This is a genomic window from Sporosarcina sp. E16_3, from assembly GCF_017347125.1.
Classification (GTDB): domain Bacteria; phylum Bacillota; class Bacilli; order Bacillales_A; family Planococcaceae; genus Sporosarcina.
Genome location: NZ_JADPRX010000004.1, coordinates 1 through 57,671, shown reverse-complemented (window position 1 = coordinate 57,671; position 57,671 = coordinate 1). Strand labels below are relative to the sequence as shown.

At 43.5% G+C, this 57,671-nt stretch carries 55 protein-coding genes (1 of these 55 running past the window's edge); 51 read left to right on the top strand and 4 right to left on the bottom strand.

Annotated features, from left to right (window positions below; translation table 11 throughout):
• The 6 genes in view from I2483_RS04935 to pyrE are tightly spaced (at most 2 nt apart) and all read left to right on the top strand, a layout consistent with a single transcriptional unit that may run on beyond the window.
• Positions 1 to 480 carry the final stretch of a carbamoyl phosphate synthase small subunit gene (locus tag I2483_RS04935; protein ID WP_207174247.1) on the top strand. It extends 621 nt beyond the left edge of the window, so only the last 480 of its 1,101 coding nucleotides appear in the window; its start codon lies off the left edge, out of view; its stop codon occupies positions 478 to 480.
• Positions 473 to 3,670, top strand: coding sequence for a carbamoyl-phosphate synthase large subunit (gene carB / locus I2483_RS04930; RefSeq protein WP_207174169.1), 3,198 nt, complete (start codon positions 473 to 475; stop codon positions 3,668 to 3,670). The genes I2483_RS04935 and carB overlap by 8 nt, the downstream gene beginning before the upstream one ends.
• Positions 3,667 to 4,443, top strand: coding sequence for a dihydroorotate dehydrogenase electron transfer subunit (locus I2483_RS04925; RefSeq protein ID WP_207174168.1), 777 nt, complete (start codon positions 3,667 to 3,669; stop codon positions 4,441 to 4,443). Before carB ends, I2483_RS04925 begins: the two co-directional genes overlap by 4 nt.
• Positions 4,440 to 5,354, top strand: a complete 915-nt coding sequence (locus tag I2483_RS04920; protein ID WP_207174167.1) for a dihydroorotate dehydrogenase — start codon at positions 4,440 to 4,442, stop codon at positions 5,352 to 5,354. Before I2483_RS04925 ends, I2483_RS04920 begins: the two co-directional genes overlap by 4 nt.
• Positions 5,351 to 6,061 carry an orotidine-5'-phosphate decarboxylase gene (gene pyrF, locus I2483_RS04915; protein ID WP_207174166.1) on the top strand — a complete coding sequence of 237 codons (711 nt, stop codon included), beginning with the start codon at positions 5,351 to 5,353 and terminating at the stop codon, positions 6,059 to 6,061. The genes I2483_RS04920 and pyrF overlap by 4 nt, the downstream gene beginning before the upstream one ends.
• Positions 6,062 to 6,063: 2 nt before the next feature.
• Complete coding sequence (pyrE, locus tag I2483_RS04910) at positions 6,064 to 6,693, top strand: orotate phosphoribosyltransferase (protein ID WP_218624861.1); 630 nt, start codon at positions 6,064 to 6,066, stop codon at positions 6,691 to 6,693.
• Positions 6,694 to 6,774: 81 nt separating this feature from the next.
• Here the strand turns inward: pyrE and I2483_RS04905 are convergent, their stop codons facing one another.
• Positions 6,775 to 7,440: an MOSC domain-containing protein gene (locus tag I2483_RS04905; protein ID WP_207174165.1), complete on the bottom strand. Its 666-nt coding sequence runs from the start codon at positions 7,438 to 7,440 to the stop codon at positions 6,775 to 6,777.
• 380 nt (positions 7,441 to 7,820) lie between these two features.
• On the opposite strand from I2483_RS04905, the gene I2483_RS04900 reads away from it, so the two are divergent.
• On the top strand, positions 7,821 to 8,051 hold the full coding sequence (locus I2483_RS04900) for a hypothetical protein (RefSeq protein ID WP_207174164.1): 231 nt from the start codon (positions 7,821 to 7,823) through the stop codon (positions 8,049 to 8,051).
• Between the two features lie 176 nt (positions 8,052 to 8,227).
• On the opposite strand, the gene I2483_RS04895 is transcribed toward I2483_RS04900, so the two are convergent.
• Positions 8,228 to 8,521 carry a hypothetical protein gene (locus I2483_RS04895; protein WP_207174163.1) on the bottom strand — a complete coding sequence of 98 codons (294 nt, stop codon included), beginning with the start codon at positions 8,519 to 8,521 and terminating at the stop codon, positions 8,228 to 8,230.
• A 523-nt stretch (positions 8,522 to 9,044) separates the two neighbouring features.
• On the opposite strand from I2483_RS04895, the gene I2483_RS04890 reads away from it, so the two are divergent.
• Together I2483_RS04890 and I2483_RS04885 are read left to right on the top strand one after the other, a co-directional pair.
• Entirely contained in the window at positions 9,045 to 9,425 is a 381-nt protein-coding gene (locus I2483_RS04890; protein WP_207174162.1) for a helix-turn-helix domain-containing protein, read from the top strand.
• Entirely contained in the window at positions 9,422 to 9,712 is a 291-nt protein-coding gene (locus tag I2483_RS04885) for a S24 family peptidase (RefSeq protein WP_207174161.1), read from the top strand. Before I2483_RS04890 ends, I2483_RS04885 begins: the two co-directional genes overlap by 4 nt.
• Positions 9,713 to 9,809: 97 nt before the next feature.
• Here I2483_RS04885 and I2483_RS04880 read toward each other — a convergent pair whose 3' ends face one another.
• Positions 9,810 to 11,501, bottom strand: a complete 1,692-nt coding sequence (locus I2483_RS04880; RefSeq protein WP_207174160.1) for an Rqc2 family fibronectin-binding protein — start codon at positions 11,499 to 11,501, stop codon at positions 9,810 to 9,812.
• Between the two features lie 157 nt (positions 11,502 to 11,658).
• On the opposite strand from I2483_RS04880, the gene gmk reads away from it, so the two are divergent.
• From gmk to I2483_RS04820, 12 genes are all read left to right on the top strand, one after another.
• The gene (gene gmk / locus I2483_RS04875; protein ID WP_207149120.1) at positions 11,659 to 12,276 is read left to right on the top strand and encodes a guanylate kinase; all 618 of its coding nucleotides are present in this window, start codon (positions 11,659 to 11,661) and stop codon (positions 12,274 to 12,276) included.
• 3 nt (positions 12,277 to 12,279) lie between these two features.
• Positions 12,280 to 12,504 (top strand): DNA-directed RNA polymerase subunit omega, encoded by a 225-nt coding sequence (gene rpoZ / locus I2483_RS04870; RefSeq protein WP_207174159.1) that lies wholly within the window; start codon positions 12,280 to 12,282, stop codon positions 12,502 to 12,504.
• Positions 12,505 to 12,888: 384 nt separating this feature from the next.
• On the top strand, positions 12,889 to 14,106 hold the full coding sequence (coaBC, locus tag I2483_RS04865; RefSeq protein ID WP_207174158.1) for a bifunctional phosphopantothenoylcysteine decarboxylase/phosphopantothenate--cysteine ligase CoaBC: 1,218 nt from the start codon (positions 12,889 to 12,891) through the stop codon (positions 14,104 to 14,106).
• Positions 14,096 to 16,507 carry a primosomal protein N' gene (priA, locus tag I2483_RS04860; protein WP_207174157.1) on the top strand — a complete coding sequence of 804 codons (2,412 nt, stop codon included), beginning with the start codon at positions 14,096 to 14,098 and terminating at the stop codon, positions 16,505 to 16,507. The genes coaBC and priA overlap by 11 nt, the downstream gene beginning before the upstream one ends.
• Positions 16,508 to 16,617: 110 nt before the next feature.
• Positions 16,618 to 17,133 carry a peptide deformylase gene (gene def, locus I2483_RS04855; RefSeq protein ID WP_186671283.1) on the top strand — a complete coding sequence of 172 codons (516 nt, stop codon included), beginning with the start codon at positions 16,618 to 16,620 and terminating at the stop codon, positions 17,131 to 17,133.
• Positions 17,130 to 18,071, top strand: coding sequence for a methionyl-tRNA formyltransferase (fmt, locus tag I2483_RS04850; protein ID WP_207174156.1), 942 nt, complete (start codon positions 17,130 to 17,132; stop codon positions 18,069 to 18,071). Before def ends, fmt begins: the two co-directional genes overlap by 4 nt.
• Positions 18,072 to 18,073: 2 nt before the next feature.
• Entirely contained in the window at positions 18,074 to 19,432 is a 1,359-nt protein-coding gene (rsmB, locus tag I2483_RS04845; protein ID WP_207174243.1) for a 16S rRNA (cytosine(967)-C(5))-methyltransferase RsmB, read from the top strand.
• A 33-nt stretch (positions 19,433 to 19,465) separates the two neighbouring features.
• Positions 19,466 to 20,224 carry a Stp1/IreP family PP2C-type Ser/Thr phosphatase gene (locus I2483_RS04840; RefSeq protein WP_207174155.1) on the top strand — a complete coding sequence of 253 codons (759 nt, stop codon included), beginning with the start codon at positions 19,466 to 19,468 and terminating at the stop codon, positions 20,222 to 20,224.
• A complete protein-coding gene (gene pknB, locus I2483_RS04835; protein ID WP_207174154.1) occupies positions 20,221 to 22,221 on the top strand; it encodes a Stk1 family PASTA domain-containing Ser/Thr kinase in 2,001 nt (666 codons plus the stop codon). The genes I2483_RS04840 and pknB overlap by 4 nt, the downstream gene beginning before the upstream one ends.
• 13 nt (positions 22,222 to 22,234) lie before the next feature.
• The gene (rsgA, locus tag I2483_RS04830; RefSeq protein WP_207174153.1) at positions 22,235 to 23,128 is read left to right on the top strand and encodes a ribosome small subunit-dependent GTPase A; all 894 of its coding nucleotides are present in this window, start codon (positions 22,235 to 22,237) and stop codon (positions 23,126 to 23,128) included.
• Complete coding sequence (rpe, locus tag I2483_RS04825) at positions 23,121 to 23,789, top strand: ribulose-phosphate 3-epimerase (RefSeq protein ID WP_207174152.1); 669 nt, start codon at positions 23,121 to 23,123, stop codon at positions 23,787 to 23,789. The genes rsgA and rpe overlap by 8 nt, the downstream gene beginning before the upstream one ends.
• On the top strand, positions 23,786 to 24,439 hold the full coding sequence (locus I2483_RS04820; protein ID WP_207174151.1) for a thiamine diphosphokinase: 654 nt from the start codon (positions 23,786 to 23,788) through the stop codon (positions 24,437 to 24,439). Before rpe ends, I2483_RS04820 begins: the two co-directional genes overlap by 4 nt.
• 231 nt (positions 24,440 to 24,670) lie before the next feature.
• Here I2483_RS04820 and rpmB read toward each other — a convergent pair whose 3' ends face one another.
• Positions 24,671 to 24,859: a 50S ribosomal protein L28 gene (gene rpmB / locus I2483_RS04815; protein WP_186671276.1), complete on the bottom strand. Its 189-nt coding sequence runs from the start codon at positions 24,857 to 24,859 to the stop codon at positions 24,671 to 24,673.
• Between the two features lie 469 nt (positions 24,860 to 25,328).
• Between rpmB and I2483_RS04810 the strand changes: the two genes are divergently transcribed.
• The 30 genes from I2483_RS04810 (at position 25,329) to topA (ending at position 57,288) form a co-directional block, all read left to right on the top strand.
• The gene (locus I2483_RS04810; protein ID WP_186671275.1) at positions 25,329 to 25,691 is read left to right on the top strand and encodes an Asp23/Gls24 family envelope stress response protein; all 363 of its coding nucleotides are present in this window, start codon (positions 25,329 to 25,331) and stop codon (positions 25,689 to 25,691) included.
• Positions 25,692 to 25,709: 18 nt separating this feature from the next.
• Positions 25,710 to 27,377 carry a DAK2 domain-containing protein gene (locus I2483_RS04805; protein WP_207174150.1) on the top strand — a complete coding sequence of 556 codons (1,668 nt, stop codon included), beginning with the start codon at positions 25,710 to 25,712 and terminating at the stop codon, positions 27,375 to 27,377.
• Between the two features lie 138 nt (positions 27,378 to 27,515).
• Positions 27,516 to 28,178 carry an L-serine ammonia-lyase, iron-sulfur-dependent subunit beta gene (gene sdaAB, locus I2483_RS04800; RefSeq protein ID WP_207174149.1) on the top strand — a complete coding sequence of 221 codons (663 nt, stop codon included), beginning with the start codon at positions 27,516 to 27,518 and terminating at the stop codon, positions 28,176 to 28,178.
• A 28-nt stretch (positions 28,179 to 28,206) separates the two neighbouring features.
• Positions 28,207 to 29,115, top strand: a complete 909-nt coding sequence (sdaAA, locus tag I2483_RS04795) for an L-serine ammonia-lyase, iron-sulfur-dependent, subunit alpha (RefSeq protein ID WP_207174148.1) — start codon at positions 28,207 to 28,209, stop codon at positions 29,113 to 29,115.
• A complete protein-coding gene (recG, locus tag I2483_RS04790) occupies positions 29,102 to 31,144 on the top strand; it encodes an ATP-dependent DNA helicase RecG (RefSeq protein WP_207174241.1) in 2,043 nt (680 codons plus the stop codon). The genes sdaAA and recG overlap by 14 nt, the downstream gene beginning before the upstream one ends.
• A 683-nt stretch (positions 31,145 to 31,827) precedes the next feature.
• A complete protein-coding gene (gene fapR / locus I2483_RS04785; protein ID WP_207174147.1) occupies positions 31,828 to 32,412 on the top strand; it encodes a transcription factor FapR in 585 nt (194 codons plus the stop codon).
• Positions 32,409 to 33,401 carry a phosphate acyltransferase PlsX gene (gene plsX, locus I2483_RS04780; RefSeq protein WP_207174146.1) on the top strand — a complete coding sequence of 331 codons (993 nt, stop codon included), beginning with the start codon at positions 32,409 to 32,411 and terminating at the stop codon, positions 33,399 to 33,401. The genes fapR and plsX overlap by 4 nt, the downstream gene beginning before the upstream one ends.
• Entirely contained in the window at positions 33,398 to 34,342 is a 945-nt protein-coding gene (gene fabD / locus I2483_RS04775; RefSeq protein WP_207174145.1) for an ACP S-malonyltransferase, read from the top strand. Before plsX ends, fabD begins: the two co-directional genes overlap by 4 nt.
• On the top strand, positions 34,342 to 35,088 hold the full coding sequence (gene fabG / locus I2483_RS04770) for a 3-oxoacyl-[acyl-carrier-protein] reductase (RefSeq protein ID WP_207174144.1): 747 nt from the start codon (positions 34,342 to 34,344) through the stop codon (positions 35,086 to 35,088). The genes fabD and fabG overlap by 1 nt, the downstream gene beginning before the upstream one ends.
• Positions 35,089 to 35,332: 244 nt before the next feature.
• Positions 35,333 to 35,569, top strand: a complete 237-nt coding sequence (locus I2483_RS04765) for an acyl carrier protein (RefSeq protein WP_067211315.1) — start codon at positions 35,333 to 35,335, stop codon at positions 35,567 to 35,569.
• A 605-nt stretch (positions 35,570 to 36,174) separates the two neighbouring features.
• The gene (locus I2483_RS04760; protein ID WP_255550270.1) at positions 36,175 to 36,621 is read left to right on the top strand and encodes a BclA C-terminal domain-containing protein; all 447 of its coding nucleotides are present in this window, start codon (positions 36,175 to 36,177) and stop codon (positions 36,619 to 36,621) included.
• Between the two features lie 892 nt (positions 36,622 to 37,513).
• Entirely contained in the window at positions 37,514 to 38,290 is a 777-nt protein-coding gene (rnc, locus tag I2483_RS04755; protein WP_207174237.1) for a ribonuclease III, read from the top strand.
• Positions 38,291 to 38,292: 2 nt separating this feature from the next.
• Positions 38,293 to 41,850, top strand: a complete 3,558-nt coding sequence (gene smc, locus I2483_RS04750) for a chromosome segregation protein SMC (RefSeq protein WP_207174143.1) — start codon at positions 38,293 to 38,295, stop codon at positions 41,848 to 41,850.
• A 14-nt stretch (positions 41,851 to 41,864) separates the two neighbouring features.
• A complete protein-coding gene (gene ftsY / locus I2483_RS04745) occupies positions 41,865 to 42,863 on the top strand; it encodes a signal recognition particle-docking protein FtsY (protein WP_207174142.1) in 999 nt (332 codons plus the stop codon).
• Between the two features lie 69 nt (positions 42,864 to 42,932).
• On the top strand, positions 42,933 to 43,268 hold the full coding sequence (locus I2483_RS04740) for a putative DNA-binding protein (protein WP_067211307.1): 336 nt from the start codon (positions 42,933 to 42,935) through the stop codon (positions 43,266 to 43,268).
• Between the two features lie 12 nt (positions 43,269 to 43,280).
• Positions 43,281 to 44,636, top strand: coding sequence for a signal recognition particle protein (ffh, locus tag I2483_RS04735; protein WP_186671264.1), 1,356 nt, complete (start codon positions 43,281 to 43,283; stop codon positions 44,634 to 44,636).
• 112 nt (positions 44,637 to 44,748) lie between these two features.
• Positions 44,749 to 45,021 (top strand): 30S ribosomal protein S16, encoded by a 273-nt coding sequence (gene rpsP, locus I2483_RS04730; protein WP_067211301.1) that lies wholly within the window; start codon positions 44,749 to 44,751, stop codon positions 45,019 to 45,021.
• Between the two features lie 15 nt (positions 45,022 to 45,036).
• Positions 45,037 to 45,270, top strand: coding sequence for a KH domain-containing protein (locus I2483_RS04725; RefSeq protein WP_067211298.1), 234 nt, complete (start codon positions 45,037 to 45,039; stop codon positions 45,268 to 45,270).
• Between the two features lie 201 nt (positions 45,271 to 45,471).
• A complete protein-coding gene (rimM, locus tag I2483_RS04720; protein WP_207174141.1) occupies positions 45,472 to 45,987 on the top strand; it encodes a ribosome maturation factor RimM in 516 nt (171 codons plus the stop codon).
• The gene (gene trmD / locus I2483_RS04715) at positions 45,987 to 46,724 is read left to right on the top strand and encodes a tRNA (guanosine(37)-N1)-methyltransferase TrmD (RefSeq protein ID WP_207174235.1); all 738 of its coding nucleotides are present in this window, start codon (positions 45,987 to 45,989) and stop codon (positions 46,722 to 46,724) included. Before rimM ends, trmD begins: the two co-directional genes overlap by 1 nt.
• 132 nt (positions 46,725 to 46,856) lie before the next feature.
• The gene (gene rplS / locus I2483_RS04710) at positions 46,857 to 47,201 is read left to right on the top strand and encodes a 50S ribosomal protein L19 (protein WP_207174140.1); all 345 of its coding nucleotides are present in this window, start codon (positions 46,857 to 46,859) and stop codon (positions 47,199 to 47,201) included.
• 95 nt (positions 47,202 to 47,296) lie between these two features.
• Positions 47,297 to 47,857 carry a signal peptidase I gene (gene lepB / locus I2483_RS04705; protein WP_207174139.1) on the top strand — a complete coding sequence of 187 codons (561 nt, stop codon included), beginning with the start codon at positions 47,297 to 47,299 and terminating at the stop codon, positions 47,855 to 47,857.
• 17 nt (positions 47,858 to 47,874) lie between these two features.
• The gene (ylqF, locus tag I2483_RS04700; RefSeq protein WP_186671261.1) at positions 47,875 to 48,738 is read left to right on the top strand and encodes a ribosome biogenesis GTPase YlqF; all 864 of its coding nucleotides are present in this window, start codon (positions 47,875 to 47,877) and stop codon (positions 48,736 to 48,738) included.
• A gap of 124 nt (positions 48,739 to 48,862) precedes the next feature.
• A complete protein-coding gene (locus tag I2483_RS04695) occupies positions 48,863 to 49,654 on the top strand; it encodes a ribonuclease HII (protein ID WP_481886315.1) in 792 nt (263 codons plus the stop codon).
• Entirely contained in the window at positions 49,651 to 51,651 is a 2,001-nt protein-coding gene (locus I2483_RS04690; RefSeq protein ID WP_207174137.1) for a hypothetical protein, read from the top strand. Before I2483_RS04695 ends, I2483_RS04690 begins: the two co-directional genes overlap by 4 nt.
• On the top strand, positions 51,648 to 51,944 hold the full coding sequence (locus tag I2483_RS04685; RefSeq protein ID WP_207174136.1) for an EscU/YscU/HrcU family type III secretion system export apparatus switch protein: 297 nt from the start codon (positions 51,648 to 51,650) through the stop codon (positions 51,942 to 51,944). The genes I2483_RS04690 and I2483_RS04685 overlap by 4 nt, the downstream gene beginning before the upstream one ends.
• Before the next feature lie 117 nt (positions 51,945 to 52,061).
• Positions 52,062 to 53,222, top strand: a complete 1,161-nt coding sequence (gene sucC, locus I2483_RS04680; RefSeq protein WP_186671257.1) for an ADP-forming succinate--CoA ligase subunit beta — start codon at positions 52,062 to 52,064, stop codon at positions 53,220 to 53,222.
• Between the two features lie 18 nt (positions 53,223 to 53,240).
• A complete protein-coding gene (gene sucD / locus I2483_RS04675) occupies positions 53,241 to 54,143 on the top strand; it encodes a succinate--CoA ligase subunit alpha (protein WP_186671256.1) in 903 nt (300 codons plus the stop codon).
• Positions 54,144 to 54,210: 67 nt separating this feature from the next.
• Entirely contained in the window at positions 54,211 to 55,098 is an 888-nt protein-coding gene (gene dprA / locus I2483_RS04670) for a DNA-processing protein DprA (RefSeq protein ID WP_207174135.1), read from the top strand.
• 114 nt (positions 55,099 to 55,212) lie between these two features.
• Positions 55,213 to 57,288 (top strand): type I DNA topoisomerase, encoded by a 2,076-nt coding sequence (topA, locus tag I2483_RS04665; protein ID WP_207174134.1) that lies wholly within the window; start codon positions 55,213 to 55,215, stop codon positions 57,286 to 57,288.
• The last annotated feature ends 383 nt before the right edge of the window (positions 57,289 to 57,671 follow it).

Here is a 57,671-nt window from a genome sequence, read left to right as displayed (position 1 = left end):
GAAATCTTATCTCTATCACCAGATGGCATTGTGTTGTCAAATGGACCGGGGAATCCGATGGATGTTGAAGGTACAGTTGAAGTGATTAAAGAATTGTTAGGAAAAGCTCCAATCTTCGGGATTGGCCTTGGCCATCAACTATTTGCACTTGCTTGCGGTGCGCGTACAGTTAAATTGAAAAACAGTCATATGGGCGGCAATCACCCGGTAAAAGATTTGACTACAGGTAGGACGGAATTGACTTCCCAGTGCCATGGCTACGCTGTAGATGAAGAATCACTTGCAGGTACGAATCTTGAAGTGACACATAAAGCACTTAATGACGGCTCAGTTGAAGGCGTGAAGAGCACGAAATACGAAGCGTTTTCCGTACAGTTTCATCCGGAAGCATCACCAGGACCAGAAGATTCGAAACATCTGTTTGACCGATTCATGGATGTAATAAAAACAAGCAGCCGAGAGGGGAATTTCAATGCCTAAACGTACAGATATTGAAACTATATTAGTTATCGGGTCAGGCCCGATTGTCATTGGTCAGGCAGCGGAGTTTGACTATGCCGGAACTCAAGCATGTCTTTCATTAAAAGAAGAGGGCTACCGTGTCATTCTTATTAACTCTAACCCTGCAACAATTATGACAGATACAGAAATTGCGGACAAAGTATATATCGAACCAATCACGCTTGAATTCGTCAGCCGCATCATTCGTAAAGAACGCCCTGATGCACTTCTTCCAACAATGGGTGGGCAGACTGGTTTGAATATGGCGATTGAACTGGATGAATCGGGAATATTGAAAGAATTAGGAATTGAAATCCTTGGTACAAAGCTTGATGCAATCCATAAGGCAGAAGACCGTGATTTGTTCAGAACACTAATGAATGAACTAGGTGAACCTGTTCCTGACAGCGATATTATCCATAACCTTGAAGAAGCACATGCTTTTGTTGATAGAATCGGCTATCCAGTTATTGTTCGTCCGGCATTCACGCTTGGCGGTACAGGCGGCGGCATGTGCTACAACGACGCAGATCTAGAAGAAATTGTGACAAGCGGTTTGAAATATAGCCCAGCTACACAATGTTTGCTGGAAAAATCGATTGCCGGCTATAAAGAAATTGAATATGAGGTAATGCGTGACTCAGCTGATAACGCAATCGTCGTTTGCAACATGGAAAACGTCGATGCAGTCGGAATTCATACGGGCGATTCAATCGTCGCGGCTCCAAGCCAGACGATGACAGACCGTGAAAATCAAATGCTTCGAAATGTGTCACTTAAAATTATCCGTGCGCTCGGAATTGAAGGCGGATGTAACGTTCAGCTTGCACTTGATCCACATAGCTTTGATTACTTCATTATCGAAGTGAACCCGCGTGTTAGCCGATCGTCGGCACTAGCATCGAAAGCGACAGGCTATCCAATCGCGAAGCTTGCTGCCAAAATTGCAGTCGGCATGACGCTCGACGAAATGATGAATCCGGTTACGGGGACAACATACGCTTGTTTCGAACCATCACTTGATTACATCGTAACGAAAATCCCACGCTGGCCATTTGATAAATTCGAATCTGCTAAACGGAACTTGGGTACACAAATGAAAGCAACAGGCGAAGTAATGGCAATCGGCCGTACATTCGAAGAGTCGATTTTGAAAGCAGTACGCTCACTTGAAACAGGACAATTCGGTTTATCATTGAAAAACGGTTCGACAATGACGGACGAATGGATTGAAAAACGTATCCGTCGTGCGGGAGATGAGCGTTTGTTCTTCATCGGCGAAGCATTCCGCAGAGGCGCGACAGTTGAAACGATTCACGAATGGAGTCAAATCGACGCCTTTTTCTTACGCAAGTTCCAGAAAATCGTCCAGTTTGAACTGGTCTTAAAAGCGAATCCGTTTGATTATGAAACGTTACGCACTGCAAAACGCATGGGCTTCTCTGACGTAACAGTTGCTGAACTATGGAGCACAGATGAGCGTGCGATTTACGATTGGCGAAAAGAGCATGGCCTTATTCCAGTCTATAAAAAAGTCGATACCTGTGCAGGCGAATTTGAATCGGATACACCGTATTTTTACGGCACGTACGAAGATGAAAATGAATCGATTAGAACAGACAAGAAAAGCGTAATAGTACTTGGTTCTGGCCCGATTCGTATCGGTCAAGGCGTCGAGTTCGACTATGCGACAGTACACTCTGTTTGGGCAATTCAAGAAGCTGGTTACGAAGCAATTATCATCAACAACAACCCTGAAACGGTGTCAACAGACTTCTCGATTTCGGACAAATTATACTTTGAGCCACTGACAATCGAAGATGTAATGCATATCGTCGACTTAGAACAGCCTGAAGGCGTTATCGTTCAGTTCGGTGGACAAACAGCTATCAACCTAGCAGCTGGTCTCGAAGCCCGCGGCGTGAAAATTTTGGGGACGTCTTTAGAAGATATTGACCGTGCGGAAAATCGTAATAAATTTGAAAGTGCACTGCGCGAAATTGGTATTCCACAGCCCCTTGGAAAAACAGCTGTTTCAGTACCAGAAGCTGTCGCGATTGCCAATGAAATCGGTTATCCTGTACTCGTAAGACCTTCTTATGTACTAGGTGGACGTGCGATGGAAATTGTTTATCATGAAGAAGAACTGCTTTATTACATGGAGCATGCAGTTGAAGCGAGCCCAGATCATCCGGTACTCGTCGATCGCTACTTGACAGGAACTGAAATCGAAGTCGATGGTATATGCGACGGAGAAAACGTGTTGATACCAGGAATTATGGAACATATTGAACGTGCAGGTGTTCACTCAGGTGACTCGATTGCCGTGTTCCCACCGCAAAACTTATCGGCTTCTCAGATGGAAACAATTGCTGATTATACGACACGCCTTGCAAAAGGACTTGGAATTGTAGGTCTGCTCAATATCCAGTTCGTCATCTCAGAAGGGCAAGTCTATGTTATTGAAGTGAATCCACGTTCAAGTCGTACAGTTCCATTCTTAAGCAAAATCACGAACATTCCGATGGCAAACATTGCGACAAAAGCCATTCTGGGTCAATCAATTATCGAACAAGGTTACAAAAATGGACTGGCACCGGCTCCATCTGGCGTCTACGTTAAAGTACCAGTGTTTTCATTCGCGAAATTGCGTCGAGTTGATATCACGCTTGGACCTGAAATGAAATCGACCGGAGAAGTAATGGGTAAAGATACTACGCTTGAAAAAGCCCTGTACAAAGGTCTTGTTGCAGCGGGCATGGAAATAAAAGAATACGGTTCAGTCATAATGACGGTTTCTGACAAAGATAAAGAAGAGATGGTCAGCATTGCTAAACGCTTTACGGATATCGGTTACCGCATTTTAGCGACTGGAGGTACAGCTGCTGTGTTAGAGAGCGCTGGCATTCGCGTGAAAACAATCGGTAAAATTGGTTCTGAAGGGCCGACGCTTCTGGATGTTATTCAAAAAGGGGAAGCGCAAATTGTTATCAATACGCTGACAAAAGGAAAACAGCCTGAACGTGACGGCTTCAGAATTCGCCGCGAATCAGTTGAAAATGGCATACCTTGCTTCACTTCACTTGATACGGCAGATGCGATGCTACGTGTTATTGAATCAATGACATTCCAAACTGAGGAAATGGGGAAAGTGGGAGAGACTATATGATCATCCAAGATCGAATGACGGTCACTTCTCAACAGCAAATTGCCCATAACATTTTTGAAATGAAGTTAAACGGTAAATTGGTCGGGGAAATTACTTCCCCAGGCCAGTTTGTCCACATTCGTGTGTCAGACTCGTTTGAACCACTATTAAGACGTCCAATTTCAATTGCTTCTATTGATCAAAAGACTTCCGAAATGACCATTATTTATCGCGCGGAAGGTCGGGGGACTACAATCCTTTCACAGAAACGTGCTGGTGATGAAGTAGATGTGCTTGGCCCACTTGGGAATGGTTTTCCTGTTGAAGAAACGGCGCAGGGAGAAACGGCAATCCTAATTGGCGGAGGAATCGGAGTACCACCGTTGTATGAGTTGTCGAAGCAATTGACGGCGAAGGGCGTGAAATGCACGCATGTCTTAGGATTCCAATCAAAGGACGTTGTATTTTACGAAGAAGAATTTAGTAAGCTCGGCGAAACACATATCGTAACAGTCGATGGATCGCTAGGAGAAGCAGGTTTCGTGACCACGGTTATGGCGGAACTTGGCAATGAATTCTCAACGTATTACAGCTGTGGTCCAATGCCGATGCTTGAAGCAATCGAAAAAATGTACGCAGGGAAAAAAGGCTTTCTGTCATTTGAACAACGCATGGGCTGCGGAATCGGTGCTTGTTTCGCATGTGTATGTCAAACGACGGAAGGATCGGAAAAAGCATATATTAAAGTATGCTCAGATGGTCCAGTATTCCCAGCGGGGGTGGTGGCAATATGAATAGACTATCGATTGAATTACCTGGTTTATCATTAAAAAACCCAATTATGCCCGCATCAGGTTGTTTCGGATTCGGTAAAGAATATGGCCAACGGTATGATTTATCCTTGCTTGGCGCGATAATGATCAAATCCACAACACTTGAAATGAGGCTAGGCAATCCGACACCGCGTGTTGCGGAAACGGCGTCAGGTATGCTGAATGCGATAGGTCTTCAAAATCCGGGACTGCAAGGTGTTTTAGAAGGCGAGTTGCCTTGGCTGGAACAGTTTGATGTGCCAATTATCGCAAACGTTGCGGGAACTGAAACAGCAGATTACGTGGAAGTAGCGAAAATGATTTCTCAAGCTCCAAACGTTAAGGCACTTGAGTTGAATATCTCGTGTCCAAACGTTAAATGTGGAGGAATTACATTTGGAACGGATCCTGAAATTGCAAAAGAGCTGACAAGGGCGGTAAAAGAAGTGTCTTCAGTTCCGGTTTATGTCAAACTGTCTCCAAACGTCACTTCTATTGTGGAAATTGCACAGGCGGTTGAAGCTGGCGGAGCAGATGGCATTACGATGGTTAACACACTGATAGGTATGCGTCTTGATCAGAAAACAGGTCGACCCGTTATTGCAAACGGTACAGGCGGTTTGTCTGGCCCTGCGGTTAAACCGGTTGCGATTCGGATGGTTTATGAAGTAAGCAAAGCAGTCAATATTCCGATTATAGGAATGGGTGGGGTGACAGAGGTGGCCGATATTATCGACTTTATGTCCGCAGGTGCAAGTGCCGTTGCAGTAGGAACTGCGAACTTTGTTAATCCGTTTATTTGCCCGCAGATTATTGAACAATTGCCAGCTAAGTTGGACGAGCTAGGAATTGGTCATATTTCTGAACTGATAGGAAGGAGCCACCGTCTATGAAAACATCCCCAATTATAGCGCTCGATTTTGATTCTGCTGAAAAGACGTTTGACTTTCTCCGTGCTTTTGACGGGGACGTTAATGTAAAAGTGGGCATGCAGCTTTATTATAAAGAAGGGCCTGCGATTGTGGCTCGGTTGAAAGAACAAGGTTATGATGTGTTCCTTGATTTGAAATTGCATGACATTCCAAACACGGTGAAATCAGCGATGGAAGTGCTTGCAGGATTCGGCGTTGACCTTGTGAATGTTCATGCAGCTGGCGGTAAGGCCATGATGGAGGCGGCTCTTGAAGGATTAGATAAAGGGACGCCATTTGGAATGTCACGGCCATCACTAATCGGTGTTACACAACTTACGTCTACAGATGAGCGGCAAGTTCGTGAAGAACAATTGATAGGTGTTGCACTACAAGAATCTGTCCTTCATTATGCTAAGCTGACGAAAGAAGCAGGTCTTGATGGTGTCGTTTGTTCTGTCCATGAAACGACAGCGATTGCAGATAGTTGTGGAAAACCCTTTTTCAAAGTGACGCCTGGCATACGCCTTGCAGATGGCGGAGCACATGATCAGAAACGGATTGCGACACCTGAAGAAGCGCGTCTTGCAGGTTCGACACATATTGTAGTTGGGCGAGCAATTACGGGAGCGACGGATCCGCGAGTAGCGTACGAACACATACATACACTTTGGAAGGGGACGAAATAACAATGGTGAGAAAAGAAGTTGCTGAAATTCTATTGAATGTTGGTGCAGTTGAATTAAGTCCTGAAGAGCCGTTTACATGGGCATCAGGTATTGAGTCTCCAATCTATTGCGATAACCGCTTGACGATGTCAGATCCGGTTGGACGGATAAAAATTGCGGAAGGCCTTGCAGAATTAATTCGTGAAAATTATCCTGAAACAACGGTCATTGCAGGGACAGCAACAGCGGGGATTCCACACGCGGCTTGGGTTGCGGACATTCTCGGATTACCAATGGTGTATATCCGTTCAAAAGCAAAAGGACATGGTCGCAGTCGTCAAATCGAAGGTAAAGTGGATGTCGCAGATAAAGCGGTAATTATCGAAGATTTGATCTCAACGGGCGGCAGTAGCTTGAATGCTGCGGAAGCACTGCGTTCTGAAGGTATTGAAGTGACTGGCATTGTTTCTATCTTTACATATGAACTGCAAAGCGCAGATGAAACATTCGCGTCGGCGGGATTAACTTACAAGAGCCTGACTGATTTCGGTGCACTTGCTGAAGTCGCACAAGAAAAAGGTGCCATCAATGAAGAGTCAATGACTAGTTTGCTTGAGTGGCATGGGAAATTGAAGGCTGGTTTGTTGAAATAAATTGAAAAGCTATTCCATGGTGAAATCCATGTGGAATAGCTTTTTTTTCTAGTAACTCAACTAAGATTATACAGAAAATTTTTAAACTGAATTTGTTAATGTCTCCAATCGCTTAGTTAACCGCTCTCGCCAATCAAGAGCCAATTCATGAACGTCTAATACTTTTTGGATACCTTCAATATCTTTTGGATGATGAAAATAAATCTGGTTGGCAAAAAGGACGGACACTTGTTTTGGATGAGATTCTACTAATGCAATTGTCGAATCTTTTCGTACAGTGCCTTCTTCTAAAACACGACATAAATATCCCGTGAAACCGGTTTCCACCATTCTATTGAGAAGGGGAGGCATATCGGTTCTCTTTGTAATCGTGCTACATGGAATTCTTCCTTGCGATATTTGAATGATAGCATCACCGAGACGAAAAATGTCACCAATATGAACGTCTTGCTCTAACATATTGGTGACTGTTATATTCTCCCCGAAAGCCGAACGTGGTAGGGGCTTGTTAAGTTCCTGTTCCCAAAGCGAATAATGCTCATGTGGATAGACACAAACAGCGCGGTCAAGCCCCCCATGATGCCGAAGGTCTGCTACACCATCTCCTCGAAAGCCATCCTTCGATAAAAAGACCGTCTCAATTGTTTCTTTGCATATGCCAGTATCCATTTCTTTATCAGTACCGTATTTCATTTTTTTCGGTAATCCGATTGATAAGTTTATTAATTCAGCACTAGTAATTGTCATTTGAGGTATACCCACTTTCTAAAAGAAGTGATAGCTAGTTATGTTGAGCCTACAACTACCTATATAAACTAAGCGAAGGCATCCCCTAGCGCCGCAGCGGATTCAATGAGATTCTATATTTCAACATAGCTAGTTTAATTGTCCATCTATTCTATAATCAAACCACAGCAAAAATCAGTTGTCAAAAGATTGTATGAAAACACCAGAATATACTACTTACATTTGAATTCTCTTATTGAATATCGCTTATCAAAAGTTGAAGAATAGGTATGAAAGGAAATGGACAGACTTGATTTTTAGAGTTAATGGAAAAACGTAACGAAAAATTGACTGGTCCATAGCAAGACTAGACTGCTTAGGCATATCAGGAGGTGTATCGAATGAAAGAATTCAAAGTAACCTATTTCTTTGATGAAGAGCATTATATAAGAAGGTTTATTTATATGGAGTCTCAAGAAAAAGCGGAAGAGCTAATCCAAAGTGAGCGAGACCGATACATTTCGTTTCGGGATAGCAGAGGAATTTACCACGAATTGAATACCCGCGATGCTCGGGTGATTCAACTGTCTGACTATAATAGAATCGATAAAAGTAAAAAAGCGTCAGAGTAAACTTTTGGGAGTTTGAGCATGATGCTATCCTCCAAAAAAAGTATTAAAAATAGAAAATGCTATTGCGCGATGGATAAGACCATCGTGGAATAGCATTTTTTACATACATTTATAACTAAGTTTCATCCGGATTAATTATAAGCATTTTTCTATATTATAGGCAAACCTTGATCAATTCAAGGCTTGCGTCTATGTATATGATTTGCGTTTACATCGCCCACAAGTTGAACAATATTGATTAAGGATTCAGTGCGTTGCTTGAATTCTTGGTTATCAATTTTCATCTCTTTATGTAGGGTTTCTAACGTATTATAAATAGATAGGACATTTTTCAGAATAACCATCTCTAATTTACCTTCATCTAATAACACCTGGAAATCCTTTAAACTTGTTTGAAACGATTTTGATTGTTTGTCCATAATTTTTGAAATAACTAACCCAACGTCATCTATAGAATCTAAATTGACCACCTTAACAAAACAACACCTCTCTGTAATATTTAACGAAGACTCCGTGTCTTGTATTCAAAGAAAATTATCATGGGTTAACTTTTTGACAACTTTCTTTGAATACAGGACATTAACATTTGTTGAAGTTATTAAGTGGTTTTACTGACGATTTATTCTTTCTGGATTACTTAAAGTTATATCTTTTTCGAAAAAAATACTTGGATGGCACTTGAAATATCTCTTCCACCTTAATATATGATTAAAAGAAATGTTGGAAGAATCTTTTCCCATTTATCATATATTGTTGTACTGATACCTAAGCTTTCAGCAAATTCACCCCGTATTTTAATCACAAAGAATGAAGTATTTGGTGTAGGTAAAATGGCACTATTTTTTCAGATGTCATATAAATTACTCCTATACATGTAATTATATATTACTAAAAGTGATATCGCAAGAAGGGTTTTATAGGAGTATTTTCACATGTTTTTTTATATCGAATAAAATCACCCCTAAAATTATGTACAATCAGTGTGTGAAGTAAATGGAGGTTCTATTCGTTTCCAATCTTATTCAAGAACAATTTTCCGATCGTTTGAAGCGATTGAGGGAAAGAAATAAAGTAACGATGGTGGAACTTGCTGAAGCAATTGGGATGAGCCAAGCAACGATTTCGGAATGGGAAAAGGGTCATAAATTTCCCAGGTCTGGGGCCTTACAGCAACTGGCAAATTATTTTGACGTTTCGATGGAATACTTCTTTAAAGAGAACTCTTTTCCTACAGCTGAGACGATAACCATTCCATACTTACCGTCTATTTCAGCGGCTTCATTTTTACTTACAGATGGCATTGAAGTGATGAGATTGAATTTATTAAACCGCCCGCCAGTTTCAAAGGAGAATACCCGAAGGACAAAAAAATGATTGCATACAAAGCAAGTGGAGAAAGTATGGATTTACTTTTTTCAGAAGGGGCTACTATCGTTGCGAGAAAAATCGGACGGGATGATTTAGTAGATGGTGACATTGCCGTTTACTGTTTTGATAATGAATATGCCGTCAGACGTTATAGAAGAATCGAATTGCAAAAAGTGAGCGTCTTAAGTCCGGAATCAACCGATAAAAGTTTTCGTGATTGTATAGTCCCGTTCAAGTCGGAGGGTGACTTCAAGATAATTGCTAAAGTGATTTGGTACGGTGTATCCATTTAGCGTAGACTCGTGGGTATATAGGAAGAGTGGAATAATAATAGGAAAGCATATACTTCTTGAAATGAAAAAAAGCTATTCCATATGGAATAGCTTTTTTTCATTTCTTAAGCTTCATAACAGTATCTTCATCTGGAGTGACTAAAATTGTCTTTTGTTCAAAATAGATAACAAATCCAGGTTTAGAGCCGTTCGGTTTTTTCACATGCCGTACTTCGGTGTAATCAACCGGCACGGCTGAAGACCCGCGCGCCTTACTGAAATAGGCGGAAAGGATTGCCGCTTCACGAATTGTTTCTTCGTCAGGATTCGCATCATGAATCAATACATGAGACCCGGGAATATCTTTTGTATGGAGCCAAATTTGGTCCCTAGTAGCAATTTTGAATGTCAAATAGTCGTTTTGCTTATTGTTCTTGCCGACTGAGATTTTCACACCTGTAGATGATACAAATGTTTCAGGAACTGGTTTTTTTGGTTTAGGTTTCCTTTTTGATTTGCGAGCCTTCAGAAAACCAAGTTCTGCCAACTCTTCACGTATTTCTGCGATGTCTATAGGGGATGCTTGTAGTACTTGTTGTTTAATCATTTCAAAGTAGGCGATATCTTCTGCCGTTTTTTCAAGCTGTTCAGCGATCATAATAAGTGCTGTTTTCGCTTTAGAATACCTTGAATAAAACCGCTGCGCGTTATCAATCGGTGATTTTCTAGGGTCTAGCGGAATCGTTACCGTTGTCCCTTCTTCATAATAATTGACGACAGTCGCTTCCGTTGAACCTTTTTCAATGGCATAACTATTGGCAGTAAGCAATTCTCCATAAAGTTGGAATGTATCTAGCTTTCCAGCGGCTTCTCTTTCTTTTACGAGTTTCTTCACTTTCAAATTCAGTTTAGCAACTTCATTGTCGAGCCAACGCTCTAAGTCCGCGGCTTGTGACTTCACACGTTCTCTTTCAGCACGAGCGAAGTAGACTTTATCCAACAAATCACCTAGCGTCTCGTATTCCGCAATCGTCTTATCTGCATGTGTTAGCGCCGTCGCTGAAAATACGGTTTTTGGCCCGATTTCAGAAATGTTTGGTGTGCTAGCCATTCCTTTGAATGAACCAAGGAGTGATGTGAAGACGATGAATTTATCCGCGGCCGAAGCATCTTTTAAGCGGTATACTAATTCTTCAGCATTAACTGGTGAAAAACCTGAAAATCGTTGGACGACGTCTCGGGCATTTTCTAGCTCAGGTAGCAACCCGTTAAATTGTTCCTCTGTCAGCGCAAAAGGATCCACTTTATCCTGCGGAGGGGCGGGGATGAAAGGTTGCCCCGGCAGTATTGTACGGTAACTATTCACCGATGGAGGTAAGTGTTTCATGCTATCAACGATGATATCGCGGTCGGGATCTACAAGCAGCAAGTTACTGTGTCTGCCCATAATTTCAACATACAACCGTCTGTTAATATCGTCCCCAATTTCATTTTTTGCCTTAACGTCTATCGTGATAATCCTATCTGTCCCGAATTGGCCGATAGAAGTAATCGACCCACCTTCTAAATGTTTACGTAAAACCATGCAAAACAAAGGTGGTTCAGAAGGATTTGTAATCGCTTCTTCTGTTAGTTGGATACGTGAATACGCCGAGTGAATTGAAATTAGTAGTTTTTGATTTTTACCGTCTGCACGGATAAGAAATACGACTTCTTGCGCGTTCGGCTGATGAATTTTAGAGATGCGTCCATTTTTTAAGACTTGCAGCTCCTGCACCATAGCCGTTGTGAATAAACCATCAAATGCCATTAGGATTCCTCTTTCAAATCGTTTTTCCCTATTTTAGCACTACAACAAGCATATATGGTATAATATGAACAGATTGTTTCGATCAATAACGATCGGAGCCGGCGTGATTGTGCCGAAGCTCCATTGTAAAATTAGATTAGATAAGAAGAGGGATTGCATGTACAAACAACGTGGGCTTCTAATTGTTCTGTCTGGACCTTCCGGTGTAGGCAAAGGGACGGTTCGAAAAGAGCTTTTTACACAACCGGATACGAATTATGAATACTCGATCTCGATGACGACGAGAAGTCCGCGCGAAGGTGAAGTGGATGGCTCCGATTATTTTTTCAAATCGAGAGCTGAATTCGAACGGTTGGTTGAAGAAGATAGGCTTCTTGAATATGCTGAGTACGTAGGCAATTATTACGGTACTCCGCTTGATTATGTTAATGCAACACTTGACGCTGGTAGAGACGTATTCCTCGAAATTGAGGTTGTCGGAGCGGCACAAGTGCGCGCCAAAGTTCCAGACGGATTATTCATTTTCCTTGCACCGCCAAGTTTGTCGGAACTTGAAGACAGACTTGTAGGAAGAGGTACCGAAGAAGCCGATGTCATTGCATCACGTATTTTGAAAGCGCGTGAAGAACTCGAAATGATGAATTTGTACGATTACGTCGTAGAAAACGACGAAGTGGCAAACGCATGCGATCGCATCAATGCCATTGTCACTGCCGAACATTGCCGCAGAGAACGTGTTGAAAAAATCTATCTAGGTATGCTGAAAGGGGAATAATCAATGTTAACTCCATCAATCGATTCTCTAAAAGAAAAAATTGACTCGAAATACACACTTGTGACACTCGCTTCAAAACGTGCACGTCAAATGCAAGAAGAAGGCACTAAGCTTCTTAATTCTTATGTCTCGAATAAGAATGTCGGCAAAGCGCTTGAAGAAGTAGCGGCAGGTGTACTATCTAAAAAGAAATCGGACGAATCAATCGTCTATGAAGACGAAGTTTAATAGGGCCAGCTGTTTTGGTACTTGAAAGACAGTGGGATTTGCGATTGGAAATGGTGTCTAGGCTTCAGTCGCCAGACGCGCGGAGGCTCACAGGAAGTGAGTTACGCAGCCTTTGCCGCAGGACGCGGCGCACTTAGGCTGCGTTCCCTGATAGTCAGCCCAGCCACGCGGCAAATGACGCCGCTTCGCCGGTCCGTCTTATGCCTGTCGCGGGCCTACAGGATGTAGGTCATGCAGCTGTTGCCACAGGACGTGGCGAACTTAGGCTGCGTTCATTTGTTAAACGGCTCCTTACGCTTTTCATATCATAAATAAATAAACGTGATACTCCCTTAGAAACGAGTTTTTCTTTGGGAGTTTGTCATTTTTAGAAGGGATGAGATCATGTTGTTGAATAAAAAAATCCTCCTTTGTGTAACTGGCGGAATCGCGGTCTATAAAGCTGTTGCACTTGTAAGTAAGTTATCGCAGGCAGGAGCGGACGTAAAGGTCATTATGACCGAATCAGCAAAGGAATTTGTCACACCACTGACATTCCAGGCGATGTCACGAAACGATGTTTTTTTCGATACGTTCGATGAAAAAAATTCACGTGTGATTGCCCATATTGATTTGGCAGATTGGGCTGATCTTGTCGTTGTTGCTCCGGCTACAGCGAATGTAATTGGTAAACTTGCGAATGGTATTGCTGACGATATGGTAACGACCACACTTTTAGCTACGCAGGCTGAGGTCTGGATTGCCCCTGCTATGAATGTCCATATGTATGAAAATAAAGCAGTTATCCGAAATATTACTACGTTGCACGAAGATGGCTATAAATTCATCGAGCCCTCTGAAGGCTACTTGGCATGCGGTTATGTAGGTAAAGGACGATTGGAAGAACCCGAAAAGATTGTAGAACTGATTACAGAACGGTTCACATCGTCCAAATACCTTCCGCTTTCTGGAAAGAAAGTTGTGATCACTGCAGGTCCGACACGTGAACGGATTGATCCGGTACGATATGTATCAAATTTTTCAAGCGGCAAGATGGGCTATGCGATGGCGGAAGCAGCAGCCAAGATTGGCGCTGACACCGTCCTAATTTCGGGACCTGTCGGATTGGACAAGCCTATGGGAGTAACTGTCATTGATATTGAAAGTGCGGCGGAGATGTTTGAAGCCGTCCGAACACAGTTTGATGATGCGGCAATCGTTATCAAAGCAGCTGCTGTAGCAGATTATAGACCGAGAGAGATTCATCCCCAAAAAATGAAGAAACAAGCAGGGGACTCTGTTATTGAACTTGAACGGACAACTGATATCTTGAAAACAATCGGTTCTTTGAAAACGAAGCAAATCCTTGTCGGTTTTGCTGCCGAAACTGAAAATGCAGTTGGCTATGGCATGGGCAAACTGGAAAGTAAAAACCTTGATTATATTATTATCAACGACGTGACTGATCCGGATGCAGGATTCGGGAAGGATACGAACGTTGTTACACTTCTATCGAAAAACGGTACACATAAGCCATTCCGAGCAATGCCGAAAAAAGAACTTGCTATTCTATTGCTGGAAACAATTATTAAAGAAGAAAGCGAACAACTAAATGATTGCTGAAGTCATTGTAGATGTAGCGGCTTATCCAATCGACAGGCCGTTTGATTACCTCGTTCCAAAAGCATTGGAATCTGTAATCGAACCTGGAACTAGAGTGAAAGTACCGTTTGGACCAAGGAAAGTACTTGGTTATGTAACAAGATTGAAGGTAGAAAGTGAGCTTGCACTTGGAAAAATAAAACCGATTGATGAACTTATAGATTTGGACCCTGTCATATCTAGTGAATTGCTTGAATTATCGCGTTGGCTCGCGGTTGAAACGTTATCGTATGAAATTGATGCACTTCAAGTGATGTTGCCTGCAGCGATGCGTGCAAAATATGAAAAGTTCATCATTGTCGAAGAACCAGAACGAATTGAAGACGCTGACTTTAAAGCTTTTCTTGCGGGTAGGAAACGGATTCAGTTGAAAGAAGTAGACTCAGCAGAATTGATGAAAACGTTAAAAAGGTATGCGACCCAAGGGATTGTCACAGTTGATACGGCTGTAGGGCAGAAAACTGCTGTGAAAAAAGTGCGCATGATTAAAATGGCAGACGAGGCAACACTTCAATCTTTAATAGACTCCATTCATTCCAATGCGAAAAAACAAGCAGAATTACTTCGCTGGATGTTGGAATATGCAGGGACAACAATCAGTGCAAAACGACTGATAGAACAATCGGGAATTCAACCGGCTGTGCTGAAAACTGTCATAGAAAGAGGCGCGGCTTTCGAAGAACTTGCTGAAGTGTACCGTGAACCTGATGCACCCCAATTGAAAGATACAGCAATACCCGAACAGTTGACTGACGAACAGCAAATCGCAGTTGATAATATAGCAGCGTCCGCAGATGGTCAACAAGCAGAAACGTTCCTTCTTCATGGTGTAACGGGTAGTGGAAAAACAGAAGTGTATTTACGTGCCATTAAACGCGTTTTGGATAAAGGCAAAGAAGCAATTGTCCTTGTTCCGGAGATATCATTGACACCGCAAATGACGTCACGCTTCAAGGAACGTTTCGGTCAGCTTGTGGCAGTTATGCATAGTGCTTTGTCTGCTGGTGAAAAGTATGATGAATGGCGGAAAATAAAACGGGGGGAAGTAAAGGTTGTCGTCGGAGCAAGATCGGCGGTATTCGCCCCGTTTGAAAATATCGGTATCATCATTCTCGATGAAGAGCATGAATCGACGTACAAGCAAGACGATACACCGCGCTATCATGCAAGAGACGTTGCGATTAAACGTGCGGAATATTACAATTGTCCCGTTATTCTAGGGAGTGCAACGCCATCACTTGAATCATATGCACGAGCGTCAAAGGGTGTATATACAATGCTTACACTGACGAAACGACCAAAAAATCAGGCCTTGCCAACGGTAACAGTAGTTGATATGCGAGAGGAATTGAAGACTGGTAATCGTTCGATGTTTTCATTGCCGCTTGCGGAAGCGATCCGTATCCGATTGGAAAAAAGAGAGCAAATCGTGCTGTTTCTGAACAAGCGAGGCTTTTCATCTTTTGTACTCTGCCGGGATTGCGGTACGGTCGTTGAATGCCCGAATTGTGATATTTCGCTGACCTATCACCGTGCGCACGAACAGTTGAAATGCCATTATTGCGGTCATGAAGAACGAGTGCCGCTCGTATGTCCTGAATGTAAGAGTGAACATATTCGGTTTTTTGGAACTGGGACTCAAAAAGCACAAGAAGAAATAGCGAAACTGTTTCCTACAGCACGTGTCCTGCGAATGGATGTTGATACAACAAGGCAAAAAGGTTCACACGAACGGCTTCTTAGGCAGTTCAGCGAAGGACAAGCCGATATCCTGCTTGGGACGCAAATGATTGCAAAAGGGCTAGATTTCCCAAATATTACACTTGTCGGTGTGCTTGCTGCTGATACAACACTCCATTTAGCTGATTTCCGTGCCGCTGAAAAAACCTTTCAATTGATGACGCAAGTAAGTGGACGAGCTGGACGCCACGAATTACCTGGAGAGGTTTTCATCCAGACCTATTCCCCCGAACATTACGCAATCGAATTAGCGAAAGTGCAGCATTATGAACCTTTTTATAACATGGAAATGGCAGCCAGAAGACAATATGGCTATCCACCATTCTATTTCGTCACGCTTGTTCAGTTTACGCACGAGGATTTATTGAAAGTAGCGGACTTTGCAGAAAAGGGAGCTCGCTACCTGAAACAGAACTTATCTGCGGGCACAGTCGTTATAGGACCAACTGCTTCCGCTATCAGTCGAGTGAACAATAGATATCGCTACCAATGTTTGATAAAATACAAAAAAGAGCCGAAGTTGACAGAAACGCTGCAACAGCTCATTAAGTACTACCGGACGGACTGGATTAAATCAGGACTGACAATGACCGTTGACGTAGAACCTGCATCTATATACTAAACAAAAGCAAAAGCGCCTTGAGTCTAGACGTGCATTTTTCATGTCAAAACACACCCGCAGTACAAGGTTAAATAACATCTTAGATAACAAGACAGAAAAGAGGAATAGATTTGGCAATACGTGAAATTGTGAAGCATCCGGCTCCGGTTCTTCAACAACAATGTAAAGAAGTAGTGAAATTTGATAAGAAGCTTTCAAAGCTGTTAGATGATATGTACGACACAATGGTGGCGGCGGATGGTATTGGCCTTGCTGCACCTCAAATTGGTGAAGCTATTCGTGTTGCAATCGTTGATATGGGCGAAGGACAGGATGTCATTGAAATGGTCAATCCTGTTGTAACAGCAACCGGAGGATCAGAAATAGAGGTAGAAGGCTGTCTCAGTTTCCCAGAATTATTTGGCGAGGTAGAAAGACCGTTTTTTGTTCGTATTGAAGCACAGGAGCGCAATGGCGCACTTTATGAATTAGAAGCCGAAGACTATGAAGCACGTGCGATTCTTCATGAAATCGATCATTTAAATGGCGTATTATTTGATTCGAAAATCATTCGTGTTGTCGATCCGTCTGAATTAGAAGAAGAAGAAGAGATAGTTGGGGAAAACGGTGGAGGTGAGCTGCAATGACGAAGATTGTTTTTATGGGAACGCCAGAGTTTTCGGTAGCTGTTCTAACAATGCTCTTTGATGAAGGACATACTATCGCGGCGGTCGTCACTCAGCCGGACAGGCCAGTCGGACGAAAGCGAGTCTTAACACCTCCACCAGTAAAAGTTGAAGCATTGCGACTTGGATTGCCGATTATTCAGCCTGAAAAACTGAGAGGTTCCACTGAGCTTGAAGAAATTATTGCGCTAAAACCAGATTTAATCGTGACTGCAGCATTTGGCCAGATTTTACCGAAGGAACTGTTGGAAGTTCCACGGCTCGGTTGCATAAATGTACACGCATCCTTATTACCAAAATATCGCGGCGGTGCGCCAATTCACCAGGCGATCATGGATGGTGAAACCGAAACGGGCGTCACAATCATGTATATGGTCGAAAAACTTGATGCAGGCGATATCATTTCACAAGTGACAGTGCCTATTTCTGATACGGATCACACAGGGAGTATGTTCAAGGCACTATCTGTGGCAGGGACAGCACTACTGAAAGAGACATTGTCATCTATTTTAAACGAAACAAATACGCAAATAGTTCAAGACGAATCACTCGTGACATTTGCACGTAACATCTCCCGTGAACAAGAACGGATTGACTGGTCGAAAGGCGGGAAAGCAATCTATGATAAAATCCGTGGACTTCATCCTTGGCCAGTTGCCTATACCGTATTTCAAGATGAAAACGTTAAGATTTGGTGGAGTGAGAAAATCCATACAACTGACAGTGCGTTACCGGGGACAATTATTGCCATCGAAAGTGATCGTATTATTGTCAAAGCAGGCGATGATATCGCTGTAGCAATAACGGATCTTCAACCAGCCGGAAAAAAACGGATGCTAGCGGATGAATTTATCCGCGGAACGGGATCTAAATGGAGTAAAGGGGATCACTTTGAATGACTATGAATACTAGACCGAAAAAGAAAATATGGAACGGCAACGTCCGAGACGCAGCCCTTTCAATATTGATGGAGATAAATGATCATCAAGCCTATAGTAATCTATTGCTGCACAGAACAATTGAAAAGTATGGAATCGAAACGAAAGACCGTGGCTTGTTAACGGAATTGACGTATGGTACGCTCCAACACCGCATGACGCTCGATTATTATCTTGAGCCGTTTGTCCGTGGTAAATTAGACGGCTGGGTTCGAGAGCTTCTTCGGTTATCGTTATATCAAATCGTTTATTTAACGAAAATTCCTCCGCATGCTGTTGTTCACGAAGCAGTTGAAATTGCAAAAAGACGCGGTCACAAACGGATAGCTCCAACTGTAAATGGTATTCTTCGTTCCGTATTGCGCAAAGGCGTCCGTTCACTTGATGAAATGCAAGATGGTACGTTGAAAACCTCTATCGAAACGAGTCATCCAGAATGGTTAATCAAGCGTTGGATTGAACAATTTGGTGAGGAAGACGCAGCTATTATGGCACATGAAAATAACCATCCAGCAGCGATGACGATCCGTGTCAATACAGCAAAAGCTACGACAGAAGAAGTCATTGCTTTACTCGAATCAGAAGGCGTTGAAGTAAGGAAAGGCGAGGTTGTACCGGAGTGTATCATTTCAGATAGTGGCAATCCTGCTAATACACAAGCCTATAAAAAGGGGCTTATCACGATTCAAGACGAAAGTTCAATGTTACCTGTCCTTGCCCTTGATTTATCACCAGGTATGAAAGTGCTTGATATGTGTGCAGCGCCGGGAGGGAAAACAACTCATATCGCTGAAAAAATGAACGATGAGGGGGAAGTTTTCGCGCATGATTTACATGAGCATAAACTGAAGCTTATTGAAGCAAATGCGACTCGCCTTGGTTTAACGTCAATTAAAGCATTAAGTGGGGACAGCAGGAAACTAACTGAGCTATACGAGCTGTCTTCGTTCGACCGTATTCTTGTCGACGCTCCTTGTAGTGGTCTTGGTGTTATCCGTAGAAAACCTGAAATTAAGTACAATAAAACGCAAGCTGATTTCGATGCGTTGACGTCTATTCAATCAGACCTGCTTGATACGGCCCGTGAATTGATTAAATCGGACGGGGTCATTGTTTACAGTACGTGTACAGTGGAGTATGCCGAAAATCAAGGAATGGTTGAACAGTTCTTACAGCGTCATACGGATATGGAGAAAATTCCTTTGCCACAACTTACAGGTAACGAGAAATTAGCGATTGAAGATAATACTCTTCAAGTACTTCCGCAACACTTTGGCAGCGACGGCTTTTTTGTTGCAGCTTTCCGAAAAAAAGGTAAGTGAGCAAAGAACTCGAAGCAAAAGGGGGGATAAACGTTGCGATTTAAAGTCTTGACGGATATCGGCAGAAAAAGAACAGTCAATGAAGATAGTGCAGCTGTATTTACACTCCCGAACGGCATAATGCTTGCTGTGATAGCGGATGGTATGGGTGGCCACCTCGGGGGGGATTACGCCAGTTCGACGGCGGTCAAAGTAATTGGCGAGCAATTCATGGAACTTGATAGTTCCAAGTTTGAAGCGGAAGGTAAATGGGCGCAGTGGCTGCAAGAAGCAGTCATTTACGTAAACGACTTACTTTACAAACATGCAAACGAAAATGAAGCGTATAAAGGAATGGGAACGACGCTTGAAGCTGCCCTCATTCGTGGACGTTCTTGTCTTATTTCGCATACTGGAGATAGCCGTGTATACGCAATTGATGGACAAGGTGTGCGCCAAGTAACGCGAGACCATTCCTACGTAAATGTCCTTCTTGACAGTGGGGAAATTACCGAGGAAGAGGCGGCGGTGCATCCACGACGCAACTGGATTATGAAAGCGGTAGGTTCGGAAAAAAAGCTTGTGCCGGATCTTTATTCACTTGAGCTGGAAGATGACATGTACATGCTCATTTGTACGGACGGTCTGAGCAATAAAGTCAATCAACAATCGATGAGTGACATTGTTCTATCTACCGCTACGCTACGTGATAAAACCGAAGAACTTGTGGATTTAGCGAACAAGATGGGCGGGGAAGACAATATCTCCGTTATATTAATCGACTCGAGTGAAGTGGAGGCGACTAATCCATGATTGGATCTAGAATAGGTGGACGTTATGAAATTGTGAGGAATATTGGTGACGGCGGCATGTCAAAAGTATATCTTGCGCATGACATCATCCTGGACCGCGATGTTGCAATTAAAGTCCTTAATTATGATTTTGTGAATGAAGAGGCACTGAAAAGAAGATTTAAACGTGAAGCACTTTCTGCAACGAGTCTAACACACCCGCACATCGTTGATATATTCGATGTGGGTGAGGAAGATGAACTGCATTACCTGGTGATGGAGTATATCGAAGGACAAACTTTGAAGAAGTTTATTCAAGATAACGGCGCCTTGACACCTAAGCAAGCATTGCCGATTATGCAGCAGATTGTTTCTGCAATTGCGAATGCTCATCATAATGGTATCGTCCATCGTGATGTTAAACCGCAGAATATTTTAATGGATTCGGATGGGAATGCGAAAATCACTGATTTCGGTATTGCGATGGCACTAAGTGCAACAGCGCATACAAAAACGAATTCAGTCATTGGTACGGTTCATTACTTGTCACCCGAACAAGCACGTGGCGGAATGGCAACGAAAAAGTCTGATATCTATTCATTAGGCATCGTACTTTACGAATTACTGTCAGGCGAATTGCCATTTACAGCAGATACTGCAGTTGCGATTGCATTAAAGCATCTACAAGAAGAAACACCCTTAGTGAGAATGTTATTCCCTTCGATTCCACAAAGTTTAGAAAATGTTATTTTGAAGGCGACTATGAAAGATGCCACCTATCGATATGATTCGGCAGACGAAATGTATGAAGATTTGCTAACTGTCCTGTCACCCGAACGGGCAAACGAGAAGAAGTTCGCGATTGTGTTCGATGATGATCGTACGCGCGCGATACCAATCGTTAGTGAAATACCAAAGTTTGATAGTATTGAAATGACTAAGAAAATCGAGCCAGTTAAGCTTGAACAATCTTCGCAGTCACCAAAAAAACGAAAGAAATGGCCCTATATTATTGGTGGAATTGCAGGCGTAGCAATCCTGCTACTATTATTGTCCCTTATCCCAGGCGTGCTTAGTCCTAAAAAGGCTGTTATTCCGAATGTGAGTGGAATGGAAGAAGCGGAAGCTAGGGATACGCTCGCAGAAAAAGGCTTCAATTCAGTTATTGGAGAGGAACAGCACTCCGATGAATTTAAAGAGGGGGAAGTCATTAAAACGATACCCGAGGCAGAGAAGAAACGCGCTGTTGACTCAAAGATTACTTTGTATATAAGTGCCGGTAAAGAACCAAGCACCCTTGCTGATTACACGGGCCGTAATGCTGAAATAACTATGGCTTCTTTAGATGATAAGGGCTTTAAGTCGATTAAATCCGTTCCCGATTTTTCTGATAAACCAGAGGGGACAATTATTGGACAAGATCCAGCTGCAGGGGAAGTAATCCTAAGCGAAACGGATTTACTGTTTACCGTAAGTAGAGGTCCAGACCTAAAAGAACTGAGCAATCTATCGGGTTTTGACGCTGAACAGCTGCAGGACTATAGAAATTCGTCTGGATTCGATATTAAGGTATCAAAAACTGAGCATTCTGCTACAGTATCTGAAGGGCATGTCATTAGGCAAAGTCCGCCTGGAAATACAAGGATTGCACAAGGTGCAAAAGTTGAAGTTGTCGTATCGAAAGGTCCGGAGAAAAAAGCCGATAATTTAATTGTTCGAACGGAGATAATTGAGTATATACCTGCTGTGGTCGAGCCTAGCCCTAACGAGGAAGAAGGTGTCGAAGGGGAAGGGAACAACTCTGATGGCGTCCAACAGCCTGTTCCACAAATAATTCGTATTTACATTCAGGACAAAAATAACAAGATGACAGATGTTTTTGAAGAATTTCCAATCTTGGAAACGACTGAAAAACAAATTTCACTTAACTTGGAAGAAGGACAAAACGGCGCATATACGATTACGCGCGATTCTAAAAATATCATTGCGGAAGTGGTCAATTACGACGATACCAAATAGAAGGGGTGAAAGAATGCCAGAAGGACAAATTAGAAAAGCAATCAGCGGGTATTATTATGTGGAAAATGACGGGGAAATAATTCAATGTCGAGGACGCGGAGTTTTCAGAAACCGTGGTATTCATCCGCTGGTTGGTGATTTTGTGACCTATGTACGTGTTGAAGATAATGATGCGACAGTCACTGAAGTGCATGAGCGCTTCAATGAACTTGTCCGTCCGCCAATCTCGAATGTGCATCAGGCTCTGCTCGTATTCTCCATTGTGGAGCCGGCATTTAGTCAATACCTGTTAGACAGGTTTCTTGTTGTCGTCGAATCATTCGATGTGAAACCAATTATCTGCCTGACGAAAAAAGATCTTGCGAATGCTGATGAACTGAAAATGGTAGCTGAATCAGCGGCGTATTATAAGAAAATCGGTTATGACGTTATCAAGACTTTTATTGACGACCCTAAGCTGACTGACTTGTTGAATCCCTATTTTGAAGGAAAGACTACGGTTCTTGCTGGACAGTCGGGTGTTGGCAAATCGACATTGTTGAACACTGTATTGCCTACGCTTGAATTGAAGACGGGGGAAATATCAGAAGCACTTGGACGCGGAAAGCATACGACGCGCCATGTTGAGTTGCTTGAAATATTAGGTGGTCTTGTCGCAGATACCCCGGGCTTCAGTTCACTTGAATTCGATCATATCGAAAAAGAGGAATTGTCACGTTACTTTGTAGATATGGATGAAGTTGCGCCAAACTGTAGATTCCGAGGTTGCTTGCACTTGAAAGAACCAAAGTGTGCAGTAAAAGAGATGGTTGAGACGGGAGAAATTCCGCGTCATCGCTATGATCACTACTTGCAGTTCATGCAAGAAATACTTGACCGAAAGCCGAGGTATGAAAAACATGATTAAAATTGCACCTTCAATTTTAGCAGCAGACTTTTCAAAGCTTGCCGAAGAAGTAAAAGAAGTGGAAGCGGCGGGCGCGGAACTCATCCATATCGATGTCATGGATGGGCATTTCGTTCCGAACATTACAATGGGAGCGATTGTTGTTGAGGCACTTCGACCAGTAACGAAATTGCCACTGGATGTCCATTTAATGATTGAAAATCCAAACATGTATATTGAACAATTTGCAAAAGCCGGGGCTGATTATATTACGGTACACGTAGAGGCGTGCCCTCACTTGCACCGCACACTGCAATTGATTAAGTCCTACGGGGTGAAATCAGGCGTTGTTTTGAATCCGCATACACCGGTTGAAACGATTCTTCATGTGCTAGATGAAATTGACTTAGTCCTGTTTATGACGGTCAATCCAGGATTCGGTGGTCAGAAGTTTATTCATTCTGTCGTGCCAAAAGTGAAACAGCTAGCCGATATTATTCGTGAGCGAGGACTTCTGATTGAAATTGAAATCGACGGTGGCATTAATGAAGAAACGATTGTACCTTGTGCAGAAGCGGGTGCTACAATCTTTGTCGCAGGATCTGCTATCTACAATGCACCTAATCGTGCTGAAGCTTTACGCCGTATAAAAGCTGCTGGTGAAGGTGCGCTAAGAAAATGAAGGTTGCTGTCGTCTGTGCGGGCGGACCTGATTCAGAAATAGCTGATTTGAGGGAATTTCATCATAAAGATACGGTTTTCATCGGGGCAGATAGAGGTGCGCTTCACTTGTTGCAAAGAGGAATTATTCCTCTTGAAGCAGTGGGGGATTTTGATTCGGTTACGAAAAGTGAATACGATGAGATAGCCGCCGCGGTCCGCATAATCGGTCGATTTCGTTCGGAAAAAAATGAGACCGATACTGAACTTGCGGTAGAACGTGCCCTATCCTACGGTCCAGAACGTGTCATTTTGACGGGGGTTACAGGAGGGAGGCTGGATCATATGGAATCAGCCCTTCATCTTCTATACCGGCTTCAAACAGCTCATAACCATACATCATTTTCAATTCGTAATGGGACGAATGAACTTTCTATACTTACACCTGGAAACTATCAAGTGACGCCGGATGATCGTTTTAAATACATATCCTTTTTTTCATTCGGTGGGGCTGTTAGAGGACTTTCACTTACCGGTTTCAAATACGAAATGGTAGATGCAGTGCTTGAAACTGGCATGACGTTATTTACAAGCAATGAACTGGCTGAGGAAGTCTGTACTATTTCGTTCCATGAGGGCATATGCTTAATGGTAAGGAGTTCAGATTCCTGAAAGGAGTGGGGAATTGCGGGTATATACGTTTACAATGCCAAAGTTTGTTAGTGGAGTCGTACGGAAGTTCATGGTTGCTTTTCAGAAAGATGATTCACCAAAGGCTACTGCAAGCAATACTAAGAATAAAAAAAGGAAAAAAGAAAAAACGTCGGGCTGAAGAAATTCAGCCCGGCGTTTTATTTCTTTAAAGCTTAAAAACCAAGGCGTTTAAGCTTTAATTACAGTCCTTTACACACGTTGAACTTTACCTGATTTAAGGGCTCTAGCAGAGACCCATACACGTTTAGGTTTACCGTTAACGAGAATACGGACTTTTTGAAGGTTCGCACCCCATGTACGACGAGTAGCGTTCATTGCGTGAGAGCGCGCATTGCCTGCACGGGCTTTGCGACCTGTGATAACACATTCTTTAGACATAATAGTACCTCCTTGCGAATGTTGATTAAGTGATTTACTTCTTTATTCGCATACCATAATAATGTATCATATGCGTAAACGTGTTGCAACCTTTTTTGTGACATCTTTCAAGGTAATTACCTTTACACGTTTAACTTTATTCAGCAAAAATTCTTCCGCACCTACAAATGAAGAGTTAAATGCCAACGATGCTTATAATTCTACGGGGGTCAAACCGTTGCATAATAGTGGAACTCTGGCTAAGATCGCTGCGTCCTGCGGCAACGCCTGAGTAACCAACAGGGAGGAATTGAAATTCATTCCTCCTTATTGTCGCAAGGATGCGATGTTCATAGGTTAACTTCTATTTATTTAATCTGGACGCAAATACACCGCGGCGTATTTGATAGTCGTAGAATTGCTTTCTTTTATTATTATAACAGGTATAGTACAATGGGGTTAGTGAAAAAGGATCCAGGGGGGATTACACATGTCAATCGAAGTGAAGAACGAATACGGCAAAATTGCTATTACGAATGACGTCATTACCCAGATAGTTGGGGAGGCGGCTATCGAATGTTATGGCATTGTCGGAATGGCTTCAAGGCATCAGATCCGAGATGGCCTTACTGAAATCCTTGGGAAAGAAAATTTCACGCGGGGAGTCATCGTCCGTAATATTGGCGATGATACGCATATCGATATGTATGTCATTGTCGGATATGGCACTAAAGTCTCGGAAGTCGCCTATCAAGTACAATCAAAAGTGAAGTATACATTGAAAAAGACAGTCGGCATGACTGTTAAATCTGTTAATATTTTTGTCCAGGGAGTCCGAGTGACGAACCTGTAAGAGGAGGAAATAATTTCTATGAAAACCATAGATGGCTTGAAATTCGCGGAAATGATAAAGCTGGGTGCCCACCATCTTTATCAAAATGCAGATTATGTCGATTCACTAAATGTTTTTCCGGTACCTGATGGTGATACCGGTACGAATATGAATTTATCGATGACTTCGGGAGCGAAGGAAACAGAAGATAATGCCGTTGCTCATATCGGTCAAACTGCACAAGCGTTATCGAAAGGATTGCTGATGGGTGCGCGTGGTAATTCTGGCGTTATTCTTTCACAGTTATTCCGCGGTTTCGGAAAAGCGATTGAAAATGAAGCAACTGTCAATGGAGTACAATTTGCAGCTGCCTTGAAGTATGGTGTTGAAACGGCCTATAAAGCGGTTATGAAACCTGTTGAAGGAACAATTTTAACTGTCGCAAAAGATGCTTCTACTATCGGAGTTGAAAAAGCTGCGTCGACAGATGACATTATTGAGGTAATGGAAGCCGTAGTAAAAGAGGCACAAGCTTCACTTGAACGAACGCCAGATCTATTGGCGGTATTAAAGGAAGTTGGCGTCGTTGATAGTGGTGGACAAGGTCTCGTTTACGTATATGAGGGCTTCTTGGCATGCTTAAAAGGCGAAGAACTTCCAGCAAGAACTGTAGTCGAGTCCATGGATGATTTAGTAAGTGCGGAACATCATCGCACTGTCCAAGGTTTCATGAATACGGAAGACATTGAATTCGGATATTGCACGGAATTCATGGTGAAGTTTGAGGATGATAAGCTGCAATCGAATCCATACGACGAATCCCAATTCCGACAAGGTCTAAGTCAATTCGGTGATTCTCTACTTGTTATTTCTGATGATGAAGTTGCGAAAGTACATATCCATACAGAAGAACCGGGTGACGCACTTAGTTACGGGCAGAAATTTGGTTCTCTTATTAAAATTAAAATTGAAAATATGCGTCAGCAACATCTTGAAATCGTCGGCGAAAATTATTCGGTACAAAATTCGGCGAAAAAAGAAGTTGTTAAACATCCATACGCGGTCGTAACCGTTGCGATGGGGGCTGGGATTTCTGAATTACTGAAAAGCGTAGGTGCCTCTGCCATTATTGAAGGCGGGCAGACGATGAATCCGTCGACAGAAGATATCGTCAAGGCTATTGAAGCAGTTGGGGCTGAGCGAGTACTCATCTTACCGAACAATAAAAATATTATTATGGCAGCGCAGCAAGCGGCCGATGTAATTGGTATTGAAGCAGCAGTTGTTCCTACAAAAACAGTGCCAGAAGGACTTGCTGCTATACTTGCATTCAATCCGGAAGCGGAAGTGAGTGTAAACGTCGCGGCGATGACTGAAGCTGCATCGTTCGTGAAAACTGGACAAGTTACACATGCAGTAAGAGATACGTCGATTGACGGCGTTGAAATTACAAAAGACGACTTCATGGGTATTTCAGGCGGTAAGATTATTACATCTGCACCTTCACTTGAAAACGTCATGAAAACATTATTGAACTCTATCATTGATGAAGATGATGAAATTGTAACAATTATTTATGGCGAAGACGTTGGTGAGGAAGATGCTGCTGCAATCGCAAGTTATGTAGAGGATAACTTTAATCACGCAGAAGTTGAACTTTATAACGGAAAACAGCCGTTGTATCCATATATTATTTCAGTTGAATAAACCAGTAACGAGCAGTGCGCATGTAGAAAGCCGCACTGCTTTTTCCTTGCGTCGACAAGGAACAACATCTTTTGTCTTTACAGCAAATCTCATGTAAAATGAATACTAGTACGTGCTTATTAATAGGGGGTAGCGTTTATGAAATTTAGATCAGTTTTCGATATTATTGGACCAGTTATGATAGGTCCATCATCTTCACATACTGCCGGCGCTGCGAGAATCGGCCGTGTCGCACGAACACTGTTTGGCAGACAGCCGGAATGGGCTCGGGTTCATCTTTATGGTTCTTTTGCAGAAACGTATAAAGGACACGGTACAGATGTAGCAATTATCGGTGGATTATTAGATTATGATACATTCGATGAGCGTATTAAATCTGCATTTGCTGATGCAGAGAAACTTGGTATGACTTTTGAATTTATTCCTGAAGAGGAAGAGGCGGTACATCCGAACACGGCCCGTCTTGTAATTGGGGACAGTGATGGAGTTATGGAGTTGACTGGGATTTCTATAGGTGGCGGAACGATGGAAGTTGTTGAACTTAACGGATTCCCGCTTAGATTATCAGGCCATTACCCGGCACTTCTCATCGTTCATAATGACCGTTCAGGCGTTATTGCAAGCGTTTCCAACGCGATTGCAAAGCTGGATATAAATATTGCACATATGGAAGTTGACCGGAAAGAAAAAGGGGAAATGGCCCTAATGGTGATTGAAGTCGACCAAATGATCGACGCTGCACTGATAAATGAATTGGAGTCATTGCCGAATGTAACGCAAGTATCAACATTGGCAAACTAAAGAGCAGTAAAATAGGAGGAAAACATAGATGGACGTTTTATTCAGTAACGTTAAAGAACTAGTTGCACTTGCCGAGTCACAGAACAAGCCTATTTCAGAAATCATGATTGAACAAGAAATCCTTATGACAAAACGTACAAGAGAAGAAATCATTGCACAGATGGACAATAACTTAACAGTGATGGAAAAAGCGGTAGAAAGAGGATTACAGGGTGTACATTCGGCATCTGGTCTTACGGGCGGCGATGCGGTTCTTATTCAAAAATACATGGCATCAGGAAAATCTCTTTGTGGAGATGTAGTCATGGACGCCGTTAGTAAGGCAGTCGCTACGAATGAAGTGAATGCGGCAATGGGAACAATTTGTGCGACACCAACAGCGGGTGCAGCAGGTATCGTGCCCGGTACTTTATTTGCGGTGAAAAACAAATTGAATCCTACACGGGAACAAATGATTAATTATTTATTTACGTCTGGTGCTTTCGGGTTTGTCGTTGCGAATAATGCATCGATATCAGGTGCTGCAGGCGGATGCCAAGCGGAAACAGGTTCAGCAGGTTCGATGGCTGCAGCTGCAATCGTCGAAATGGCGGGCGGGACTCCACAACAAAGTGCTGAAGCGTTTTCTATCGTAATGAAGAATATGTTAGGTCTTGTCTGTGATCCGGTTGCTGGACTTGTCGAAGTACCATGTGTGAAACGGAATGCAATGGGAGCGGCAAAGGCACTTGTTGGAGCAGATATGGCACTAGCAGGCGTAGTTAGCCGTATTCCGACAGATGAAGTGATTGAAGCAATGCATAAAATAGGTAAGTCGATGCCTTCGGCGCTACGGGAAACAGCTAAAGGTGGATTGGCTGCTACGCCAACCGGAAAAGCGCTTGAAGCGAAGATATTTGGTAAGGATAAGGTAGATAGTGGCACTGTCAATTCATGATTCTGTTACGACGATAAAAGGGGTCGGAAAAGCGGCCGGTGAACAGCTTGAGGCACTTGGAGTTTCAACGCTTCAAGACCTCTTCATGACGTTCCCGTACCGTCATGAAGACTTCAGGTTAAAAGATTTGACTGAAACGCCGCATAATGAACGAGTCACAATTGAAGGAAGGGTCGAAAGCGAGCCTTCCGTTCTTTTTTTAGGGAAGAATAGATCCCGTTTACAAATCCGTCTTCTTGCCGGAAGGCATCTTGTGAAGGCGGTTTTTTTCAATCAACATTACTTAAAAGAGCGTTTGTCACTCGGGACGATTGTCACAGTTACTGGGAAGTGGGACCGGGGCAGGCAAGTGATCAATGTAAGCAACTTCAAGGATGGTCCGAAATCAGATCAATCCGATTTTGAGCCAGTCTACAGCTTAAAAGGTGTTATGCATCAGAAGACGTTTCGACGCTTCATGCGAAGTGCATTGGATGCAGCTGTCGGTAATCATGCGGAATCGCTACCTGCTGATATTCGTGAAATGTATAGATTGCCTGGCATCGAAAATGGCCTTGAGATGATCCATTTTCCAACGAGCCCAGCTGATGTGAAACATGCGAGAAGGCGTTTTGTCTATGAGGAACTTCTCATGTTCCAGCTGAAGATGTTGGGAATGAAAAAAGCGCGAAAAGAAGCCGAGAAAGGTGTAGCAATCGACTATGACCTTGCCAAAGTGAAGACGTTCATCGCAGCTTTACCATTCGAATTAACAGGGGCTCAAAAGCGGGTTGTCAATGAATTATGTGGGGAATTGAAAAGTCCGACTCGGATGAACCGCCTCCTTCAGGGAGATGTTGGTTCTGGTAAGACGGTCGTTGCGGCAATCGCTTTGTATGCTGCTATTACGGCGGGATTTCAAGGTGCTCTTATGGCACCTACAGAAATCCTTGCCGAACAGCACGCATCTACGCTTGCAGAGTGGCTAGAACCACACGGCATTACGGTTGCATTCCTTGCTGGCTCGACAAAGGCAAAGGCGAGAAGGGATTTACTTGAAAAGCTAGAGTCGGGCGAAGTGGATTTACTTATCGGTACACACGCCCTCATTCAGCCTAATGTCATTTTTAAAAATCCCGGGTTGGTTATTACAGATGAACAGCATCGATTCGGTGTCGAACAACGGCGTGTTTTACGAGATAAAGGATTGAATCCTGATGTTCTATTCATGACTGCAACTCCAATTCCACGAACGCTTGCTATCACGGCTTTCGGTGAGATGGATGTTTCCATACTCGATGAGTTGCCGGCTGGCCGAAAACTCATCGAAACACATTGGTTGAAAGAGGATTCTCTTCTTCCAGTTTTGCGGAAGATGGAAAATGAATTAATAGCCGGACGTCAGGCCTATGTTATTTGTCCATTAATCGAGGAATCCGACAAATTAGATGTCCAAAATGCAGTGGATGTCCATAGTCAGCTTTCGACTCATTTTAGTGGTAAATACACGGTCGGTCTAATGCATGGCCGTCTTCATTCGGACGATAAAGATGCCATCATGCGCGACTTCAGTGAAGGTAAAATTAATGTTCTTGTGTCGACGACTGTCGTGGAAGTCGGTGTCAACGTACCAAATGCGACGTTCATGCTTATTTACGACGCGACGCGCTTTGGACTTGCTCAGCTCCATCAGCTTAGGGGGCGCGTAGGTCGGGGTGCTGAGCAATCCTATTGTGTGCTGCTTGCTGATCCTAAGACCGAAGAAGGAAAAGAGCGGATGCAAACGATGACAGAAACGAATGATGGATTTGTTTTAGCGGAAAAGGACCTCGAACTAAGAGGTGCCGGCGATTTTTTTGGGAAAAAGCAAAGTGGAATGCCTGAGTTTAAAGTAGCAGATCCCGTTCATGATTATAGGGCGCTTGAAACGGCAAGGAAAGACGCGGAAAGACTGTTAGAATCACGCCACTTCTGGGAAGATCCGGAATACGGCATTCTTCGCTCACATCTTGAAGAGTCGGGTGCTCTTAGTGGTGATAGGATTGATTGAGACCTACAGGATGTAGGTCATGCAGCGGGGAGGGATTGAACTACATCCCTCCTAATTGCCGCAGAACGTGGCGAACTTAGGCTGCATTCCTTAAAAACGACCGTTTCCGCATTTCAGTGCTGTCCAGTTCCAGGCGTCAGATGCTCGAGTCGCTGGAGGTCCACAGAATAAAGGCAAAGTACGCCTTTTTCCTGTGGACCTCCAGCGCTTTTCGGGGGCCTGCAGGATGCAGGTCATGCAGCCATTGCCGCACGATGCGGTGAACTTAGGCTGCGTTCCTTTTGGCGCCTTCCGCATTCCAGTGTTGTCCAGCACCAACGGTCAGATGCTCGGGTCATAAGCCACTTCGGCTGTGCGGCAAAGGGCGCCGCTTCGCCAAATCGTCTTATGCCTGTCGCGGGCCTACAGGATGTAGGTCATGCAGCTGTTGCCACAGGAAGTGGCGAACTTAGGCTGCATTCCTTAAAAACGACCGCTTCCGCATTTCAGTGCTGTCCAGCTCCAGGCGTCAGCCCCTCGAGTCGCTTCAGTCCACAGGATAAAGGCAAAGTACGCCTTTTTCCTGTGGACCTCCAGCGCTTTTCGGGGCTAAACGACGCCTTCCGCTTTTCTATGCTTGCTTTCTTTTTTCTATTTTTATATACTGCTATTAGTACCAAGTGCTAATCCGGAAGGTGAAACGATTGAGAATGCCTAAAAAGGAAAGGCAACGACTGCTTGGAAAGTTGCTTGAAGAAAATCCGTTCTTGACAGATGAAGAATTGTCGGAACATTTTACTGTAAGTGTCCAGACGATTCGTTTGGATAGGCTTGAGCGTGGAATTCCTGAACTGCGGGAACGGTTGAAAACGGTTGCGTCACGAACGATGAAAGAGGAAGTGAAGTCACTTCATTCCGATGAAGTCTTTGGGGATATCGTTGATATGGAACTCGATAAGAGGGCGTTGTCGATATTCGATGTGACCGAAGATCATGTGTTTCAGCGTAACGGAATTGCCCGTGGACATCATCTGTTTGCACAGGCAAACTCGCTTGCTGTCGCAGTTATGAATGATGATCTTGCTTTGACTGTGAAGTCGACCATTAACTTTTTGAAACCGGTGAAAGCTGGCGATAGAGTTGTTGCACGTGCAGAAGTGAAGAGAGAAAGTCTGGGAGAGAAGCGGACATTAGTCATGGTCGCATCGACGGTCAATGACGAAACGGTATTCACTGGCGAATTTCACATGTACCGGACGACTGATAGGAAGCAGGGGGAATTAAAGTGATCATAGCTGTAGATGGAATGGGCGGAGATCATGCGCCTGGTGAAATTATTGCCGGAGCTCTTAAAAGTCTCGCTGAATTCAATGATATAAGCATACATATTTATGGTGATGAACAGGCGATGGCGCCTTTCTTGAAGGAACATGCCCGTCTAAAAGTTATTCACTGTACAGAGAAAATTGAACCAGACGATGAGCCGGTTCGTGCTATCCGCCGGAAAAAAGATGCGTCAATGGTAAGGATGGCGCAAGCTGTTAAAGACGGCGAAGCTTCAGCTTGCGTTTCTGCAGGCAATACGGGGGCTTTAATGGCGGCTGGGCTATTCATAGTGGGTAGAATTGACGGTATTGAGAGACCGGCCTTAGCGCCGACACTACCTACCGTTGACGGAAAAGGATTTGTCATGCTGGACCTTGGTGCAAATGCGGATGCGAAACCATCTCATCTTGAGCAATATGCAGTTATGGGAAGCATCTACGCTGAAAAGGTGCGCGGTCTTGAAAATCCACGCGTTGGATTATTAAATATCGGAACCGAAGAAGGAAAAGGGAATGAATTGACGAAGGCAGCTTTTGATTTGCTTTCGAAAGCGCCCATCAACTTTATCGGTAACGTTGAGTCACGTGATCTGTTAACGGGTGTGGCGGATGTCGTCATCACAGACGGTTTCACGGGAAATATGGTTCTTAAGACAATCGAAGGAACTGCTTCGGCTTTCTTTTCTATGTTGAAAGAAGTGTATAGCGCTTCCTTGAAATCGAAACTGTCTGCTGCACTTGTGAAAGACGATTTGCGCGGACTGAAAAACAAAATGGATTACACGGAATATGGCGGAGCAGGGTTATTTGGTTTGAATTCGCCCGTTATTAAAGCACACGGTTCATCAAACGCAAATGCTATATTGAACGCTGTCCGCCAAGCGAGAACGATGGTGCAATACGATGTTTGCGGAAAAATCCGTGAAACGGTAGGAAAGGTGGAAACTCGATGACGAAGATTGCATTTATTTTCCCAGGACAAGGTTCACAATCGGTCGGTATGGGAAAAGAGTTCGTGGAAACGCATGAAAAAAGTAAGCAGCTCTTAGAACAAGCAGACCTTGTACTTGATTTCCAACTGAGTAAACTAATCTTGGAAGGACCACAAGATGAGCTGACATTGACATATAACGCACAACCAGCACTCCTCACGGTCGGATCTATGATTGCTTCGCGATTGAAAAACGAAGGCGTTACGCCAGACTTTACGGCGGGGCACAGCCTAGGGGAGTATACTGCGCTTGTTGCTTCTGGTGTTATGTCGTTCGAAGATGGTGTGTCGGTCGTCCGTAAGCGCGGATTGTACATGAATGAAGCGGTACCTGCGGGTGAAGGGGCAATGGCAGCAATTCTTGGACTTGATGGTCAGAAGTTGAAGGAAGTGACGGATGCTATTACAGCAGATGGATTTGCTGTCCAACCAGCCAATTTGAACTGTCCGGGACAAATCGTAATTTCGGGTACGAAAGCAGGCGTCGAGAAAGCGTGTATCCAATTGAAAGAAGCCGGCGCGAAAAGAGCGATACCACTAGATGTAAGTGGGCCGTTCCACTCTTCGCTAATGCAACCGGCGGCAGAAAAACTGCGGGCGGCGCTTGATGAAATCGAGATGAAGAATGCATCTATTCCAGTTGTTGCGAATGTGAACGCTGCAGTTGTTACTAATCGTGAAGACATAAAAGGTTTCCTTGTCGAACAACTTTATTCCCCGGTGCTTTGGGAAGACTCTGTACGTACATTGCTTGACCAGGGTGTTACGCATTTCATTGAATGTGGTCCAGGAAAAGTACTAAGCGGACTTGTTAAAAAGATTGACCGGAGTGCAACAGTATTTCCAGTCTATGATGAAGAGACATTACAAACTGTAATCGAAGCTTCGAAAGGGTGGTCATAATGGGTAGATTTAATGGGAAATCAGCAATTGTCACAGGAGCGTCGCGTGGAATTGGCCGTGAAATTGCACTGCTTCTTGCTAAAGAAGGCGCTCGTGTTGCTGTCAACTACAGCGGTAGCAAGGATAAAGCGGATGATGTCGTTAAGTTAATTACAGAATCCGGCGGAGAAGCGTTCGCTATTCAGGCAGACGTATCCGACGCTGACGATGTTAAAGCTATGGTTGACAAAACCATAGAAATATTTGGGTCAATTGATATCCTTGTCAATAATGCAGGGATTACGAGAGACAATTTGCTCATGCGTATGAAAGAAGACGAGTGGGACGATGTCATTAATATCAATTTAAAAGGCGTTTTCCTTTGTACAAAAGGTGTCACACGCCAAATGATGAGACAACGCGCGGGAAGAATCGTCAACGTTGCATCGATTGTTGGTGTTTCTGGAAATCCTGGACAAGCAAACTATGTAGCAGCAAAAGCTGGCGTGATTGGTTTTACAAAGACAGCGGCAAAAGAGCTTGCTTCACGCAACATTAATGTAAACGCAGTCGCACCAGGTTTCATTACGACGGATATGACGGATGCACTGAGCGAAGAAGTGAAGAATCAGATGTTATCGGTCATCCCGCTTGGTAAGCTTGGCAGACCTGAAGATGTAGCACGTACTGTCCTGTTCTTATTATCGGAGGATGCGGTTTATATTACAGGTCAGACGATTCATGTTGATGGCGGTATGGTAATGTAATAGAGGCGCTTCCACTTTTCCTTGTTGTCCAGTTCCAGCGCCTAGAGGCTCGGGTCATAAGTCGGTCCAGCTATGCAGTCGTTGCGACAGGACGTCGCGCACTTAGACTGCCTTCCTATACCCGTCTTATGCCTGTCGCGGGCCTACTGGATGTAGGTCACGCAGCCGTTGCCACACGATGTGGCGAACTTAGGCTGGGTTCATAGAAGGGCGTTTCCACATATCTTGAAGGGAGGTGACAAATTTGTCAACAGTACTTGAACGTGTAACTAAAGTAATTGTCGACCGCCTTGGCGTCGATGAAAGTGAAGTTAAAATGGAAGCTTCTTTCCGTGACGATCTCGGCGCAGATTCATTGGACGTCGTAGAATTAGTAATGGAATTAGAAGATGAGTTCGAAATGGAAATTTCGGATGATGAAGCTGAAAAGATTGCAACTGTCGGTGACGCAGTTTCGCATATCGAAACAAAGGTAAACTAATTGCAATTCTGATTGAGACACTTTCATCCTTTCTACTTGAAAGGATGAAAGTGTCTCTTTTCGGTTTATGCGAAACTCTTTTTTGCACTATGGCGTTGAAAAGGGTAAAATTATGTGTATTATGTCCAAAACCCCCTAAAACCTTGATGGAAAAGGATTTAGGGGGTTCGATTTGTTATTAAGGCAATAATCCGGCAATAGTCAATAAATGAAATTACCTTTATTGTATTTTTTCGGATATATCTAAAAGGTGATTGTTAACTATTTTTGAAACCTGATCCCTAGTATTCCAGGATATGTTCATGATTGTATTTATGTCAGCATGACCGACTCGACGTTGGATTACTCCAATATTTATTCATTCTAGTTATGGATAGGGATTGGAATTTGAAAACACTTGCCAACTTGGACACTTATATAGCGACAAGATTAAACTCGACTTATATAGTTCTCATTGTTATGTGTTCTTTATTCTATTATACGGTTTCATTAATACGGAGCCTATTGCTAGAATAAGATGTTACAGAAGGGGGTGAAATAATGAATTATTACGACTACAATAATCGCTGTGTCTTCTTCTACAACAAAATGAGTCGTTATTGCATTTGTTAGGAATAATATATTTATTAGGACCGAATGGTGGGTTATCCCAGTACGGGTATATATACAACCTAAGTCCTGAAACAGTAGCTATAGAGGCTGATGTTACTTTTGATACAACAGGTGTAATTACATCTGGAATTACGCATGCCCCAGGAACCTCTCAAATTTTAGTTACCAGCCCAGGCGACTACGAGGTTACTTTTTCCGTGTCGGGTGTGGAACCCAACCAATTCGCACTATTTTTAAATGGTGCACCGGTTCTGGGGACAGCCTACGGTTCAGGTGCCGGCACTCAGCAAAACAATGGTCAGGCTATAATTGCCATAGCAGCCGGCGAAGTTCTTACCCTTCGAAATCATTCTTCTGCAGCAGCAGTTACCCTTCAGACTTTGGCAGGGGGCACACAAACAAACGTAAATGCGTCTATCACCATTAAAATGTTAAACTAAATTCCAATAGATATATAAATATTATAAAATCAAAGTGAAGTTAAAAAGCGATTTCCATCCTTTTAATTAATGGGCTCCGGTGAAAGGATGGAATTGTTCGCTGCTGATTCAACCTTGATTTTAGATCACGTAGAAACGAATTTATTAGGTTCGTTAGCTTAAATCGGAGCTTCAGTTCTCGAAGCAACAACTGCTTCAAACTTGGCAACCCTAGCCGCATATTCTTCTTCAGTTATTTCGGGTTCAGATTTTGGATCTTCTTTAGGTTCAGCTTCAACTATTGGGGGCTATGTGTGAAGGTGGTCATCAAGTTGATAAATGGCTAAAATAGGTATCGGCAATTTCACCGAGTCAGAAGTTTTGTGGAGATTGAAATAGAACCGACTGATGCAGTTCACACTGGAAGGCGGAGCAACAGGGGACAGATTACCTATCCTGAAAAACGATGGTATCTGTATTGGTATGGCGTGTTGAACAAAACTTCACAACCCTATTTCATGCTGTTTATTAAGGCTGTAGAAAGTCGTTCTGTATTTTTTTGTGCATAACCTACCTGAATTGGGTTTATAAAGTAAAGTGATTTTTTCGTTACTGATATGATGAACAAAAAAATGCGTTGAGTAGGTTTTTAGTATGAACATTGCTTGCTATTGAACGTGATACAAAGGATAATGTATAGTGTTTCATAAAGAAATATTTGTGATAAGAACTGAATATACTCCTTCAAATTGAGTCGGCAATAATCCGGTCATAATCGTATGACTTCGTGTAAAAAAGTATCAAAAAAAATTACAAAGAACCTTGATAATTCAAGGCATGTTCAGGGTGTGTTAAACGCAGTAAAGCACACTATTGAATTATATGCATTATGCACTGAAAGGCAGAATTGATGATGACCCATACAAACAATACAAACAACTTCAAAGGAAAAAAAACAACTTCGCTGTTACCGATAGCGATTCGCAACAAGTTCGATGAATTACAAAATGAATTGGATGTACATTTCATAAACAATTCACTACTGTACAATGCATTTACACATTCATCTTATGTGAATGAGCATCGAAGAAAAAATTTCACGGATAATGAGAGATTGGAATTTTTAGGTGATGCAGTCCTTGAATTAGGTGTGTCCCGATTCCTTTATTCGACAGAGCCTGATATGACGGAAGGGGAGCTTACGAAACTGAGGGCTGCGATTGTCTGCGAACCTTCTCTTGTGAAATTCTCTAACGAACTTGGGCTAGGCCGCTTTATCCTGCTTGGGAAAGGCGAGGAGCAGACGGGTGGACGAATGCGCCCTGCATTGCTCGCGGACGTTTTTGAGGCGTTTATAGGCGCTTTATACATAGATCAAGGGATGGAGGCGGTTATCCCATTCCTTGAAAAAGTCGTCTTCCCAAAAATTAGTGTCGGTGCTTTTTCGCATGTGATGGATTATAAAAGCCGTCTTCAGGAAATCGTTCAACAGACGAATAATGGTCAATTACAGTACGAAATCGTTGAAGAGAAAGGTCCTGCCCATGCGAAAAGTTTCGTTACTGTCGTACGGCTCGGCGATGAACAACTTGGAAGTGGTCTCGGGAAATCGAAAAAAGAGGCCGAGCAAGAAGCAGCCCGCCATGCAATTCAAGATTTAAAGAGTCGGCAGGTTGAAGGAGAGAATTAATTGTGTTTCTGAAAAGACTAGAAATTATGGGATTCAAATCATTCGCCGAACGAATTGCGATTGATTTTGTCCCTGGTGTTACAGCGGTAGTGGGTCCAAATGGAAGTGGGAAAAGTAATGTTACTGATGCTATTCGCTGGGTTCTAGGCGAACAGTCAGCGAAATCGCTACGAGGTTCTAAAATGGAAGATGTCATCTTTGCAGGAAGTGATTCGCGTAAATCACTTAATTTCGCAGAGGTGACGCTTATTCTTGATAATAGTAAAGGTCTTTTTCCGCTTGACTATACAGAAGTCAGTGTCAGTAGACGCGTTTTCCGATCTGGTGAAAGTGCTTATCTATTAAACGGCCAACAATGTCGATTGAAAGATATTAATGATGTTTTCATGGATTCGGGACTCGGGAAAGAAGCATTTTCAATGATTTCTCAAGGGCGCGTAGATGAAATATTAAATAGCCGGCCTGAAGACAGAAGAAGCATTTTCGACGAAGCAGCGGGGGTTCTGAAATATAGAACGAGGAAAAAGAAAGCGGAGCATAAATTATTTGAGACAGAAGACAACCTTGACCGTGTGCTTGATATTTTAAAAGAGCTTGAATCCAGGATTGAGCCATTACGGAACAGTGCGGAGGCTGCAAAAAAACATAAAATACTTTCGGAAGAAACGCGTGAAGCAGATGTGTCACTGTTAACCTTTGATGCGAGAAATCTCCGTAATGAAATCTTGAAAAGGTCGGTAGAAGCCGAAAAGTTTCAGGAGAAGAAGGTTTTCCTTGAAGCTGAGTCAAGGAAAGCTGAAGAAGCGTCCGAATTTGCGAAGAAAGAACTTGCAAAAATGGACGAACAACTGGATGCATTACAAAAAAAACTTGTAGTGACAAGTGCAGAAACAGAGAAGTGGGAAGGAAGACGTCTTTTATCACTTGAAAAACGTCGCAATGCGGACCAGCTGATTGAGAGGTCCCGATTTGAACTTGCTACTACTGAAACTGAGCTGGCAGTACTTTCGGAAAAACTAAGTACAGCGCGTGAAAAACAGCAATTGTCAGAAATTGAATATGAAAAAACAAGAGTTGAGATGGATGGTATTTCTCGAATACTGAAACGATCCGTCAAAGAAACAGAAAAAGAAATAGATGAATTGAAATCAGCTTATATCGATCGATTGAACGAGGAGGCGACAATTCGCAACGACTTGAAGCACGCGGAAGAGCGTCTTCAAGGGGAACAGTCTTCATCCGAAAAAATTATACTTCAGACATCTATTTTGCAGGAACGTTACGAAAAACTTACACAGGAAAAATCTGTGAAAGCGAATGCGTTGACTGTCTTGAAACGGAAATTGAAGGAATCGGATTCGGCATATCGCGAATTATCAAATGCGTTGCGAGAGACTGAAGATCAACTCGCTTCACAACAGGAACTCATGCAAAAAGCACTTAACAAGCAACATGAAATGCATGGGAGGGTCCGTGCACTTGAAAGTATGGAAGCGGATTTCTCTGGTTTCTATTCAGGTGTAAAAGAGATTCTTGTTGCGAAAAAGTCAGGAAAACTAGCCGGTATTGACGGGGCAGTCGCAGAACTTATTTCTGTTGAAAAAGAGTATATAAAAGCGGTGGAAACAGCACTTGGCGGTGCGATGCAGCATATCGTGACGGCAACTGAACCGGAAGCGAGAAAAGCAATCGGCTACTTAAAAGCAAAGAACGCCGGACGGGCAACTTTCCTACCGAGAGACGTGATGAAATCCCGGAAAATTCAACCAGCCGCATTGCGTTCGGTTGAACAGCATCCCGAATACATTGGAACTGCCGATCGTCTTGTACAGACTGATGCTGCATATGCACTTATTACTGAAAACTTGCTTGGCAATACGATTGTCGCGAAAACGCTTGTAGGGGCGTCGGCCATTGCAGGAGTACTTGGCTATCGCTTCCGTGTCGTAACGCTTGATGGGGATGTTGTGAATGCTGGTGGTTCACTTACAGGTGGTGGTGTCAAAGGGCAGGCATCCGTCTTCACAAGAAAAGCTGAGCTCGAAACGTTGCAACTGCAACTAACTCGCATGGCCGATTCAATTGAGTCTGCTACTAAGAAAATTGGCGACACGAAAATGGGTGTCGCGAAGCAGATATTCGAAGTGGGTCAGTTTCGTAAAATGACGGAAAGCCTGCAAATTGAAATTGCAACAGCGGAATCAGCCATTCGTGAAACTGATATCGCCATTAAATCGGTGGAATCAGAGATAGCATCGACTGAGATGGGAAGACGTGGTGCTGAGAATACCGGAACAGAATTGTTAGAAATGAAAGCGGCATTACATCAAAATCATGAACGTGTGAAAAGTGAGCTAGAAGCAATTCAATCAAAAGTTGATACGCTTGAACGCCTAGCTACTGACCGGAGAAACGAAGAGGCTACTTTAACGAGTCGATACAATGAGCTTCGAGAATGCATAGCTGTTTTACGTGAACAGAAAGCACATCAGCAAGCGTCAATCGAAGAAATGGAGGGCGCATCTGCCCAGGCCAAAGTTAAATTGACTTCCTTGCGTGATGAAATGCAGTATTTCACTGGTAGCGAAAATGGCGGAGAGTTGAGCGCTGACCAAATTGCAACCGAGATTGAAAGGGCATCTACTGACAAGAAATTGATTGAGAAATCGATTAGGACAGACAGGGAAATTCGATCAAAGCTTGCAGATTTACTTGAAGAGAAAAGTGCATCCCTTCAAAATCTTCGGGGCAGCACAGGAGAAACAATTTCTGCATTGAATGCGGTATCTATAGTACTATCACGTATCGAAGTGAAATACGAAGCGATAACACAGCAGCTTCTAACTGAATATGGATTGTTTGCAGACGGTGTTATTGCGGACGATTTTGATGAAGTCCAGACCAGAGAAAAAGTTGACTCCTTAAAACACCAACTGGCAGTTTTGGGACCCGTTAATCCGGGAGCTATTGTGGAATTTGAAGAAGTATCTGAACGTCACCTCTTTTTGGATGAACAGCGCAATGATTTAATAGAGGCGAAAACAACACTTCACGAAGCGATGAATGAGATGGACGTTGAAATGACAACGCGATTTTTGACAACTTTCAATGCTATCCAGAATCGTTTCCGTCATGTATTTAAGGAAATGTTTGGTGGTGGTGAGGCGGATTTGATACTTACGCAACCTGATGATTTACTTGAAACAGGTGTGGAGATTGTTGCACGTCCGCCGGGGAAAAAGCTGCAAAGTCTAAGTCTTTTATCAGGTGGAGAACGCGCGTTGACTGCGATTTCATTGTTATTTTCAATCATAGAAGTACGACCTGTACCGTTTTGTATTCTTGATGAAGTCGAAGCTGCACTCGACGAAGCGAATGTCATACGCTACAGTAAATACTTGAAGAAGTTTTCAGAGAAGACGCAATTCATCGTAATCACACATCGGAAAGGTACGATGGAGGGTGCGGATGTGCTCTATGGAATCACAATGCAGGAATCAGGTGTGTCCAGAGTCATTTCGGTTAAAATTTCCGAGGTGCCGGAAGAAGCAATCATGTAAAGGAGTGACTACAATTGTCTTTTTTTAAGAAGCTCAAGGAAAAAATAACAGGCACGAACGAAGCGGTAACAGAAAAATTTAAAGATGGTTTATCAAAAACGCGAAATCAGTTCACATCCAAAGTGAATGATCTTGTTGCACGCTTCAGAGTAATCGATGAAGAATTCTTCGAGGAATTGGAAGAATTGCTGTTACAGGCGGATGTCGGTTTTGAAACAGTCATGGAGCTCATCGATTTACTGAAAGTCGAAGTGCAACGAAAAAACATTAAAGATACAGCGGGTATTCAATCGGTCATTTCTGAAAAGCTTGTTGAAATCTACCAAGCTGGCGAAGAACTTGACAACGAGCTGAATATTCAAGAAGACGGTCTGACTGTTATCTTAATGGTAGGGGTTAATGGAGTTGGGAAAACGACGACGATTGGGAAATTGGCCGCGCGACTGATGGCGGAGGGCAAGACGGTTATGCTTGCGGCAGGCGACACATTCCGTGCTGGTGCCATTGATCAACTCGTTGTCTGGGGTGAACGTGCTGGAGTAGAAGTGATCCGTCAATCGGAAGGCTCAGATCCCGCCGCGGTCATGTACGACGCAATCCGTGCTGCAAAAAACCGCAAAGTGGATGTCCTTATTTGTGATACCGCGGGAAGGCTTCAAAATAAAGTGAACTTGATGAATGAGCTTCAAAAAGTACACCGGGTTATCAGTAAGGAAGTGGAAGGCGCACCGCATGAAGTACTTCTAGCGCTCGATGCAACAACAGGGCAAAATGCATTGATCCAAGCGCAGACATTCAAAGAAGCAACGAATGTTACAGGCATAGTCTTAACGAAGCTTGATGGTACAGCAAAAGGCGGTATAGTACTTGCTATTAGGAAGAAATTAAATATCCCTGTTAAATTCGTTGGACTCGGTGAAGGTGTGGATGATTTACAACCGTTTGATCCAGAAAAGTATGTATACGGTCTTTTTGCGGATGGACTTGAACAGGAAGATAATACAGACAAGTAAAATGACTTGACAGTATACAACTGTCATACTATGATGACTTAGGAAGAACATAGCGGGGAGGCAAAGCGTATGACGCTTGCAAAAACGACACGCATCAACTTCCTCTTTGATTTTTATCAGTCACTTTTGACGGATAAACAAAGACTGTACATGCAACTTTACTATCTAGAAGATCTTTCACTAGGTGAGATTGCCGGTGAATACGGCGTATCGCGTCAAGCCGTCTATGACAATGTTCGTCGGACGGAAGCGATGCTCGAAGATTATGAAATGAAGTTGAATTTATTTTCGGAATTCCAGAAGCGAGCAGAAATTGTAGATTATCTTGAGCAGCTCATAACCGATACAGATAAAAAATCGGAAACAATTAAAGAATTGTTAAGTGCGTTAAGAAATCATGAGTAGGAGGCTCTGTGCATGGCATTTGAAGGATTAGCCCAGCGCCTGCAAGGGACGCTACAGAAAATTAGGGGCAAAGGTAAAATTGACGAAGCTGATGTCAAGGAAATGATGCGTGAAGTTCGTTTTGCGCTTATTGAAGCCGACGTTAACTTGAAAGTTGTCAAAGAGTTTGTCAAAACAGTAAGTGAACGCGCAGTCGGACATGATGTCATGAAGAGTCTAACGCCTGGTCAACAGGTTGTTAAAATCGTTAAAGATGAACTGACAAACCTAATGGGCGGCGAGCAGAACCCAATCCAGTTTGCACGGAAATCACCTACTGTCATTATGATGGTCGGTCTGCAAGGTGCGGGTAAAACGACAACCACGGGGAAACTGGCAAGCGTACTTCGCAAGCGGCACAATAAAAAGCCGCTTCTTGTCGCAGCAGACGTTTACAGACCGGCTGCGATTCAGCAGTTGGAAACACTCGGTAAGCAACTGACAATGCCTGTTTTTGCACTGGGAACTGACATTTCACCTGTTGAAATTGTTCGCCAGGCGCTCGCAGAGGCGGAGAAAGAGCATCATGATGTCGTTATCATTGATACAGCTGGAAGGCTGCATGTTGATGAATTACTGATGCAAGAACTGAAGGATATTCGGGATCTTAGTACTCCAGACGAAGTCTTCCTTGTTGTTGATGCAATGACTGGGCAGGATGCTGTAAATGTCGCTAAAAGTTTCGATGATACTGTTGGAATAACAGGCGTTATCCTGACGAAACTCGACGGGGATACCCGGGGGGGAGCGGCGCTTTCCATTCGTGCTGTTACAGACAAACCAATTAAATTTGTCGGGATGGGCGAGAAGATGGATGCACTGGAACCGTTTCATCCGGAACGTATGGCATCTCGAATTCTTGGTATGGGCGATGTCATGTCTCTCATCGAAAAAGCGCAGGAGAATGTCGATGAAGAGAAGTCGAAGGAACTTGAACAAAAGCTTCTGACGCAATCATTTACACTCGACGACTTCCTTGAACAGCTTCAGCAAGTCAAAAAGATGGGGCCACTTGACGAACTTTTGAAGATGATGCCCGGTGCCAATAAAATTAAAGGTCTCGAAAATGCTAAGGTTGACGAAGGCCAAATGGGGCGCGTTGAAGCAGTAATCCAATCGATGACTACGGCGGAGCGCAATACACCTGAAATCATCAATGCAAATCGTCGCAAGCGAATTGCAAAAGGGTCAGGAACAACCATTCAAGATGTCAATCGGTTATTAAAGCAATTCGAAGACATGAAAAAAATGGTCAAACAAATGACCGGCATGCAACAAAAAGGTAAAAAGAAGATGAAAATGCCTGGATTGGATTCATTTTTTAAATGAAATCCCGGATTTTCGAAAGAATTTCAAGGTGTTAAGAAAAAACACTTTACAAACAACAGAAAGCTTGATAATATACTATCTTGTGTGAAACTATTCGGAGGTGCAAGTAAAAATGTCAGTAAAAATTCGTCTTAAACGTATGGGAGCAAAGAAAACTCCTTTCTATCGTATTGTAGTAGCAGATTCACGTTCACCACGTGATGGTCGTCAAATCGAAACGGTTGGTACTTACAACCCGCTTACAAAACCAGCTGAAGTAAAAATCAACGAAGAGCTAGCTCTTAAATGGCTTCAAGAGGGTGCGAAACCATCTGATACTGTCCGTAACCTGTTTTCCGACAAAGGCATTATGGAAAAATACCATAACGCTAAACTCGGTAAGTAATCAGGAGGGGTGCACATGAAGCAGCTGATTGAGACAATCGTTAAACCGTTAGTCGATTATCCAGAGGATGTTCGGATTGCGATGGATGAACACGATAATCGTGTCATCTATAAACTATCTGTAAATCCCGAAGATATGGGAAAAGTTATCGGAAAGCAGGGACGTGTTGCGAAAGCGATACGCACCATTGTTTACTCAGCAGCAGGCAGTCACCATGGCAAGAAGGTTTACATCGATATTATAGATTGATACAGAAAAGGAGGGAGCCTATGTTCCTTCCTTTTTTGTTTAAAGTATTATTTCACTACTTACAGTGGTGTCTAAGCTCCAGGCGCCAACCCCTCGAGTCGCTTCAGAATTGCTGGCAAAGGCAAAGAGCGCCTTTACCCTTAATTCCTCCAGCGCTTAACGGCGCCTTACGCTTTTCAAATTAAGGAAGGTGTGATTTTTATGCAATGGTTTAACGTTGGTACAATTGTTAATACGCACGGTATTCGTGGAGAAGTCCGTGTTATCTCGCGTACTCATTTCCCGGAAGAACGCTATACGGTCGGGAACAAGCTTGCCTTGTTCATGCCGGACAGCAAAACGCCTATTTACTTAACTGTGGCAAGTCATCGTCAGCATAAGACTTTTGATCTGTTAACATTTGAAAATCATCCAAATCTTAACGATGTTGAAAAATATCGTAACGGTATTTTCATGATACCGGAAAACCAACTTGGTGATTTGGATGAAAATGAATTCTACTACCATGAAATCGTTGGTTGTACAGTGTTCACGACTGAAGGAGTCGAACTAGGTAAAGTGACTGAAATACTTGAAACCGGTGCGAATGATGTTTGGACGGTAACGCCTGAAAAAGGCAAGCCTCACTACATTCCTTATATCGAAGACATCGTTAAAGAAATCGATATAGCTAGCAAGAAAATTATCATTGATCCGATGGAAGGACTTCTTTCATGATGAAAATCGATGTCCTTTCACTGTTTCCTGAAATGTTCGAAGGCGTTCTTCATTCTTCGATTATGAAAAAGGCGCAGGCGAACGGTGCAGTCACATTTGGTGTAACCGATTTTCGAGATTATTCTACGAGCAAGCATCGTAAAGTTGACGATTATCCTTATGGCGGAGGAGCGGGTATGGTCCTTAAACCTGAACCGCTCTTTGCGGCAGTCGAAGCTATATCCGAAGGCCTTGAAAAACCACCGCGTGTCATTTTAATGTGTCCTCAAGGAGAACGATTTACACAGAAGAAAGCGGAAGAACTATCCGCTGAAGAACATGTCGTGTTCATATGTGGTCATTATGAGGGCTACGACGAGCGTATACGCCAGTATCTGGTCACTGATGAGTTATCTATTGGAGACTTCGTTCTAACGGGTGGGGAGATCGCTGCGATGGCTGTGATTGACAGTGTTGTCCGGCTGTTGCCGAATGTCCTTGGTAATGCTGATTCGCCCGTGCTCGATTCATTTTCTACAGGATTGCTTGAACATCCTCAGTACACACGTCCGTCCAATTTTAATGGAATGGAAGTACCAGATGTATTGTTATCCGGCAATCATGCAGAAATTGATAAATGGCGTGAACAGCAGTCGCTTCTTCGGACATTCGAACGCAGAAAAGATTTGCTGAAAGATGCACCACTTACCGAACATCAACGAAAGTATCTCCAACAATTAAAACGAGAAAACAAATAAGTAGACGACCTTGCAACGACTTGAGATTTGTGGTACCATCTACTATGTGCTTCTATGTAAGTACATACTGACAGATGTTCCGCTGCAAAGGCAAGAAGTGTAAGAGCACCTGAGGATAGGGAGAGGTTAACTATGCAACAAATTATTGCAGCAATCACTAAAGATCAGCTTCGTTCTGATCATCCAGCTTTCCGTGCAGGAGATACAGTTCGTTTGCACGTGAAAATCGTAGAGGGAACGCGCGAGCGTATTCAGCTATTTGAAGGAATTGTTATATCACGTCGTGGAGGCGGAATCAGTGAATCATTCACAGTCCGTAAAATCTCCAACGGTGTAGGTGTTGAACGTACATTCCCTGTAAACACACCAAAAATCACACTACTTGAAGTAATACGCCGTGGTAAAGTACGTCGCGCGAAATTGTACTACCTTCGCGAATTGCGCGGAAAAGCTGCACGTATCAAAGAACTTCGATAAAAAATGCAGGAGGCCCACAAACGGCCTCCTTTCTTTTTGCCTCAAAAATGAATAGACTGTACAATAAAGACAGTAGTGAGCAGGAGGCCTTGCCGATGAATGATGAAAAGAAGAAGAAAAACGAAACATGGGAATGGGTGAAAGCGCTTTTAATCGCATTCGGTCTTGCAGCAATCATCCGAGTCTTCCTATTTACACCAATCGTTGTCGATGGCGTTTCGATGATGCCGACACTTGAGAATGGTGATCGAATGATTGTTAATAAGATTGGTTATACAATCGGAGAACCAAAACGGTTTGATGTTGTTGTGTTCCATGCACCTGAAGAAAAAGATTACATAAAAAGGGTAATCGGACTTCCTGGCGACGAAGTAGAGTATCGGGATGACATTTTATACGTTAATGGAGAACCATTCGAAGAGCCTTATCTCGATCAATACAAAGGGGAAATCGTAGACAACCCATTAACCGGCGATTTCACGCTTGAAGAGGTAATCGGTAGCGAAACTGTCCCGGCCGATCATGTATTTGTCATGGGGGATAACAGGAGAAAAAGCAAAGACTCCAGACATATTGGAGCTGTTGCCATCGATGAAATCATTGGGAGTACAAAAGTCGTTTTTTGGCCGATTAAAGATTTTGGAATTATTAACTGACGGGAGGAACTGACAACATGACAATTCAATGGTTTCCCGGACATATGGCGAAAGCTCGCCGAGAAGTAACTGAAAAGCTGAAGCTAGTTGACATCGTTTTTGAATTAATCGATGCTAGGCTACCACTATCTTCTAGAAATCCGATGATTGACGAAGTCATTCATCAAAAACCAAGACTTCTTATTCTGAACAAGATGGACCTTGCGGATGAAACGGAAACAGCACGCTGGATCCGCTATTTTGAAGCGCAAGGAATGCGTGCAGTTGCCATCAATTCATTTGAGGGTAGGGGGCTTCAGACTGTTATAAAAGCTGCAAAAGAGATTTTGGAGCCGAAATTGGAAAGAATGCGTTCAAGAGGCATTCGTCCAGGCGCCATGCGTGCGATGATTGTGGGGATTCCTAACGTTGGTAAATCGACACTTATTAACAGGTTGGCAAAGAAAAACATTGCCAAAACTGGTAATACGCCAGGCGTTACAAAAGCCCAGCAATGGATTAAATATGAAAAAGAGCTAGAGCTTTTAGACACCCCAGGTATTCTGTGGCCAAAGTTTGAGGATAAAGAAGTTGGCTTTAAGCTTGCATTGACAGGCGCCATTAAGGATAAAATCGTCAATATGGAAGACTTGGCAGTATATGGCCTTCGTTTCCTAGAGGCAAATTATCCAGCTAGGCTGACAGACAGATATGGACTAACAACTGTCGGCGACGAAATCCTTCCAATTTTTGAAAAGATTGGTTCACTTCGTAAAGTGTATACTGTCGGCGGAGAAATCGATTATGACAAAGTGGCAGAGTTGGTTGTCCGTGATATTCGCAACGAATACCTTGGCAAACTGACCTTCGACTTCACAGCAGAACAATCACAAAATGACTAGGCCGATGCCGGCACGGAATTAATTCCGCGGCAATCGGCCTTTTCTTTTATGGGAGTCGAAAAGTGGCAAAGATAACCGATATACTAACAAAGAGATGGATCGATAAGTCGTCTGTTAATGGAGAGTGATTGCATTGAAAACGATAAAGGAAATTACGGAACGGCTGACGCATGTTAAAGAGCCGGAATTCTGGATGGAAGAGCTTGCACAGGATTCAAGAACTGGCGTGCAAAATGCACTTAGTCGCTGGAAGCGCCAGTATGAAAAGCAGAAAGCTATAGAATACAATCATATGCTGAAAGAAACGTTTGATAAGTCATTTGCGCCGTTTGAAGGAGCATTGATTGCAGGGGTAGATGAAGCGGGGAGAGGGCCGTTAGCGGGTCCTGTGGTCACTGCAGCGGTTATTCTGCCGCGAGAAACACCGGAACTTGTTGGTCTTGATGATTCAAAGGCTATATCAAAGGCAGAACGGGAACGGCTTGCAGAACAAATAAAGATCGTCGCTATCGCTTATTCAGCACATATTCAATCCACCCATATGATTGATGAAATGAATATTTATGCCGCAACAAGGGATTCGATGGAACAGGCAGTAAAGGGGCTTACAGTCAATCCTGATTTCGTCATTGCGGATGCCATGAAACTGGCTACAAATTGCCCTACAGAATCGGTCATTAAAGGTGATGCGTTGAGTTTAGCTGTGGCGGCTGCATCGATTATTGCAAAAACAACAAGAGATGCCATTATGGATAATTTACATAACGACTTTCCTATGTATAATTTTAAGAAAAATGCGGGATATGGGACTGCGGAACATGTTCTAGCACTTCAAACACATGGACCTTGTGAACATCACCGAATAACTTTCGAACCTGTTAAATCAATGCTGGAGGGGAGGAAGGGAAATCGATGAATTTTCCTACTGCAGCAGTATCGGCAAGTCAGGGGGGGGGCGCCGTTCCAAATAGACCGCTGACCTTAAATGAAGGGCAAATGGTCCATGGGCAGATTAAGCAGCTTTTTCCGGGGCAAATGGCTGAAGTCCAAATTGGGGGACAAAAGGTATTCGCTAAACTGGAAGTCCCGATGAAAGTGGGTGACTCCTACTACTTTCAAGTAAATGCAGTTAAGCCAGAATTGCAACTGAAAATCATTTCAGGACCACTTCAAGCTACGGAGGGGCAGGCACGCCAACTTGGCGGATTAATGGACGCGATGCAATTGCCAAAGACACCAGAAATGCAAGCATTGCTGGCGTTCGTCATGAAAAATAAAATCCCGATGACGCGGGATAGTTTGCTAGAGGCGGAAGCGTTATTAAAAGTAGTACCGCCAGCCGCACGTAATGAAGCACTTGCGTCACTTCAGAAGATGATTGAGCTGAAATTGCCGCTTACTGAGAATATCTTTCGGTCACTTTTAGGAGTCGAAACGAAAGAAGGTTTGCATAGTGTTTTGACTTCGTTGCGAAATGCGTTGGCACTGGATAACGCGGTCATGCCGCAGGTCAAAGATGCTATTTTAACTGCGCTAGAGAAGATGGCTAAGCCCTTTGCGCAGGCGACAGGGGGAGCACTACTGGGTCAATCTCTACTCACATTACTGGATCGTTCCGCGCCTGGAGAAGAACGTTTTGCTATCCTGCAAATGCTGAAAAGTGCAGGTGTCTTACCGGAACGGACATCTCTTGCAAACCTACCGCAAGTGCTCGCTTCATTGATTTCGGGAGAAGGCGCAGCACGTCCAAGTAATGCTTTGCCAGCATCACAACCAGTCCTAGTAGGGCCACAGGACGTTCTCGCCGCAAGTGTGAATAGGCAGGCTGCTACCGCGCCCGAAGCGCCTTCAGTGTCACCGCGGATTGTGCAGCAGGTGCTGACAGAGCTCAAGCAAATTGGAGAGGCTTCGCCAGCCCAACAGAAGGTCCCAATGGAAAATTTAAAAGCTTTGATTTCATCCGATTTGGTGACAAATTCACAGCAGAAAACGGTGCTCACGGCAATGATTGACCGTGCTGCAAATGCACAGCCGATTGCACAATCGCCAACGAATTTCGTCCAAGAGTTCAGTCAGGTATTAACGCGCTTAACGGCTGAAAATGCAGTTGCAGCTCCTTTCCAGGCTAGTCCCTTAGCAGAAGGTCCCAAAGAACAATTGCTAGCCCTACTCGGTCAACAAGGAACTGGGAAGTTGGCGGGGCTTCTGCGAACGGCGGAACAATCTGCTAACCCAGCTATCCAGAAAATGGTGCAGGTAGCAGAAGTCGCCGTTGCTTCGATGATTGATGGGAAAGCTGTGAAAGATGCGCTCCAAACAGTCATACGTTCATTCGGGCTCAATTATGAGGCGGGATTACTCGGGAAAGAACCTGATATCGGACGTCTTGCGGAAACGTTAAAACCCCAACTACTTTCCCTTATGCATGACCCTTCTGTCTCGACAGCTCTTCGTGATGTGGCAGAAACGGTCGTCACGAGGATGAATGGACCGTTACTTCAGTCGGGGGAAAACGGTGTGCAACACCAATTGATTATGCAAGTTCCACTCGAGTTTTTTGGCAAGCGTATCGATGCCACATTGCAGTGGAATGGACAAATGCAAAAGAATGGAAAGATTGATGCGGACTTTGCACGAATTCTTTTTTATCTCGAACTCGACTCGATTGACAAGACGATTATCGACATGCAAGTCCAGAACAGGGTCGTAATGGTGACCGTCTTCAATGCAGATGAGACGCTTAAGTCGATAGGCGGAGGACCTCTTCAGGAAAGATTGAAGGAGGGACTTGAGTCGACGGGCTATAAATTGTCTGGTGTATTCTTTAAGAACTTTACCGAGGAAGAAAAAAACGTGCAGAAACAGAAAAAAGCGATGAAAATCGATGGGCAAGGAGTTGACTTCCGCATATGACAGAGGAACGTCATATCCGAAAAGAGGCGGTTGCCCTTTCATATGAACCATTTTCGGCAGGGGCGCCAAAAGTAGTTGCAAAAGGGAAAGGGAAGATCGCTGAAAATATATTGGAAAAAGCGAAAGTGAATAATATCCCTATTCAGGAAGATCCTAGCCTTGTGGAAATTTTAGGGCAATTGAATGTTAATGAATCGATTCCCGAAGAATTGTACAAAGCGGTATCTGAAGTGTTTGCCTATATTTATCAGATTGACCGTCAACATGGAGAGAAAAGAATAACGGAAGTTTGAAATAGATTCGACAAATTTCTACATTTGGAATTCAATTGTGGACATTGTTTGACATGTTTACTACAATGGATAAGGCAGTAAATTAAATAGCTTAGAAGTACGAATGGAGGATGTAAGATGAATATCCATGAATATCAAGGCAAACAGCTACTAAGAGAATATGGTGTAGCAGTTTCTAATGGTCTTGTTGCTTTCTCTCCTGAGGAAGCAGTAAAAGCTGCAAAGGAACTAGGTACAGACATTATCGTAGTTAAAGCACAAATCCACGCGGGTGGACGTGGGAAAGCGGGCGGCGTTAAGATTGCAAGAAATCTTGATGAAGTTCGTGCTTATGCTAAGGAATTGATTGGTAAGACACTTGTGACTCACCAAACAGGTCCAGAAGGTAAAGAGATCAAACGTCTTCTTATCGAAGAAGGTTCTGATATCAAAAAAGAATACTATCTTGGACTTGTCCTTGACAGTGCAACAGACCGTGTAACACTTATGGGTTCTGAAGAAGGCGGAATGGACATCGAGGAAGTTGCGGAAGCAACACCTGAAAAGATTTTCAAAGAAGTCATCGACCCAGTTGTTGGTTTAACTGGATTCCAAGCACGCCGCATGGCATATAACATGAACATCCCTACACACCTTGTAAACAAAGCAGCGAAATTCATGCTAGGACTTTACCAAGTGTTCGTAGAAAAAGACGCATCTATTGTTGAAATTAACCCACTAGTTGTAACAACTGGTGACGATGTACTTGCTCTTGACGCGAAATTCAACTTTGACGACAGTGCGCTATACCGTCATAAAGATATCCAAGCACTTCGCGACTATGATGAAGAAGATCCAAAAGAAATCGAAGCTTCAAAATTTGACCTAAGCTATATTTCTCTTGACGGAAACGTAGGCTGTATGGTTAACGGTGCAGGTCTTGCAATGGCTACAATGGACACGATTAACTACTTCGGTGGTTCACCTGCTAACTTCCTTGACGTTGGTGGTAGTGCAACGGCTGAAAAAGTTACAGAAGCGTTCAAAATCATTCTTTCTGATGCAAATGTCAAAGGGATTTTCGTCAACATCTTCGGTGGAATTATGAAGTGTGACGTTATTGCTGAAGGTGTTATTGCTGCATCTAAAGAAGTAGGTCTACAAGTGCCACTTGTTGTTCGTCTAGAAGGTACAAACGTCGACAAAGGTAAAGCACTATTGAATGAATCAGGTTTGAACATCATCGCTGCAGATACGATGGCAGACGGTGCTAAAAAGATTGTAGAACTAGTAGGTTAAGAAAGGCAGGGACAAACGATGAGTATTTTTATTAACAAAGATACAAAAGTTATCGTACAAGGAATTACGGGTGCTACAGCACTTTTCCATACAGAACAAATGCTAGAGTACGGAACGAAAATTGTTGGCGGAGTTACACCTGGTAAAGGTGGAACTGAAGCGGCGGGTGTTCCTGTTTTTAACACAGTTGAAGAAGCTGTAAAAGCAACAGGCGCAAACGTATCAGTTATTTATGTTCCAGCTCCATTTGCTGCAGATGCAATTCTAGAAGCAGTAGAAGCAGAACTTGACATGACAATCTGTATTACAGAACATATCCCAGTACTTGATATGGTCAAAGTTAAGCGTTATATGGAAGGCAAGAAAACGCGTCTTGTCGGTCCAAACTGCCCGGGTGTTATCACGGCAGACGAATGTAAAATCGGCATCATGCCTGGCTACATTAATACAAAAGGCCATGTAGGCGTTGTTTCACGTTCAGGTACACTGACGTATGAAGCAGTTCTTCAATTGACGAACGCTGGAATCGGACAGTCTACTTCTGTTGGTATTGGCGGAGACCCAGTTAACGGAACAAACTTCATCGATGTACTAAAAGAATTCAACGAAGACCCTGAGACATATGCGGTTGTTATGATTGGTGAAATTGGCGGTACTGCTGAAGAAGAAGCAGCTGCGTGGATTCAAGCGAACATGACGAAGCCTGTTGTTGGCTTTATCGGTGGTCAAACAGCTCCTGAAGGAAAACGTATGGGCCATGCTGGTGCCATCATTTCCGGTGGTAAAGGGACAGCTGCTGAGAAAATCAAAGCACTTAACGCTGCAGGCGTTGAAGTTGCGGACACGCCATCTGTTATCGGCGAAACTTTAATTAAAGTAATTAAAGAAAAAGGTCTATACGAAAAGTGTAAAACACATTAATATGATAGATGCAGCGTGCTAGTTTATGCGCTGCATCTTTTTTTTCTACTATAAAGGGAGGAATTCGATGGAACTGACAGATGCCGAAAGGCGATTGCTAGCGCTCCACTATGTATTTCCGGTGCCTTTGAACAGATTAAACAGACTTTACGAGATAGACCCCAATCTTGAAAAGTTATATGTTTACAAGGCGGTTGAACTTGCTCATATCCTAAACATCTCGGTGTTAAAAGCGAGTCAATTGAAAGACAGTCTACACCGTAATGCTGATACCCCCTACGAAGCGTTATATAAGCGGAATGCAATCACCCCAATTCCGTTCACAAATCCCTTATACCCTGACCAGTTACATGTACTTATCGATCCTCCGGCAATTCTTTATGCAAAAGGGGATCATACATTACTTGCTAAACAATTTAAAGTGGCTATTATTGGAGCCCGAAAAGCAACTGTTTATTCACAAGAAGCAATGTCGCTTATCGTTCCCCCGCTCGTTGAAAATGGAGCCGTAATCGTATCGGGATTAGCAACAGGAGCTGACACGATGGCGCATGTAGCGGCACTCAAATTCGGTGGTAAAACAATTGCTGTACTTGGGCATGGATTGTTCCATCTTTACCCAAAAGAAAATCAGGCGCTAGCGGACAGAATTGCACTAAAACATCTCCTAATTACAGAATACCCACCGTACGTAAGCCCTGAACGTTGGACTTTTCCGATGCGTAATCGTATCATAAGCGGGTTATCAGAAGTAGTCGTTGTCACTGAATCAGCAGATAAAAGTGGAACGATGAGTACGGTCGAGCACGCACTTGATCACGGAAAAGATATCTATGCAGTTCCCGGGCCGATAACATCACTATTGTCAGCAGGCCCAAATAGGTTGATAGATGAAGGGGCAAGACCGGTGTGGAACGGGTTCCAAATCGTCGAATCGCTCGTTTTCAATGGTTGAATAAAACTCTTTTTCATTGAAAAGGTTGCTTTAATCTCAAAACTGGTATACATTTTGCAACAGATATTCTTTTGATGAATAAATACAAAACCTCTTTAAGGAGGCATACACTTAATGGCAGACTACCTAGTAATTGTGGAATCACCCGCAAAGGCAAAAACGATTGAACGCTATCTCGGAAAAAAATATAAAGTGCGTGCATCACTTGGACATTTGCGTGATCTTCCGCGCAGTCAGATGGGCGTAGATACCGAAAATAACTTTGAACCGAAATACATTACCATTCGCGGCAAAGGCCCGATTCTTCAAGATTTAAAAAAAGAAGCTAAAAAAGCTAAAAAAATCTTTCTCGCAGCTGACCCCGACAGAGAAGGGGAAGCGATTGCGTGGCATTTGGCAAATCAGCTTGGCGTAGATATCGAATCAGATTGTCGAGTTGTCTTCAATGAAATAACAAAAGAAGCGATTAAAGAATCATTTAAGAATCCACGGCCAATCGATATGGATCGTGTCGATGCACAACAAGCCCGTCGCATTTTAGATAGACTTGTAGGCTACAACATCAGCCCAATACTTTGGAAAAAAGTGAAAAAAGGGTTATCCGCTGGCCGGGTTCAATCTGTCGCACTACGTATGATTATCGACAGAGAAAATGAAATCAATGCATTTGTCCCTGAAGAATACTGGAGCATCTCCGGTCAATTCGAAAAAGACGATACTGCATTCGAAGCGGAGTTCTTCGGCGATTCGAAGAAAAAAGTGAAACTTACAGACAAACAACAGGTCGATGCAATCTTAAGCCGATTAAGCGGGGATACATTCGATATTGCGAATGTTGTTAAAAAAGAGCGTAAACGAAATCCAGCGTTGCCGTTCACCACTTCATCCTTGCAACAGGAAGCAGCACGAAAGCTGAACTTCCGAGCGAAAAAAACGATGATGCTTGCCCAACAGCTCTATGAAGGAATCAACCTTGGGAAAGAAGGTCAAGTTGGTCTTATTACATACATGAGAACAGACTCGACCCGAATTGCCGATAGCGCAAAAGAGGAAGCAAAATCATTCATCGAAACAATGTATGGAGAAGAATTTATAGCAACATCAAAGCCGGTAGCTAAAGGTAGCGCCGCAAAAACGCAGGACGCACACGAGGCAGTACGCCCGACATCTGTTATGCGACCACCGGCTGCTATGAAAACAGTATTGTCACGGGATCAACTACGTCTTTACAAACTCATATGGGAACGACTCGTCGCCAGTCAAATGGCACCAGCGGTACTCGACACGGTTGCGGTCGATCTTGTGAATGGTGATGTCCGCTTCAGGGCGAACGGTTCGCAAGTTAAATTCCAAGGGTTCATGAAAGTGTATGTTGAAGGTAACGATGATAAAGAAGAGGAGAAAGACCGTATCCTCCCGCCGCTTGAAGAAGGCGAACAAGTGAAGTTTAGTGAAATCGATCCCAAACAGCACTTCACGCAGCCGCCACCAAGGTTCTCGGAAGCGAGATTGGTCAAGACGCTTGAAGAGCAGGGAATAGGTCGTCCATCCACGTACGCACCGACGCTCGACACAATTCAAAAACGTGGATATGTGGTCCTTGATGCGAAAAGATTTCTTCCGACAGAACTTGGCGGTATCGTTCACCAGGCTGTAGATCAATACTTCCCTAATATTATCGACCTTGAATTTACAGCTCAAATGGAAAAAGAACTTGATAATGTAGAACATGGTCTGATTAAATGGAAGAATGTTATTGGCAACTTCTATGGCGATTTTGAAAAGCATGTGCAAATCGCAGATGCAGAGATGGAAAAAATCGAAATTAAAGATGAACCAGCCGGTGAAGACTGTGACAAATGTGGTTCCCCAATGGTCTATAAATTGGGTCGATACGGCAAGTTCATGGCCTGTTCCGATTTTCCGGATTGCCGCAATACGAAAGCCATTATCAAACCAATCGGTGTAACTTGCCCAACATGTAAAGAAGGACAGGTCGTCGAACGGAAGAGCAAAACGAAACGTATATTTTATGGCTGCGATAGATATCCGGAGTGTGAATACGTTTCATGGGATAAGCCAATTACGAGACCGTGTCCGAAATGTGAAAGTACGCTAGTTGAGAAGAAACTGAAAAAAGGTGTACAGATTCAATGTACAGAATGTGATTATAAAGAAGATACGCAGTAACAAAGAAAAGCGTAAGCGCCTGGTCAGGGGCGGCTGGCTTATGACCCGAGCCCCTAGGCGCTGGAGTCTGGACAAAAGAGAAAAGCGTAAGCGCCTGGTAGACCCGAAAAGCGCTGGAGGGCCTTAAGATAAAGGCGCTCTTTGCCTTTAACTTAAGGACTGAAGCGACTCGAGGGTCTAGGCGCTGGAGTCTGGACAACAAAGAAAAGCGGAGGGCGCCGCTACAAATGAACAAAGCCTAAGTTCGCCACATCGTGTGGCAACGGCTTTGTGACCCATATCCTGTGGGCCCGCGACAGGCATAAGATGATCCAGCGACGTGGCGGTTTTTGCCACATAGCTGGACTGCTTATGACCCAAGCATCTGGCGCCCGGAGCTGGAC

What these genes read in the sequence shown, in the direction of transcription:
- carB (WP_207174169.1), top strand. Translation starts at nt 473, where the DNA reads ATGCCTAAACGTACAGATATTGAAACTATATTAGTTATCGGGTCAGGC.
- I2483_RS04925 (WP_207174168.1), top strand. Translation starts at nt 3,667, where the DNA reads ATGATCATCCAAGATCGAATGACGGTCACTTCTCAACAGCAAATTGCC.
- I2483_RS04920 (WP_207174167.1), top strand. Translation starts at nt 4,440, where the DNA reads ATGAATAGACTATCGATTGAATTACCTGGTTTATCATTAAAAAACCCA.
- pyrF (WP_207174166.1), top strand. Translation starts at nt 5,351, where the DNA reads ATGAAAACATCCCCAATTATAGCGCTCGATTTTGATTCTGCTGAAAAG.
- pyrE (WP_218624861.1), top strand. Translation starts at nt 6,064, where the DNA reads ATGGTGAGAAAAGAAGTTGCTGAAATTCTATTGAATGTTGGTGCAGTT.
- I2483_RS04905 (WP_207174165.1), bottom strand. Translation starts at nt 7,440, where the DNA reads ATGACAATTACTAGTGCTGAATTAATAAACTTATCAATCGGATTACCG.
- I2483_RS04900 (WP_207174164.1), top strand. Translation starts at nt 7,821, where the DNA reads ATGAAAGAATTCAAAGTAACCTATTTCTTTGATGAAGAGCATTATATA.
- I2483_RS04890 (WP_207174162.1), top strand. Translation starts at nt 9,045, where the DNA reads ATGGAGGTTCTATTCGTTTCCAATCTTATTCAAGAACAATTTTCCGAT.
- I2483_RS04885 (WP_207174161.1), top strand. Translation starts at nt 9,422, where the DNA reads ATGATTGCATACAAAGCAAGTGGAGAAAGTATGGATTTACTTTTTTCA.
- I2483_RS04880 (WP_207174160.1), bottom strand. Translation starts at nt 11,501, where the DNA reads ATGGCATTTGATGGTTTATTCACAACGGCTATGGTGCAGGAGCTGCAA.
- gmk (WP_207149120.1), top strand. Translation starts at nt 11,659, where the DNA reads ATGTACAAACAACGTGGGCTTCTAATTGTTCTGTCTGGACCTTCCGGT.
- rpoZ (WP_207174159.1), top strand. Translation starts at nt 12,280, where the DNA reads ATGTTAACTCCATCAATCGATTCTCTAAAAGAAAAAATTGACTCGAAA.
- coaBC (WP_207174158.1), top strand. Translation starts at nt 12,889, where the DNA reads ATGTTGTTGAATAAAAAAATCCTCCTTTGTGTAACTGGCGGAATCGCG.
- priA (WP_207174157.1), top strand. Translation starts at nt 14,096, where the DNA reads ATGATTGCTGAAGTCATTGTAGATGTAGCGGCTTATCCAATCGACAGG.
- fmt (WP_207174156.1), top strand. Translation starts at nt 17,130, where the DNA reads ATGACGAAGATTGTTTTTATGGGAACGCCAGAGTTTTCGGTAGCTGTT.
- rsmB (WP_207174243.1), top strand. Translation starts at nt 18,074, where the DNA reads ATGAATACTAGACCGAAAAAGAAAATATGGAACGGCAACGTCCGAGAC.
- pknB (WP_207174154.1), top strand. Translation starts at nt 20,221, where the DNA reads ATGATTGGATCTAGAATAGGTGGACGTTATGAAATTGTGAGGAATATT.
- rsgA (WP_207174153.1), top strand. Translation starts at nt 22,235, where the DNA reads ATGCCAGAAGGACAAATTAGAAAAGCAATCAGCGGGTATTATTATGTG.
- rpe (WP_207174152.1), top strand. Translation starts at nt 23,121, where the DNA reads ATGATTAAAATTGCACCTTCAATTTTAGCAGCAGACTTTTCAAAGCTT.
- I2483_RS04820 (WP_207174151.1), top strand. Translation starts at nt 23,786, where the DNA reads ATGAAGGTTGCTGTCGTCTGTGCGGGCGGACCTGATTCAGAAATAGCT.
- rpmB (WP_186671276.1), bottom strand. Translation starts at nt 24,859, where the DNA reads ATGTCTAAAGAATGTGTTATCACAGGTCGCAAAGCCCGTGCAGGCAAT.
- I2483_RS04810 (WP_186671275.1), top strand. Translation starts at nt 25,329, where the DNA reads ATGTCAATCGAAGTGAAGAACGAATACGGCAAAATTGCTATTACGAAT.
- I2483_RS04805 (WP_207174150.1), top strand. Translation starts at nt 25,710, where the DNA reads ATGAAAACCATAGATGGCTTGAAATTCGCGGAAATGATAAAGCTGGGT.
- sdaAB (WP_207174149.1), top strand. Translation starts at nt 27,516, where the DNA reads ATGAAATTTAGATCAGTTTTCGATATTATTGGACCAGTTATGATAGGT.
- sdaAA (WP_207174148.1), top strand. Translation starts at nt 28,207, where the DNA reads ATGGACGTTTTATTCAGTAACGTTAAAGAACTAGTTGCACTTGCCGAG.
- fabD (WP_207174145.1), top strand. Translation starts at nt 33,398, where the DNA reads ATGACGAAGATTGCATTTATTTTCCCAGGACAAGGTTCACAATCGGTC.
- fabG (WP_207174144.1), top strand. Translation starts at nt 34,342, where the DNA reads ATGGGTAGATTTAATGGGAAATCAGCAATTGTCACAGGAGCGTCGCGT.
- rnc (WP_207174237.1), top strand. Translation starts at nt 37,514, where the DNA reads ATGACCCATACAAACAATACAAACAACTTCAAAGGAAAAAAAACAACT.
- I2483_RS04740 (WP_067211307.1), top strand. Translation starts at nt 42,933, where the DNA reads ATGACGCTTGCAAAAACGACACGCATCAACTTCCTCTTTGATTTTTAT.
- ffh (WP_186671264.1), top strand. Translation starts at nt 43,281, where the DNA reads ATGGCATTTGAAGGATTAGCCCAGCGCCTGCAAGGGACGCTACAGAAA.
- rpsP (WP_067211301.1), top strand. Translation starts at nt 44,749, where the DNA reads ATGTCAGTAAAAATTCGTCTTAAACGTATGGGAGCAAAGAAAACTCCT.
- I2483_RS04725 (WP_067211298.1), top strand. Translation starts at nt 45,037, where the DNA reads ATGAAGCAGCTGATTGAGACAATCGTTAAACCGTTAGTCGATTATCCA.
- rimM (WP_207174141.1), top strand. Translation starts at nt 45,472, where the DNA reads ATGCAATGGTTTAACGTTGGTACAATTGTTAATACGCACGGTATTCGT.
- trmD (WP_207174235.1), top strand. Translation starts at nt 45,987, where the DNA reads ATGAAAATCGATGTCCTTTCACTGTTTCCTGAAATGTTCGAAGGCGTT.
- rplS (WP_207174140.1), top strand. Translation starts at nt 46,857, where the DNA reads ATGCAACAAATTATTGCAGCAATCACTAAAGATCAGCTTCGTTCTGAT.
- lepB (WP_207174139.1), top strand. Translation starts at nt 47,297, where the DNA reads ATGAATGATGAAAAGAAGAAGAAAAACGAAACATGGGAATGGGTGAAA.
- ylqF (WP_186671261.1), top strand. Translation starts at nt 47,875, where the DNA reads ATGACAATTCAATGGTTTCCCGGACATATGGCGAAAGCTCGCCGAGAA.
- I2483_RS04690 (WP_207174137.1), top strand. Translation starts at nt 49,651, where the DNA reads ATGAATTTTCCTACTGCAGCAGTATCGGCAAGTCAGGGGGGGGGCGCC.
- I2483_RS04685 (WP_207174136.1), top strand. Translation starts at nt 51,648, where the DNA reads ATGACAGAGGAACGTCATATCCGAAAAGAGGCGGTTGCCCTTTCATAT.
- sucC (WP_186671257.1), top strand. Translation starts at nt 52,062, where the DNA reads ATGAATATCCATGAATATCAAGGCAAACAGCTACTAAGAGAATATGGT.
- sucD (WP_186671256.1), top strand. Translation starts at nt 53,241, where the DNA reads ATGAGTATTTTTATTAACAAAGATACAAAAGTTATCGTACAAGGAATT.
- dprA (WP_207174135.1), top strand. Translation starts at nt 54,211, where the DNA reads ATGGAACTGACAGATGCCGAAAGGCGATTGCTAGCGCTCCACTATGTA.
- topA (WP_207174134.1), top strand. Translation starts at nt 55,213, where the DNA reads ATGGCAGACTACCTAGTAATTGTGGAATCACCCGCAAAGGCAAAAACG.